The 57671-nt window shown below is 50.7% G+C and carries 49 protein-coding genes and 1 pseudogene (1 of these 50 running past the window's edge); 12 read left to right on the top strand and 38 right to left on the bottom strand.

Features of this window, described 5'->3' with window-relative positions; translation table 11 throughout:
- A protein-coding gene (locus tag EDM52_RS18860; RefSeq protein WP_122910502.1) for a divergent polysaccharide deacetylase family protein crosses the window boundary here: on the top strand, positions 1 to 622 show its 3' portion. 179 nt of this gene lie to the left of the window's left edge; the window shows 622 of its 801 coding nt (coding positions 180–801); its start codon lies beyond the left edge, outside the window; the stop codon is at positions 620 to 622.
- Here the strand turns inward: EDM52_RS18860 and EDM52_RS18855 are convergent.
- On the bottom strand, positions 611 to 1339 hold the full coding sequence (locus tag EDM52_RS18855; RefSeq protein ID WP_122910501.1) for an N-acetylmuramoyl-L-alanine amidase family protein: 729 nt from the start codon (positions 1337 to 1339) through the stop codon (positions 611 to 613). The genes EDM52_RS18860 and EDM52_RS18855 overlap by 12 nt on opposite strands.
- 126 nt (positions 1340 to 1465) lie before the next feature.
- Here EDM52_RS18855 and EDM52_RS18850 point away from each other — a divergent pair, with 126 nt between their 5' ends.
- Together EDM52_RS18850 and EDM52_RS24785 are read left to right on the top strand one after the other, a co-directional pair.
- Positions 1466 to 2413 carry a DMT family transporter gene (locus EDM52_RS18850; RefSeq protein WP_122910500.1) on the top strand — a complete coding sequence of 316 codons (948 nt, stop codon included), beginning with the start codon at positions 1466 to 1468 and terminating at the stop codon, positions 2411 to 2413.
- Positions 2376 to 2516, top strand: a complete 141-nt coding sequence (locus EDM52_RS24785; RefSeq protein WP_183185190.1) for a hypothetical protein — start codon at positions 2376 to 2378, stop codon at positions 2514 to 2516. Before EDM52_RS18850 ends, EDM52_RS24785 begins: the two co-directional genes overlap by 38 nt.
- A 27-nt stretch (positions 2517 to 2543) precedes the next feature.
- On the opposite strand, the gene EDM52_RS18845 is transcribed toward EDM52_RS24785, so the two are convergent.
- The 12 genes from EDM52_RS18845 to citZ form a co-directional block, all read right to left on the bottom strand.
- On the bottom strand, positions 2544 to 4115 hold the full coding sequence (locus EDM52_RS18845) for a DHA2 family efflux MFS transporter permease subunit (protein ID WP_122910499.1): 1572 nt from the start codon (positions 4113 to 4115) through the stop codon (positions 2544 to 2546).
- Positions 4116 to 4128: 13 nt separating this feature from the next.
- Entirely contained in the window at positions 4129 to 5346 is a 1218-nt protein-coding gene (locus tag EDM52_RS18840) for an efflux RND transporter periplasmic adaptor subunit (protein ID WP_122910498.1), read from the bottom strand.
- 4 nt (positions 5347 to 5350) lie between these two features.
- Entirely contained in the window at positions 5351 to 6010 is a 660-nt protein-coding gene (locus EDM52_RS18835) for an HlyD family secretion protein (protein WP_122910497.1), read from the bottom strand.
- 9 nt (positions 6011 to 6019) lie between these two features.
- The gene (locus EDM52_RS18830) at positions 6020 to 6451 is read right to left on the bottom strand and encodes a MarR family winged helix-turn-helix transcriptional regulator (protein WP_122910496.1); all 432 of its coding nucleotides are present in this window, start codon (positions 6449 to 6451) and stop codon (positions 6020 to 6022) included.
- A 177-nt stretch (positions 6452 to 6628) separates the two neighbouring features.
- The gene (locus EDM52_RS18825; RefSeq protein ID WP_122910495.1) at positions 6629 to 7564 is read right to left on the bottom strand and encodes a VanW family protein; all 936 of its coding nucleotides are present in this window, start codon (positions 7562 to 7564) and stop codon (positions 6629 to 6631) included.
- A 63-nt stretch (positions 7565 to 7627) separates the two neighbouring features.
- Positions 7628 to 8716 (bottom strand): hypothetical protein, encoded by a 1089-nt coding sequence (locus EDM52_RS18820; protein ID WP_122910494.1) that lies wholly within the window; start codon positions 8714 to 8716, stop codon positions 7628 to 7630.
- A 153-nt stretch (positions 8717 to 8869) separates the two neighbouring features.
- Entirely contained in the window at positions 8870 to 9526 is a 657-nt protein-coding gene (phoU, locus tag EDM52_RS18815; protein WP_122910493.1) for a phosphate signaling complex protein PhoU, read from the bottom strand.
- 63 nt (positions 9527 to 9589) lie between these two features.
- Entirely contained in the window at positions 9590 to 11377 is a 1788-nt protein-coding gene (pnpS, locus tag EDM52_RS18810; protein WP_122910492.1) for a two-component system histidine kinase PnpS, read from the bottom strand.
- A gap of 14 nt (positions 11378 to 11391) precedes the next feature.
- Positions 11392 to 12087, bottom strand: a complete 696-nt coding sequence (locus EDM52_RS18805) for a response regulator transcription factor (RefSeq protein WP_122910491.1) — start codon at positions 12085 to 12087, stop codon at positions 11392 to 11394.
- Positions 12088 to 12241: 154 nt separating this feature from the next.
- Positions 12242 to 13180 carry a malate dehydrogenase gene (gene mdh / locus EDM52_RS18800; protein ID WP_122910490.1) on the bottom strand — a complete coding sequence of 313 codons (939 nt, stop codon included), beginning with the start codon at positions 13178 to 13180 and terminating at the stop codon, positions 12242 to 12244.
- Positions 13181 to 13231: 51 nt separating this feature from the next.
- Positions 13232 to 14515 (bottom strand): NADP-dependent isocitrate dehydrogenase, encoded by a 1284-nt coding sequence (gene icd, locus EDM52_RS18795; RefSeq protein ID WP_122910489.1) that lies wholly within the window; start codon positions 14513 to 14515, stop codon positions 13232 to 13234.
- Between the two features lie 148 nt (positions 14516 to 14663).
- Entirely contained in the window at positions 14664 to 15776 is a 1113-nt protein-coding gene (citZ, locus tag EDM52_RS18790) for a citrate synthase (protein ID WP_122910488.1), read from the bottom strand.
- A 428-nt stretch (positions 15777 to 16204) separates the two neighbouring features.
- Here citZ and ytvI point away from each other — a divergent pair, with 428 nt between their 5' ends.
- Complete coding sequence (ytvI, locus tag EDM52_RS18785; RefSeq protein WP_122910487.1) at positions 16205 to 17329, top strand: sporulation integral membrane protein YtvI; 1125 nt, start codon at positions 16205 to 16207, stop codon at positions 17327 to 17329.
- An 83-nt stretch (positions 17330 to 17412) separates the two neighbouring features.
- On the opposite strand, the gene EDM52_RS18780 is transcribed toward ytvI, so the two are convergent.
- From EDM52_RS18780 to EDM52_RS18730, 11 genes are all read right to left on the bottom strand, one after another.
- Positions 17413 to 17811 (bottom strand): FxsA family protein, encoded by a 399-nt coding sequence (locus tag EDM52_RS18780; protein WP_412850199.1) that lies wholly within the window; start codon positions 17809 to 17811, stop codon positions 17413 to 17415.
- Between the two features lie 60 nt (positions 17812 to 17871).
- On the bottom strand, positions 17872 to 18303 hold the full coding sequence (locus tag EDM52_RS18775) for an acyl-CoA thioesterase (protein WP_122910486.1): 432 nt from the start codon (positions 18301 to 18303) through the stop codon (positions 17872 to 17874).
- Positions 18304 to 18699: 396 nt separating this feature from the next.
- Complete coding sequence (gene nrdJ, locus EDM52_RS18770; protein WP_122910485.1) at positions 18700 to 20961, bottom strand: ribonucleoside-triphosphate reductase, adenosylcobalamin-dependent; 2262 nt, start codon at positions 20959 to 20961, stop codon at positions 18700 to 18702.
- Positions 20962 to 21314: 353 nt separating this feature from the next.
- Entirely contained in the window at positions 21315 to 23069 is a 1755-nt protein-coding gene (gene pyk / locus EDM52_RS18765; RefSeq protein WP_122910484.1) for a pyruvate kinase, read from the bottom strand.
- Positions 23070 to 23109: 40 nt separating this feature from the next.
- Positions 23110 to 24069, bottom strand: a complete 960-nt coding sequence (gene pfkA / locus EDM52_RS18760) for a 6-phosphofructokinase (protein ID WP_122910483.1) — start codon at positions 24067 to 24069, stop codon at positions 23110 to 23112.
- A gap of 213 nt (positions 24070 to 24282) precedes the next feature.
- Positions 24283 to 25239 (bottom strand): acetyl-CoA carboxylase carboxyltransferase subunit alpha, encoded by a 957-nt coding sequence (locus tag EDM52_RS18755; RefSeq protein WP_122910482.1) that lies wholly within the window; start codon positions 25237 to 25239, stop codon positions 24283 to 24285.
- Positions 25206 to 26150: an acetyl-CoA carboxylase, carboxyltransferase subunit beta gene (accD, locus tag EDM52_RS18750; RefSeq protein ID WP_122910481.1), complete on the bottom strand. Its 945-nt coding sequence runs from the start codon at positions 26148 to 26150 to the stop codon at positions 25206 to 25208. Before accD ends, EDM52_RS18755 begins: the two co-directional genes overlap by 34 nt.
- A gap of 21 nt (positions 26151 to 26171) precedes the next feature.
- On the bottom strand, positions 26172 to 26354 hold the full coding sequence (locus tag EDM52_RS18745) for a glutamate decarboxylase (protein ID WP_122910480.1): 183 nt from the start codon (positions 26352 to 26354) through the stop codon (positions 26172 to 26174).
- A gap of 76 nt (positions 26355 to 26430) precedes the next feature.
- Positions 26431 to 27102, bottom strand: coding sequence for a FadR/GntR family transcriptional regulator (locus tag EDM52_RS18740; RefSeq protein ID WP_122910479.1), 672 nt, complete (start codon positions 27100 to 27102; stop codon positions 26431 to 26433).
- A gap of 78 nt (positions 27103 to 27180) precedes the next feature.
- Positions 27181 to 28425: an NADP-dependent malic enzyme gene (ystJ, locus tag EDM52_RS18735; protein WP_122910478.1), complete on the bottom strand. Its 1245-nt coding sequence runs from the start codon at positions 28423 to 28425 to the stop codon at positions 27181 to 27183.
- A gap of 179 nt (positions 28426 to 28604) precedes the next feature.
- Entirely contained in the window at positions 28605 to 32033 is a 3429-nt protein-coding gene (locus EDM52_RS18730) for a DNA polymerase III subunit alpha (protein ID WP_122910477.1), read from the bottom strand.
- Between the two features lie 142 nt (positions 32034 to 32175).
- On the opposite strand from EDM52_RS18730, the gene EDM52_RS18725 reads away from it, so the two are divergent.
- Positions 32176 to 32493 (top strand): YtpI family protein, encoded by a 318-nt coding sequence (locus EDM52_RS18725; RefSeq protein ID WP_122910476.1) that lies wholly within the window; start codon positions 32176 to 32178, stop codon positions 32491 to 32493.
- Between the two features lie 152 nt (positions 32494 to 32645).
- Here the strand turns inward: EDM52_RS18725 and EDM52_RS18720 are convergent, their stop codons facing one another.
- The 3 genes from EDM52_RS18720 to EDM52_RS18710 form a co-directional block, all read right to left on the bottom strand.
- Complete coding sequence (locus tag EDM52_RS18720; protein ID WP_122910475.1) at positions 32646 to 33290, bottom strand: DUF2087 domain-containing protein; 645 nt, start codon at positions 33288 to 33290, stop codon at positions 32646 to 32648.
- 175 nt (positions 33291 to 33465) lie between these two features.
- The gene (locus tag EDM52_RS18715; RefSeq protein ID WP_122910474.1) at positions 33466 to 34776 is read right to left on the bottom strand and encodes a DRTGG domain-containing protein; all 1311 of its coding nucleotides are present in this window, start codon (positions 34774 to 34776) and stop codon (positions 33466 to 33468) included.
- Positions 34777 to 34985: 209 nt separating this feature from the next.
- Positions 34986 to 36143 (bottom strand): DUF445 domain-containing protein, encoded by a 1158-nt coding sequence (locus tag EDM52_RS18710; protein ID WP_122910473.1) that lies wholly within the window; start codon positions 36141 to 36143, stop codon positions 34986 to 34988.
- A 93-nt stretch (positions 36144 to 36236) separates the two neighbouring features.
- Between EDM52_RS18710 and EDM52_RS18705 the strand changes: the two genes are divergently transcribed.
- The 6 genes from EDM52_RS18705 (at position 36237) to EDM52_RS18680 (ending at position 43122) form a co-directional block, all read left to right on the top strand.
- Complete coding sequence (locus EDM52_RS18705; protein ID WP_122910472.1) at positions 36237 to 37652, top strand: YheC/YheD family endospore coat-associated protein; 1416 nt, start codon at positions 36237 to 36239, stop codon at positions 37650 to 37652.
- Between the two features lie 5 nt (positions 37653 to 37657).
- The gene (locus EDM52_RS18700) at positions 37658 to 38746 is read left to right on the top strand and encodes a YheC/YheD family endospore coat-associated protein (RefSeq protein WP_122910471.1); all 1089 of its coding nucleotides are present in this window, start codon (positions 37658 to 37660) and stop codon (positions 38744 to 38746) included.
- Between the two features lie 2 nt (positions 38747 to 38748).
- Complete coding sequence (locus EDM52_RS18695; protein ID WP_122910470.1) at positions 38749 to 40125, top strand: YheC/YheD family endospore coat-associated protein; 1377 nt, start codon at positions 38749 to 38751, stop codon at positions 40123 to 40125.
- A gap of 113 nt (positions 40126 to 40238) precedes the next feature.
- The gene (locus EDM52_RS18690) at positions 40239 to 41549 is read left to right on the top strand and encodes a YheC/YheD family endospore coat-associated protein (RefSeq protein ID WP_122910469.1); all 1311 of its coding nucleotides are present in this window, start codon (positions 40239 to 40241) and stop codon (positions 41547 to 41549) included.
- Between the two features lie 6 nt (positions 41550 to 41555).
- Positions 41556 to 42032 (top strand): GNAT family N-acetyltransferase, encoded by a 477-nt coding sequence (locus EDM52_RS18685; RefSeq protein ID WP_122910468.1) that lies wholly within the window; start codon positions 41556 to 41558, stop codon positions 42030 to 42032.
- A 139-nt stretch (positions 42033 to 42171) separates the two neighbouring features.
- A complete protein-coding gene (locus EDM52_RS18680; RefSeq protein ID WP_122910467.1) occupies positions 42172 to 43122 on the top strand; it encodes a hypothetical protein in 951 nt (316 codons plus the stop codon).
- 228 nt (positions 43123 to 43350) lie between these two features.
- Here the strand turns inward: EDM52_RS18680 and EDM52_RS18670 are convergent, their stop codons facing one another.
- From EDM52_RS18670 to EDM52_RS18620, 11 genes are all read right to left on the bottom strand, one after another.
- Complete coding sequence (locus EDM52_RS18670; RefSeq protein WP_122910466.1) at positions 43351 to 43902, bottom strand: hypothetical protein; 552 nt, start codon at positions 43900 to 43902, stop codon at positions 43351 to 43353.
- 72 nt (positions 43903 to 43974) lie between these two features.
- A complete protein-coding gene (locus tag EDM52_RS18665) occupies positions 43975 to 45669 on the bottom strand; it encodes a hypothetical protein (RefSeq protein ID WP_122910465.1) in 1695 nt (564 codons plus the stop codon).
- Between the two features lie 3 nt (positions 45670 to 45672).
- Positions 45673 to 46599, bottom strand: coding sequence for a hypothetical protein (locus EDM52_RS18660; protein WP_122910464.1), 927 nt, complete (start codon positions 46597 to 46599; stop codon positions 45673 to 45675).
- A gap of 5 nt (positions 46600 to 46604) precedes the next feature.
- Positions 46605 to 47972, bottom strand: coding sequence for a bifunctional UDP-N-acetylglucosamine diphosphorylase/glucosamine-1-phosphate N-acetyltransferase GlmU (glmU, locus tag EDM52_RS18655; RefSeq protein ID WP_122910463.1), 1368 nt, complete (start codon positions 47970 to 47972; stop codon positions 46605 to 46607).
- Positions 47969 to 48175, bottom strand: coding sequence for a YwzD family small protein (locus tag EDM52_RS18650; RefSeq protein ID WP_122910462.1), 207 nt, complete (start codon positions 48173 to 48175; stop codon positions 47969 to 47971). The genes glmU and EDM52_RS18650 overlap by 4 nt, the downstream gene beginning before the upstream one ends.
- Positions 48176 to 48225: 50 nt before the next feature.
- A complete protein-coding gene (gene glmS / locus EDM52_RS18645; protein ID WP_122910461.1) occupies positions 48226 to 50058 on the bottom strand; it encodes a glutamine--fructose-6-phosphate transaminase (isomerizing) in 1833 nt (610 codons plus the stop codon).
- Between the two features lie 48 nt (positions 50059 to 50106).
- Positions 50107 to 51468, bottom strand: a complete 1362-nt coding sequence (locus tag EDM52_RS18640) for a nucleotide sugar dehydrogenase (protein WP_122910460.1) — start codon at positions 51466 to 51468, stop codon at positions 50107 to 50109.
- A gap of 25 nt (positions 51469 to 51493) precedes the next feature.
- On the bottom strand, positions 51494 to 52282 hold the full coding sequence (locus EDM52_RS18635; RefSeq protein ID WP_122910459.1) for a response regulator transcription factor: 789 nt from the start codon (positions 52280 to 52282) through the stop codon (positions 51494 to 51496).
- The gene (locus EDM52_RS18630) at positions 52279 to 53721 is read right to left on the bottom strand and encodes a glycosyltransferase family 2 protein (RefSeq protein WP_122910458.1); all 1443 of its coding nucleotides are present in this window, start codon (positions 53719 to 53721) and stop codon (positions 52279 to 52281) included. Before EDM52_RS18630 ends, EDM52_RS18635 begins: the two co-directional genes overlap by 4 nt.
- A gap of 17 nt (positions 53722 to 53738) precedes the next feature.
- Complete coding sequence (locus EDM52_RS18625; protein ID WP_122910457.1) at positions 53739 to 54914, bottom strand: HEAT repeat domain-containing protein; 1176 nt, start codon at positions 54912 to 54914, stop codon at positions 53739 to 53741.
- A 19-nt stretch (positions 54915 to 54933) separates the two neighbouring features.
- Complete coding sequence (locus tag EDM52_RS18620) at positions 54934 to 57165, bottom strand: hypothetical protein (protein WP_122910456.1); 2232 nt, start codon at positions 57163 to 57165, stop codon at positions 54934 to 54936.
- Between the two features lie 303 nt (positions 57166 to 57468).
- Between EDM52_RS18620 and EDM52_RS18615 the strand changes: the two are divergent.
- A pseudogene (locus tag EDM52_RS18615) lies at positions 57469 to 57671 on the top strand (IS4 family transposase); the annotation flags it as partial.

Here is a 57671-nt window from a genome sequence, read left to right as displayed (position 1 = left end):
CATTTTATCCATGCCTGTACCGTTGACAATCGCGGTCATGCCTTTTTTGCCCAGCACCCAAAAGGACGCTGAACTCGCACACAAAAATGGTCATGATGTCATCGTCCACATGCCGATGGAGCCGATCAAAGGCAAGGCATCCTGGCTAGGACCCGGCGCCATCACCTCTGATCTCACGGACGAAGAAATTCGCAGTCGCGTCAACAAAGCCATTGATGATGTGCCGCACGCCATCGGTATGAACAATCACATGGGCTCCAAAGTAACGGCTGACGAACGAATCATGCGCGTCGTCATGAGTGTCTTGAAAGAACGGGGACTCTTTTATCTGGACAGCAAAACCAATTATAAAAGCGTTGCCGGTAAAATGGCCGAGGAGCTTGGAGTACCGCATATTGACAATGAGATGTTTCTCGACGACTCCCATACAACGGAGCACATTACCAAGCAGATGGAGAAGGTGTGCGCCAGACTGGGTCAGGGTCCATCCTGTATCGTCATCGGTCACGTCGGTCCTGCCGGCAAGAAAACAGCCTCCATCCTGCGCCAGTACATCCCGCGCATCCAGAAGGAGGCTGAATTTGTAACCATCTCTAAAATGGTTTTCCAATCAATCCATTAGCTCCTGCCACCAGCTTTCCTCGACCTCCTGCTCCTCTACCTTCATCTGCATACCCCCGGTAAGGGTGATATACTCGCTCACGGCATCCCGAATGGCCTGAGCGAGTTTTTTTTGCCCAGTAGAATCCGTCATCATCGCACGATCACGCGCATTGCTAATAAAGCCCATCTCGACGATGACAGAAGGACAGTAATTGTGGCGCAGCATATAGTAGGTCTTTCCTTTAACCGGCTTGTGGCTCGTCTCTGCAAGTCGATTGAGCGAGCTTTGCAAAAGCTGTGCAAGCATGTAGCTTTGTTCATTGCTCTGATACAGCATCAGTGGCCCTCTCCTTTTCGAATCAGAAGACCAGTTAACGTGCAGGCTTATCATCAACTGAGGATCGATCAGCTTGGCCAGATTTCTGCGCTGGGCCAGATCGCGAAGATGGCGGGAGCGATTGTTGAGCCATCGGTTTTCTTCACTCAACGCAATGTCCTCGCTCCTGTTCAATGCGACTTTGTAGCCTGCATCGGTCAGCTGACGGTAAAGCTCTTTGGCTACCTGCAAATTGATATCTTTTTCATGCAGGGAGCCATAGGTGGTACCTGAATCAACACCTCCGTGTCCGACGTCGATCAAAATCTGAATGGGGGTAAAAGGAAGTGCATCACTACTCTCTGGCAAACTCATCAACAAAAACAAGAGCAACAGGCAACAGGTCATTCGTTTTCGCATGCTTGTAGGATTTCCTGAATCCAGCAAAACCTCTCAGCGAAACTCGTAAGCATGAACATTGTGAATTGGACGGGCGAACGGTACAATAGGAAGCGTCTTGATTTCCTATCTAAGAAGGTGCTTCTAGTGGTACAGCCAACAGATAAACCGTTGATTCCGCCTTATCTCGTCTTGTTGTTCGGCGTGCTCGCCATCTCAACCTCAGCCATTTTCGTCAAGCTCTCAGACGCTCCGGCTCCGATCATCGCTACCTATCGACTCGTCTTCTCCGTCGTCCTTACCTTGCCGCTCTTGATCTGGAATCGTGGCGCAATACAGGAGATTGGGCGAATGACCAAAAAAGCTTGGTGGCTCTGCATTTTGTCCGGCGCCTTTTTGGCTAGCCACTTCCTGCTCTGGTTCGAGTCGCTCAATTACACCTCGGTAGCCAGCTCTACGGTACTGGTCACGCTCCAGCCACTCTTTGCCTTCATCGGCGGCTATTTCTTTTTTCAGGAGCGAATCCGTCCGCTGGCGTTGATGGGTGGCGTACTTGCCATTGTCGGCAGCTTCGTCATCGCCTGGGGAGATTTTCAGATCGGCGGGATGGCTCTCTGGGGAGATGCGCTGGCCTTGCTAGGGGCGATCACTGTGACGGGTTACTGGCTAGTGGGGCAATTTATCCGGCAATACTTATCGTCCTTTTCCTACACGCTGGTCGTGTACTCCGTAACCAGTCTGCTCCTGATTGGCTACGATCTGGCGCTTGGCTATCCGCTGGTCGGCTATTCGGCACAGGACTGGGGCTGGTTTTTCTGCCTGGCCTTGTTCCCGACTCTACTGGGTCATTCCTTGTTGAACTGGGTCATCAAATGGCTCAACACGACCACGATTTCCATGGGCATTTTGGGCGAACCGATTGGAACTGCCATTCTCGCGTACATCATCCTCGGCGAAGTCGTCACGTTGCCGCAATGGATCGGCGGTTTGATCATCATAGGTGGTATTTTTCTCTTTATCCGCTTTAATCAGCCTGCCAGTAAAGGAGTGAGTGCCAATGAACAAAGGACCCCAGCAACGGAAAAGCCTGAGTGAATACGTAAAGGGACTTCGTGTCTGGGCCAAGATTGGCTGGACCATCGTCCTCGGTTACATTGTGGGGCGGATTATTTATTGGATCTACCGACTACTCTCCTGAAACCAGTAAAGCAAAAGACAGCAACCATTAGGCTGCTGTCTTTTGTTGTGGTGCTTTTTCGGTCTTCTCAGGCTTTTTGTGCAGGAAGTACAAGAATGGAATAGACAGGACAATCGGAATCGCTGAGACCAGGAATGTATCCCCGAGCCCTCGCACCATTGCTTCCTTGGCCATCATCCCGTACAGAATGGTCGACGCGCCTGCGGTCCCAGAGGCAACGTCCACACCTGCTTGCGTGTACAATCCGCCAAGTCCGGTCAGTAATTGCGTAGCCACATTTGTGTTCAGGTTATCGGAGATGGAAGACATATGGAACGTCTGGCGAGTTTGCATGACGACCGTTAGAAGCGCAATGGCAAAGGAGCTCATGACCTGACGCAGTACATTGGAGAGCGGTGAAGCATCTCCCACACTTTGCCTAGGCACGGCATTCATCCCTACCGCATTCAAGGTCATCATACAAAGCCCGATCCCGATACCGCGAATCGTCATGATCATATTAATCCATTCGTGCATGCTGTCCGAGGCCAGATTGTGCAGCTCAAACGTGGTAACACTCATGATGATCAAGCCGACCAGGCCGATTGGACCGACGCCGTACTTATCCATCAGCTTTCCGCTGATCGGCATCATGACGGCCATCGCGATCGATTGCGGCATCAATAGAATCCCTGTCTCCATCGCGGTAAGCCCTTGAATGTTTTGCAAAAAGATCGGCATGAGAAAAATACCGCCCATCATCCCCATCATGACAAAGCTGGAGGTCAAAATACTGATCGAGAAGACAGGGATTTTCAACAAGCGCAGATCCAGGAGCGGATGCTCTTTGCCCAGCTCGACCCATATAAACAAGGCCAAACTGATAATCGCTACGAAAAACAGGATGACGATATAAAAGGAATTCCATCCTTGCGACTGCCCTTGGCTGAAAGCGAGCAAAAGCGTCCCGAATCCAAAAATGGAGAGAAATGCCCCCAGATAGTCAAACGAGAGTTCCGGTTTTTTCGGCGTTTCTTTCAACAAAATCATACTCATCAATACAGCAAATACTCCAAAGGGCACCCCGATCAAAAAGAGGAACTGCCAGCTTAAAAATTCGATCAGATAACCACCGAGCGTCGGTCCCAATGCCGGTGCTGTCATCGAGGCAATCCCGAATATTCCGAGAGCCATCCCGATTTTTTCTCTGGGCACAATCATGTAGATCATGGACATTCCAAGCGGCATAATCATACCGCCGCTAATGCCTTGGATGACACGAAACGCAATAATGGAGATATCGTTCCAAGCCAGGGCGCATAATACCGAGGATACCGTAAAAGCCCCCAGTGAAAGCACAAAAATTCTTTTAGATCCAAACTTTGCGGACAGAGATCCGCTCATCGGAATCATGACTGCATTGGCCAGCATGTATCCCGTTAATACCCACTGCATCTTCTCCGTTGTCGAGCCAAAGATATTGACCATCGAAGGCAGGGCAACTGTAATTAAACTGTTGTTCAGGATCGCCACGAAGGTTCCAGAGAGAATAGCGAGAAGAGACAGCCACATGCCGCCGCTTCCGCCTTTTTCCTCTCGCTGTGCCACCGCTTCCGCCATGTCCTCACCCCCGCTAGTTTACGCTCACCTTACTGCCATCCGACAGGGCATCTGTCGGATTGACGACAATCTGATCATTCTCGGCTACACCTGCTGTCACGACGGACCAGTCTGAGCTGGAATCGCTGACGGATACCTCCACCTGATGGACCACACCCTGGTCAACAGTGAAGATATATTTCTTGCTCTCCTTCTCGACAATCGCCGAGGAAGGCACTTTGGTACCTTTTTGAGCTTCTCCCTGGAGATAGACTTCTGCTACCATCCCTGCGCGGAGCAACCCATCCGGATTATCCAGCTTCACCTTGATTGGGAAAGAACTGCTGTTGGCATCAGAGACAGGGGAAACGAATTCAACCTGACCATTCCACACCTTTTCATTCATGCCGGCAACCTTCACATCCACGTTATCCCCGACCTTGACTTGATTGATTTGCGCCTGAGGCACGCTTGCCTCGACCTTCACCTGATCCATTTTCACCAGGACCATCAGCGGAGCCCCAGCACCTGCCATCTCACCCGGATTGACATTGCGCTTGGCTACAATGCCGGATATCGGAGCATGGACGACGGTATTGTCATAGCTGTTTTTTGCCATTTCCAGGCTGACATTCAGGCGAGCTACTTCTGCTTCCAGTGCTGCGACGGTATCAGCCGTAGGACCAGCCTTGGCCAAATCGTACTGTGCTTGCGACTGTTCCAGTCCTCTGCGCGCCTTCTCCAGATCGAGAGCCACTCTTTCCAGCTCTGCCTGCGAGAGTGCGCCGGAATCAAACAGCGCCTTCATCCGGTTGTAAGTGTTTTCTGCGACTTGCAGGCTAGCTTTGGCTTGCTCTACGCCGCTGGACAACTGCTGCAACTGCTGGGTACGCGCGCCTGCCTTGGTATCGCGCAGTCTTGCCTGCGCACCTGCAATGGCTGCCTGCGCTTGATTGATCTGCTCTTGATAATCACTGGATTCAAGCGTAATCAAGGCATCTCCCTGCTTGACCACAGAACCTTCCTGTACAGGTACCGTTGCGATCTTTCCGGATACCTTGGAAACCACTTGTACTTCTTCAGAAGCTACAATCTTTCCGTTCGTCGTCACTCCAGACTGCATAGAGGCAATCTTCCAAGTTTTCACGATAGGCAATGCTTCGGCAGGAGAAGCGGATGACTCGCTACAGCCCGCGGCAATCAGCGAGATCGCTGCAAAGAGGACTCCGAGTGTTTTCGTTGTTTTTTTCATCCTTTTACCGCTCCTTCACATGCACTTTAATTTCTGCGTTCAGACCCGCTGACAATTGAAGGCCTGCTGTATCATCAAGGGCAATTTTAATCGGTACTCGCTGTGTAACCTTGGTAAAATTCCCGCTCGTATTTACCGCAGGCATCAAGGAGAACATGGAGTTCGTCGCCTGACCGATTTCACTCAAATGTCCGACCAATGTTTTACCGGGGTACGCGTCTATTTTGATGTCGACTTGCTGTCCCACTTTGATACGTGTGATTTCTGTCTCTTCCAGGTTAGCAGAGATATATAATTTGCTTTCATCGATAACCAATGCAACGGTTTGACCTGTAGATACGATTTCTCCCACTTTGGCTTGGGTTTTGATGACGGTTCCGGTAATCGGTGAGCGGAGGACACTGTTTTCCAGGGAGGCACCTGCCAAATTGGCTGTATCCTGCTGCCCAACCATTTGATCAGCCATGACGGTGTCACCTTCTTTGACATCCAGGCTGGTAAGCTTTCCAGTCATTTTCGGCATGACACGATAAATATCGCCGGAAATCCGTGCATCCTGTGTGGTGACAAAATTCGCTCCTTGGTACCAGTAATAGTACCCGATGCCTCCGCCGCCTCCGACGAGGAGGAGTAAAATGATATACAAAACCAATTTTCGTTTCATCTTTTCTCCTCAGCTTTCTCTCTCTTCAAATTTTTTCAACAACGTTTTCAACGAATGGATGATGCCATCCATTTCATCATTGGAAAATCCCTCAAAATTTCGTTTGTAAAATTCCCCTAAGTCCACATCTACTTCTGCAAACAATTTCACCAATTTCTCCGTTTTCTGTATCCAGACTACACGCCGATCATTTTCATCCCGTGTTCGCTCGACCAGTTCTTCTCTTTCCAGACGGTCAATAATGCCCGATACGGTGCTGTAGGACAAATCCACAGCTTTGCTTAGCTGTCCGATGGTTTTGGGTTCTCCCATGATATGGCGGATTACAACCAGTTGAGGTACGGTAAGTCCGTATTTGGCCAGCTCTTTGGTAGCCATGGTACCTAACGTTTTGTTCAAGCTTTTGAGTAAATCCTTAATTTCCAAAGCCCTATCGTTCATTTGACTCTCCTTTCCCCTAAAATATTTCGTGCGCGAAATTCTTCAATCACAGCCAACACTATACGCCTATTTTTTGTTACTGGCAACTATTTCTTTTCTACCACATTTCTTGTAAGCGCTTTAAAACGCAATAAACAGCACTTATAAAAAGTGCTGCATATGTAAACAAAGTATTCATTAAGGATTACTTGGTTCGAGAAAATCCGGACTTGCCGGACCTTCCTCTGGTGTTTGATTGCGGACGCTCGGCACGTATCTTGGCTCGTATTCGATCTCTGGAAAGGAATGCACGGAAACGTACATTTGTCCGTAACTCGAATGTGCCCGGATCAAGACTGGGTACGCATATTTGTTTTGAAAGACAAAATCAGGTCCATACCAGCTCACTGTGGCATCCCGTCCCGATGGCACATAGGCGACATCGCGACTATGTGAATAGCGCTGCAATATATGTAATCCTGCCTTGTCCACTGCATTGAACAAAGTCGATGAGACCTGGCAGATCCCTCCGCCGATCCCCTCGGAAAGCTCTCCCCGTACGATGACAAGTGCCTGCAAATACCCTTTTGCTTTTGTCCGCTTGCCCACGACTTTGTTAAAGGAATAATTCTCGCCCGGCAACACGACGTAATTGTTGATGGCTTTGGAAGCAAGCATAATATTATGAGAGCGGTTTTTATTGCCGGAATTAAAATAAGTGATGTACTGACCAATCACTTTTTTCCGTACTTGTGAGAGCAGCGCCTGGTCTACTTTTGGGTAAACCTCCAGGTAGGTTACGTTTAACTCCTTGGCACCAGTGCCGTAATAGTAATCATAAACCTGTTGAAGAAATACAGCGCGATTCAGCTTTCGCCCCTTTTTCTCTGGCAGGATCTTGCCGCCATCACTGATTGTGGCATTGATCGGCTCTCGATACGCCAGCTTTTCCACTTTTTCAACCACCCGCTCCAATCGCTCTTCATCCACAAGCGGAACCCCGGAGAAGGGCAGGGTGTAGTCATCACGATCCAGAATCGCCACCGTCTCCTCGCCCATCTCTATGGATAAGAAATCAGCAGGCTCCAAGGGCGTGATCATGAATAGCAGAGCCAAAGTCAAAACGAAACCCATCCAACTGCTCACCTCCTTCCAGTAGTATGAGCAGTCAAACGGGTTTCATGCGAGACTATCGATTCAATTGTTGCGGGCCAGCACGCTCAGGATGGCCTGACCTATCGCTCTTAGCCTCGTCTGATCCGTCGCATCCCAGTACGCGGCATTCAATTGCTCGCGCAGATCCTTGGCATCTACGAGATAGGCGTTGGCCTCTTTTACTTTTTGCGTATAACGGGTCTTGATTTGGTGGATTTGATCGCTGTATTTCTCGTCCGTGCCAGGTGTGATTGCGCGTGCGTACATATCGATGACCTCGTCTGTCTCCTTGCTCGGGAAATACTCATGGGGCGCGGTGCTGTCGAAAATAGCCACACTTTTCTCCGGCAGGATCACCATGTCCAGACTGTGCGGGTCCAATCCACAGTGATAGACTTCGACGTCCATGCCGTTTTTGACCGCTTCCTCCACCAGCTTTTTGAGCATCGTGGATTTCCCAGACCCCGGTCTTCCTTTGATAAAATACCGCTTATCCAGTTGATCAGTCAGCTTCATGATATGATCTACCGGGCCTGCTGGCGTCGCAGCTCCGAGATACATGCGGCGTACACGGGATTCCTTGGGCAGGCTTCCTTGGCCGAAGAACAGCTCCTTGACTTCTTCTGTGATCTGGTTAGCCGCTTGAGGGTCCAGATTGGAAATGTAGATCGCCTCCCAGTCATCGTGAATGCGCAAGGCTTCTCCATATGCTGTGTACGCTTGCTGGTCGTAGGCAAAAATCTTCTCGTACCAGCCTGCGATCTTATCCTTGTATGGCGCAAGCTTATCTGGAATCAACGCCGTCTGCAGGTTTACCTGGATCTCTTTGACGCCCGGTCCCTGCGGCCTCCAAATGCGCGGATAGCTGTAATCCATGATCGCTACCTTTAGCTCTGGAAATACGATGCCATCATACTGCCCATTCATAAAAGGGGAATGAATCCATTCCACCTGATGTGTTTTCTTGGCTAGCTCTTTTCCCATTGTCTCTATCAAGCCAGACGTAATGCCCTCCACGACCCCTGTCAGCAAGTAAATGCGGTCCAATCCCGCGAGCACCGAATCGTACAATGTTCGATACCCTCTGGCTGTGTTGCCCGCCGCGTAAATATGGCGTTCTGCTGTCGTCATCGCAATCCCTCCACTGCTTTGTCTTACACATTTCAGTTCGCTTTATCCTATGCAGGACGCGGACGATGGGCGTCTGTCTTAGCCAGTAATTCTCGGTCAAAGGACAAAAAAGAAAAAGCCGCGGCTTTGCAGCTGCGACTTTGGCAAATGGATTTACTTATTCAAATCCGTCATTTTTCCGGTGGACATGTAAATGATCCACTCACAGATATTGGTCACGTGGTCTGCGATGCGTTCGAGATACTGCGCCACCAGCAAAAGATGTGTGGCTTGTGAAATCGAGTCGCTGTTCTTGGTCATGAGTGCAACAAGATCACGGAAAACAGTCGAATACAGCTTGTCGACGACATCATCGCGCAATGCAATTTGCTCAGCTGCTTCCTTGTCGCGAGCAATATAGGCATTCAACGAATCACGCACCATCTCTTTGACGTGACCCGCCATCAGCGGAATATCGATCAGCGGCTTGACGTACTCCTCGTTCATCAAGCGTTTCGTTGTCTTTGCAATTGAAACAGCATGATCTCCCATTCTCTCCAAATCGGTCACCAGCTTCAGCATGGTGCCCAGGCGACGCAAATCATTGCCGACTGGCTGCTGCAGCGCAATCAGTTGAAAGCAACCACTCTGAATCTCGTGTTCCAACTCGTTAATCATTTTATCATTGACAATGACCTGCTCAGCCAATTGAACGTCTCTTTCCACCAGACTTTTAATGGATTTGTGGATGGCTTCTTCCACAAGCGAGCCCATTGTCATCATTTTGCGATGCAGAACGTCCATTTGCTCTTCAAAGGCGTACCGTGTCATCCTATTTCCCCCTCGTCAGCTCTCAACACAAATGTATACGCCAATTATCTAGGACAGATGAAGCTACTGTAATCTTTCCGTAAATTTTTCAACGCCAGGCAAGAGGATAGTGAATGTCGTTCCTCTGCCTTCTACACTGTCAACAAAAATCTGTCCGTTGAGATTGTCTACCAGATGCTTGACGATCGCAAGACCCAAGCCAGTTCCGCCCGAATCGCGGCTGCGAGCTTTATCTACGCGATAGAAACGCTCGAAGATACGCGATAAGTCAGACTCTGGTATGCCGATTCCTGTATCGATCACTTGTAACCGCAGCTGCTGGTGGGTCACTTCGGTCAAGATCGTGACCGAGCCGTTTTCTGGCGTATAGGCGACTGCATTGGCCAGCAGGTTGAGGATGATTTGCTGCAAGCAATCCCTGTCTGTCATCAGCCAGATATCAGGCTTGGTGCCGGGCAGCGTGATCGTCAGATTCTTACGTTGTGCCGTATCGTTGACAATCGCAACTGCTGACGTAATCACATCCTGTACGTGCACTTGTTCCTTTTGCAGCGGTATTCTCCTTTGCTCGATCTTGGACAAGTCGAGAATGTCGCGAATCATCCGATACAGCCGCTCACTTTCATCGGAAATAATCTGCAAAAAGTTCCGACATGTCTCCTCGTCCTGCATCGCCCCATCCAGGAGCGTTTCCGTAAATCCTTTGATCGACGTGATCGGGGTTCGTAGCTCATGCGAAACATTGGCAACAAAGTCACTTCGCATTTTCTCCAGACGCCGAATCTCGGTGATGTCGTGAAGGACGACTACTACCCCTTTGGACTCCCCTTTGAAATTGATATACGGTGCAAAATTGACGTCGAGGATGCGCTCCTGCGGGTAATAGATGTGGACCTCCTGGCGAAATTTCTCTTTTTTGTCCAGGCAACGGTCAATGTACTGGCTGAGCCCAAAGCTTTTGCCTGCCTCGATGTGCAGCTTGCCTACCACGTCATGTCCAGGCGTGCCCAGAAGCTTTTCTACAGCTGGATTGACCAGCATGATCCGTCGATGCTCCGTGATGAAAATCACACCGCTCGTCATGTTGTTCAACACTCCGGAGAGGCGCTGCTGGTTTTCGGAGATCTCGTACATTTGCTGTTCCAGGCTGGATGCCATGAAGTTAATGGCGCCAGCCAGCTGACCGATCTCGTCCTTTGCTTTGATCCGTACCCTGCTTTCAAACTGGCGCTGAGTAATATTTCGAGCTACACGGGTAATCTCTTCAATCGGTCGAATGATGGAAAAAGAAATGCGGGAAACAACGACGGAGCCGATCACCAGCGTAACCAAAAGGCCGGTCAGCAGGCTGTACCACATGTTGTGTATCGTATCGGTAATATCTCGCATGGACATTGCCGAACGCACCGCTCCGATGGTCTTGCCATCCTGCTGCACAGGAACTGCGACATACATCATGTCCTCGCCCAGCGTCTCACTGAATCGCCGAGACATTCCCGTCTCTCCTAGCAATGCCATGCGAAACTCGGGACGGTCCAGGTGGTTTTCCATTCCCCGTGCAGTCGAATAGCTGTCGTACAATACACTACCGTCGTTGTTGATTACAGTGACCCGTACATCTTCTGTCGGCGCGATCTGCTCTACCTGATTCGCCAGGTTGCCTTGCTGTGAAAACACCTCTGGAAATCGAACCACCTGTGCTAGCAGCCTGGATTCCCGGTACAGAAGCTCATGAAGTGACTGGAGATAGGAATTCTCCAATACCTTGGCAAAATAGACGCCCATCAAAAGCAAGACCAGGGATATCAAGCCTAGGATCGTCAAGGTCAATTTCATGCGAAAGCGAGTCAATGTAAGGCCTCCTGTTATCCTTCCAACTTATATCCCAGACCGCGTACGGTTTTGATATAGCGCGGATTTTTTGTGTCATCCTCCAGCTTCTCCCGCAGGTGGCTGACATGAACGTCAACAATGCGTGAATCCCCAATGAAATCGTAATTCCATACGGCATTGAGCAATTGATCGCGGGTCAAGACTCGACCTTGATGACTCGCCAAGTAATGCAGGAGTTCAAATTCCTTGGGAGTCAGCTCGACTTTCTCCTCCTGACGGTACACCTCGTATTTTTCCGGATAAATGCGGATGTCTCCCATCGAGATGACCATATGCTCCGGTGCTGTCGCAGCCTCTGGTGTGGCCTGGATGCGGCGCAGGATGGCCTTTACCCTCGCGATCACCTCACGCGGGCTGAAAGGCTTCGTCAAGTAATCATCGGCCCCAAGCTCCAGGCCGAGGATTTTGTCCAGCTCATCGTCCTTCGCTGTCAGCATCAGAATCGGTGTCTGGTTGCGTTCCTGCCGCAGTGTTTTGCATACATCCATCCCATCCAGCTTTGGCAGCATCAGATCCAGAATAATAAAATCAGGCTGTTCACTCTTCACTGCCTCCAGTGCTTGCTTTCCGTCGAAGGCGGTCACCACTTCAAAGCCCGATTTTTCTAAATTAAATTGTAATAGCTTCACAATGGATACTTCGTCGTCTACGACTAATATTTTTGTCATCCGGTTTTCCCCCTAGATTGCCGATGTCATCTTCAGTCTGCCAATTGGGTCGAAGGAAGACAAGTAATTTTTTTGTAAAGATGCATGGATATGGGCTGAAATGGAAAAGGACGCCCCTCCAAAAGAAGGACGTCCTTAGGTTTGGTACTTTTGCTTATTTCAATACAGCCATTACATTGCGTACCGAGTCAGCAGACTTGTCGAGAGCTGCTTTTTCATCTGCTGTGAGTTCCAGCTCGATGATTTTTTCAATCCCATTTCCACCCAACAGGGTTGGTACCCCGAGGTAGAGATCGTTGTAGCCGTATTCGCCCTGCAAGAGTGCAATGGAAGGCAGAATACGTCTTTTGTCTTTCAGGATCGCTTCCGCCATCTGTACCAGAGAAGCCGCTGGCGCATAGTAGGCAGAGCCGTTGCCCAGCAGGTTCACGATCTCTCCGCCGCCTTTGCGCGTGCGTTCCACGATGGCATCCAGACGATCTTGAGAGATCAGTTTTTCCAGTGGAATACCGCCCGCATAGGAGTAGCGAACCAATGGAACCATGTCATCCCCGTGACCACCCAGTACAAATCCCGTTACGTCTTCTACGGATACGTTCAGCTCCATCGCCACAAAGGTACGGAAACGAGCCGTATCAAGCACGCCGGATTGACCGATCACGCGCTCTTTCGGGAAGCCGGAGGTCCTAAAGAAGGTGTAGGTCATGGCATCAACCGGGTTGGACAGTACGATGACAATGGAGTTTGGTGCATAAGTTTTTACTTGCTCCGCCACAGAACGCATGATGCCGGCGTTGGTGTTCACCAAATCGTCGCGGGACATGCCAGGCTTGCGGGCAATCCCTGCCGTAATGATAACCAGATCGGCATCCTTGATGTCTGCGTAGTTGGAAGTACCTGTAATGTTGGCATCGAAGCCCAGTACAGGCGAGGATTCCATCATATCCAGTGCTTTCCCTTTAGTTGGGTTTTCCAATTGAGGGATGTCAACCAGTACGACGTCACCCAGTTCTTTTTGACCCAAGATAAATGCTGTTGTTGCTCCGGTGAAGCCACTACCGATAACCGCGATTTTTTTACGTTGGAAAGCCATTTTCAATCCCCTCCAAAATCTTAGTAATCGATGCGTCTAGTCAAGCGGAACTTACATGTTGTTGATCAAAGCATCAGCGAACTCGGAGCATTTCAGCTCAGATGCGCCTTCCATCAGACGAGCGAAATCGTAAGTAACGGTTTTCGCGGAGATGGTTTTTTCCATGGAGTTGATGATCAGGTCAGCTGCTTCGTTCCAGCCCAGGTGACGCAGCATCATTTCTCCGGAAAGAATCACGGAGGATGGGTTTACTTTGTCCAAGCCAGCGTATTTAGGAGCAGTACCGTGTGTTGCTTCAAAGATCGCATGTCCGGTCAGGTAGTTGATGTTGGCACCAGGAGCGATACCGATTCCGCCTACTTGAGCAGCCAGTGCGTCAGAGATGTAGTCACCGTTCAGGTTCAGGGTTGCTACGACATCGTACTCAGCTGGACGAGTCAGGATTTGTTGCAGGAACGCGTCAGCAATCACGTCTTTTACGATGATTTTGCCAGCTGCTTCCGCTTCTTTTTGTGCTTTGTCAGCGTCTCCGCCTTCAGCTTTGATGCGGTCGTATTGTGCCCAAGTGAATACTTTGTCGCCGTATTCAGCTTCAGCCACTGCATAACCCCAGCTTTTGAACGCGCCTTCGGTAAACTTCATGATGTTTCCTTTGTGTACCAAGGTTACGGATTTGCGGTTGTTGTCGATCGCGTAGTTGATAGCAGCGCGAACCAGACGCTCTGTACCATCTTTGGATACAGGCTTGATACCGATACCGGATGTTTCCGGGAAGCGGATTTTCTTCACGCCCATTTCGTTTTGCAGGAAGTCGATTACTTTTTTCACTTCTGGAGTGCCTTCAGCCCACTCTACACCTGCGTAGATGTCTTCAGTGTTCTCACGGAAGATCACCATGTCAGTCAGCTCTGGGTGTTTCACAGGGGATGGTACACCGTCGAAGTATTGGACTGGACGTACGCAAGCATACAGGTCCAGCTCTTGACGCAGAGCTACGTTGATGGAGCGGATACCGCCGCCAACTGGAGTAGTCAGAGGACCTTTGATTGCGATCAGGTATTCACGAACAGCAGTCAGGGTATCTTCTGGCAGCCACTCATTGTATTGGTTGAAGGATTTTTCGCCCGCGAATACTTCGAACCAAGCGATTTTTTTCTCGCCTTTGTAAGCTTTTTCTACAGCTGCATCGAGAACGCGAACAGACGCTTTCCAGATGTCAGGACCCGTACCGTCACCCTCGATAAAAGGAATGATCGGATTGTTTGGAACTACCAGTTTTCCATTGTCTACAGTGATTTTCTCACCAGCAGTCGGTTGCGACAAGTTTTTAAACACAAAGAATCCCTCCAAATAAGAAAGTAGGTATTAGAAATATTTCCAGACGTAGGAGAACTACCACATGCCAGTGGTAGTTCTCAAGCTTTCGCCACGAGGTGTATGTGCCATGCATATACACCTGTCTCCACGCTCGGAATAGCAATGTTTAGCGGCGGTCGATTGGCACGTAATGCTGGTTGACCGGGCCAGTGTAATCAGCGCGAGGACGGATCAGACGATTGTTTTCATACTGTTCCATAATATGTGCTGTCCATCCAGACATGCGGCTGATCGCAAAAATTGGAGTGAACAGATCGATTTCCAGTCCGAGAGAGATGTATACGGATGCGGAGTAGAAATCAACGTTTGGTTTCAGGCCTTTTTCACCTGTTACCATGTCATCGATTTTAACAGACATCTCGTACAGCTCAGGACGACCGATTTGTGCAGTCAGTTCTTTGGACATTTGTTTCAGCCATTTGGCGCGTGGATCGCCATCTTTGTAGACGCGATGTCCGAAGCCCATAATCTTGTCTTTGTTGTCCAGCTTTTGACGTACGTAGCCTTCCACTTTGTCGAGGGAACCGATTTCAGTCAGCATAGCAGCTACTGCCTCATTTGCTCCACCGTGCAAAGGACCTTTCAGCGTGCCAATAGCAGATACGATACCGGAGTAGATATCAGTCAGCGTGGCAACGGTTACACGAGCTGCAAAAGTAGATGCGTTGAACTCGTGGTCAGCGTGCAGGATCAAAGCAACGTTGAACGCTTTCACAGCTGTTTCAGTTGGCTCTTCACCAGTCAGCATGTACAGGAAATTCTGTGCGATGGTGTAGTTCGCTTTTGGAGCAACTGGCTCCAGACCTTTGCGCATACGAGCAAAAGCAGCGATCAGGGTTGGAGTTTGTGCCATCAATCGAATTGACTTGCGGTAGTTAGCCTCAGTAGTCATGACCTGTGCTTCTGAGTCGTAGAGAGCTAACGAAGAGACAGCTGTGCGCAATGCTGCCATTGGGTGAACACCTTGTGGATAGTTGCGGATGCCTTCCAGAACTTCCGCTGGAACTGCCGCATTTTCACCCAGTTGCTTTTGTAATGTTTCCAGCTGATCACGCTTCGGTAGCGCTCCATGCCAGAGTAGGTAGACAACCTCTTCAAAGGTTGCGTGTTCTGCCAATTCATCGATGTTGATACCGCCATAACAGAGAACACCATCAACGATCGAACAGATTGAAGATTGAGCGGCAACAACGCCTTCCAGTCCACGGGTAGCTGTCATAGAATTCCCTCTCCTTTTCCACTCGAGTAGTAATGCTTTTCCAGTCCTCGCTTGTCCCGATGACCGGTAAAACAGTCTAAAACGGTTCTATGAAATTGTAAGCAGCGGTTTCTTTCACCCACCACTCATGTCTGGGAATGTATTCCACGCAAATCCTTTCCTGACCTTATTTCTCTCTCAGTCAGGGCAAGGGAAAAGAAGACCATATGGCAACGTTCCACTTTCGCATGGCGAGTTACAGAATCCACCTTAATTCGACCCAATTATAAAAGATTATTGCGATTTTGTGAATAAGGTAAGCGAAAAAATGTTTCAAAGGGTGAAACTTAGTTTTGTTTTTCGGCATAACTTGCCCGTTATAACCCGCTTGCTGCATAATAGAAAATAGGTACATACCATCGGCACAATTGTCAGAGAGGAGAGCACTCTTGAACCGAGAAAACTGGTTGGAACGCTTGTTTCAAATCATTCGTTTTCTATGGATTTGCTTTGTTATCTACGCAGGCTTTTTGCTCTTTAAGTTCGGAACACCCTTACTTTACCCATTTATATTTGCTTTACTCATTGCGCTCCTGATCAATCGTCCTGTCAATTTTATGACGGCAAAATTCAGGTTTCCCCGCTGGTTGTCGGTGATTCTGGCTTTGCTCGTGCTGATGCTGCTGATGATTGGAGCTGCGACGTTGATCGTGACTCAGACGGTCAGTGAGATCAATGAGCTTGCCAAGCTACTTCCAGGAGTCACGAAAGAATTGGGAGAATACCTGCAACGAACGATTTCGCAGGATTTCCTCATGGGGCTATACGATCAGATACAATGGATGTACACTCACCTGGACCCGGAGTTTAAGAACAAGGTTGACAGTACCATCCAAAGCGGGATCTCCTCGATCACCCAGACTGCACAGGATTGGGTCGTCGCTTTCCTGAACGGGCTGAAGAATTTGATCGTCTCACTGCCAAATATGGCGACGGTATCCGTGATTTCTCTGATTGCTGCCTTCTTTATCTCCAAGGACTTCTATGTTTGGAAAAAACGCTTTCAGCGGGTTTTGCCCAATGGGGTAAACAGCCGTCTGGATCAAGTCCTCAACGATCTGAAGGGTGCACTGGTCGGTTTCATAAAAGCACAGATTACCTTGATCTCCCTGACAGCCGCGATCGTCATCATCGGGCTTTTGATTCTCGACGTCAACTACGCGATCACGATCGGACTGATTACAGGACTTGTCGACCTCCTGCCTTATCTGGGAACAGGTACGGTATTTGTGCCCTGGATCATCTACCTCTTTTTTAAAGGAAACTACAGCCTCGTCATCGGCTTGTCCATTCTCTACGGTGTCGTGCTCATTTTCCGCCAGGTCATCGAACCAAAAGTCGTTGCTGAAAACGTCGGGCTTGATCCATTGCTGACCCTCGTTGCGCTTTTTGTGGGCTTGCAATTGTTTGGATTTTTGGGCTTGATTATCGGACCTGTCGCACTCGTGCTGATCAATGCCTTGGTGAAGGCTGATGTTTTCTCTGATGTATGGCGATATATCAAGTCAGGCTGATGTCTACAAACTCTACAAACTTGCAAAAAACCGCTTGACCAATGCATGTAGTTGGTTCAAGCGGTTTTTCATGTTGTCTTAGTCTATCTGCGAAAAAAGAGCTGGATTCTTCCTGAAGAAATCAATCTCCACAGCCACAGCTTCAAAAGGTGACGTATGATCATGCGAGTGTATGGGATCAGCAGGATCAGACCGAAGACGTCACTGAAGAATCCGGGTGCCAGCAGCATGATGCCGCCGATGAGCACCAGCACTCCATCCATTAAGGTTTCGGTCGGCATTTGTCCGCGGGAGAGCTGCAGCTGCACCAGCCGGAATACCTGAAGTCCTTGCTGCTTGGCGAGCCAAGCGCCAACAATACCTGTCAGGATAACCAATGCCACCGTACTCCATCCGCCGATGACCTTCCCAACCGCGATCAATCCCCATATCTCTATGGCAGGAACGACGATGAACAGGACGATGAGGATGCGAAACAGCATAGCATCCCCTCCTTTTATTCAGAATCAATCATGTACGTGCAAAGGGTGATACTCTTCGTGTCATTCTTCTCCTCGATGCTGGCTCTCCAACCACTGATAAACCTCTGGCTCCGATCTTGGCAATCGGATCGGCTTCAGGTCTGTACTGGTAAAGACATGCATCGTTTTGCCTGTCACGAGCAACTCTTCCTCCGGCAGACGATAAATTTCATAGGCGAAGGTAAGACGCAGCGGGCTGATTTCTGCGACAGTGGTTCGAATCTCTACCACATCATCGTATTTAGCTGGCTTTTTATAGGAAAGACTTGCATCCGTCAGTGGGAGCAGCATGCCTTTTTCCTCGAGTTGTCGATACGTCAATCCTGCATGGCGTATCAATTCTGTACGCCCTACTTCAAACCAGTTCAGGTAATTGGTGTGATAGACGACGCCCATCTGGTCGGTTTCTCCGTAACGGACGCGCAACTGGTGGGTATGGATGATCGGACTCAACTGGATCGCCCCTTTCTCTCTGTACTTTCATTTTACCATAGCCTGTCAGTTCTATGAAAAGATCTGTTCGCTTTTTAATGTAAACCATGCTGTAGTGGGGGAGAGAAAAGCGAAGATCTTTGGGGTACCCACCGAGACGGAGTGAAAAAAACGAAACACGCATTTAAGCGTCCACCCCTGAGAGGCTCCATGGAGGCGGCTGCTTTGGACGCGGTTTCGTTTTATTCATGGAGTCGGGCAGTGAATCTCCTGTGCAGGTAGCCCAAGAAGCTGGAGCGTTTTCTCCTGTTTCCTGACCTCCACTGCGGCTGGATCAAACCGAAACGGCAAGAAAAAGGTGCTCCGCAGATAGACAAGCTATCTGTGAAACACCCTTGTATGTTGTACAGCGTGTATTTAGCGAATCGGGCAAGCTCCGCCTTCGCAGGATTCAGCAGTAGACAGATCGGCATCGCGGCCTGTTTCATACTGTTGCAGAATCGCAGGATCGAATGCCTTCATGGAAGCTTTCAGCTGTTCATACTCTTCCTTCGAGCATGCTTCGTACGGAGCGAGCTGGTAGTTTCCTCCATCCAGCTGCAAGAAGGAAACGCCGACAAAATTATCCCAGTTGTCAAAGACGATGTCTTCGACTTCACTCCACTCTTCCTTACGCACGGTAATGGTGTTGGAGGAGTTATGCTCGGTGTACTCCTTTTGGAAACGGAAGTACGTATCGAATTGACGCTTCGCGCTTACCTCGTTCTTCGTTTCCTTAGCACCCGAAGAAACAGGGAAGTCAATAACGAGGGTACGTGCATTGGCCATCCGTTCTTCATGGGTATCGCCCGGTGTTCCCACTTCAGGATTCACGGTCCAGCCGAGGGCTTGTACCGCTTTTGCCAACGGATCCTCAGCGTTGATGCGGATACGGCGAATATAATACGGAGAGTGCGACCAGTGCAGTCCACTGGAAACGCCACCTGCTACCTGGGAGAGCGTTCCCTCTGGTTTGACAGTCGTAACCAGCAGTGGCGAGTTGACGCGCAGCTCATACGCGTAACGATCCGCTTCATCGCGCGCTGCATCACCCAATAGACGCAAGAGCTCAAGCTCCTGTGCATCGCTGTAGCCCAATGTAGCAAGCGCATCTTTAACCCCTGTCAGCGACGTACCGAGCAAGCGGTCACGCTGCTGCACGACATCCCAGTGAGGCAGTTCGAGCGTCACCAGCGTCATGCGCAGGCCAGCACGAGCTGATTTGCGCTGTGCTTCCAACAGACCATCCAAATCCAGATAGTGCGAGCCATCTGGGCTTTTCTTCACGAATTCCACGAGGTTGACAGTCGTCAGGTTGCAGACGCCGTAAGAATCGAGCAGGATTTCCGCACAAGGATTCAGACCTTCTGCATTCGGACGGCGACGGTTGGCTTCCTCCAGATTGACGAAGCCTGGCTCCCCTTCCAGCTGCATCAGTGTAAATACCAGATGCAGGAACTCCTTGGACGGCTGCTTCATGAATGCGATGGAGTTGTTGGACATCCGGCGGTGATCCAGACCATTGCGGCCGTCGCCAACTTTTTGAATCGTGTCAAACCAGACCGGTTTGTTTTCGCCCAGCAATTCCCCTACACGGCGGTGATGAGCCAGCTGTTCATCTGTCCAGAAGCCGTTGATTCCGTATTTGGCCATCATGCACTCGTAATCGTCATGGTCAAAGAGGAAGATTTCCGCAGTTCGGCGCACGCCGCCCACCACGACATTCGCTCCAATCAGATTGCCGATATCGAGAATATGTATCGGACGGATTTTTCCGTAGCCCTTTTCATCGCTCACAATCGGTTCCAGATGCTGATCAATCTGGTTTTTCAACACTTTATCGATTCCTTCGAACATTTCGCGAAGTGGCTCATGTCCGCTAGCAGTACCCCCGAAGCGCTTCAGGCGCTCACCTTTTGGACGTACACTGTTGTAGGAAATTTTCACGGTATGGATATTTTCATATTCTTTTTCCGTCAGGATTTCCAGGTAAAGGCGAAGGGACTCTACCCAGCCTTCCTTGCTGTCCCCAACGTAAATTTTGGCAAAGCCGTTGTCCAGTACGTTGACCTCAGAACGCTCCAGGCGCTGATGCTTTGGCAAGGGCTTGTACTCGGAAGAAAGCAGAGTGACATTGGTGCGGATCGGGCTCAAGCCTGCAGCCATTTCCTTCGTGCACTTGAAGCCTACACCTGTACCAACCAACAACAAATAAAACAGGTCGCCCAAATCAGCCCAGGATCGGATATTCAGGAAAGAGCAGTTGAAGTTCGCCAATGGGTATAGATCGGCAACGCCATTTTCCGCGCCCCCAACCCACAGTGTGCGTCCAGACAAAAACTGACGAAGGTTGAACATGTTGTCGAACAATCCTTCTGCCTCTTCCTCCAGCTTGCGGATGTCTGCATACATCCCGATTTTTTTCAGGTGCTGATAAGCAAGCTTGATATTGTAATCCACCGAGCGACGGCATGTTTCCTTCCAGGTTTCTCTTCTACCTAACTCAGGAATAAAACGGGAATAAGTGCGGTAGTAAACAAATTGTCCCAATGGACTCATATGCAAAGGAAAATCTGGGTATTTCGCTAAAAAATCATCCCCTAGAAAACGCGTTGGGGTAATCGTCTCAGTGGCCAGCATATCGGTTCCTCCTTAAAATCTATACTATCTAGTTAACTCTTTTTCCCCGGAAAACTCAATAGCTTTCTCAATATATAGTGCGCAATAATTTTCGACAACACTATATGTTGTGTCTCTAGTAAAATAATGCTTGACAACAAATCAGGTACTTTTTACTAGTTTAACTCTTTCAACCTTTGAGAGTTACCGAACGATTTTACCAGATTCACTGCCTGCATGCATCCGCTAAAATACCCCGTTGTACCCTGGTAACTTTTGCTATGCATGATCTACAGGCAGCAAAACGGCCAAGAAAAAAAGGATGACCGATTGTCACCCTTCTTCTCTTTCGGATGAAAAATGATACTTTCTACCTAAAGCACACGTGCATGTCCCGAATAGATATGTCCACGGCCAGAATCAACCGTGACCACGGTTCCTTCCTTCAAAATCTCGGTAGCGAGGTTCACTCCCAAGATGACAGGAACGTTTAAATTCAGACCGACAATCGCCGCATGTGAGGTGAGCCCACCCTCTTCGGTGATGACTGCCCCTGCTTTTTCGAACGCCTTGATCATATCGGAGTCCGTACCGATGGTGACCAGAATAGAGCCTTCCTCCGTCTTTTCCAGCGCTTCCTGAGCGGATCTGGCTATGACGACCTTGCCGGTGACGACCTTGCGACCAATCCCCTGTCCTTTGGCCACTACATCTCCAATCACGTGAATCTTCATCAGATTGGTCGTTCCCACCTCACGAACAGGTACTCCTGCTGTGATCACGACCAGATCTCCATGACGCACGTAGCCGCTCTGGAGCGACTCCTGCACAGACCTGTCCAGCATTTCGTCCGTTGTATTAGCCATCTCCCCCAGAACTGGATAGACGCCGTTTACGAGCGACAGACGGCGGATTACGCTCGCATGCGGAGTGACAGCTACGATCGGTGCTTTCGGACGGAACTTGGACACCATCCGCGCCGTATGACCGCTTTCTGTTGCCGTAATAATCGCTGCTGCATTCAGATCAAGCGCCGCATTGGCTACCGCTTGGCTGATCGCATCCGTGATAGTCACCTGTTTCAGCTGCGCCTGTTTGTAGAGAATTTCTCTGTAATTCAGCTCCTGCTCAGCGCGCAGGGCGATCCGGTCCATCGTTTCTACTGACTCTACCGGATATTTGCCCGCTGCTGTTTCCCCGGATAGCATGATCGCGTCGGTACCGTCAAAAATTGCGTTGGCCACGTCGCTTGCCTCCGCTCTTGTCGGACGAGGGTTGCGCTGCATGGAATCAAGCATTTGTGTCGCAGTGATGACCGGCTTGGCCAGTTCATTACACTTTTTGATCAGCTGCTTCTGGACGAGCGGTACTTCTTCTGCCGGGATTTCTACACCCAGGTCACCGCGCGCTACCATGATCCCATCGGATACAACCAGGATTTCGTCTACGTTGTCTACGCCTTCCTGGTTTTCGATCTTGGCGATGATATCGATGCGAGCATTGCTCTGCTCGAGAATCTGACGGATTTCCAGAATATCAGAAGCCTTGCGGACAAAGGATGCCGCGATAAAATCAACGCCCTGTGCAATACCAAATGCAATATCTTGAGCATCCTTCTCCGTAATCCCTGGAAGGTTGATTTTGACTCCAGGCACGTTGACGCCTTTTTTACTTTTCAATGTCCCGCCGTTTTTGATCAGGCAGACAATATCCTTGTCGTGAACCTGCTCGACGGTGAGCCCAATCAAACCATCGTCGATCAGAATGGTGTCACCAGGAGCGACATCTGCTGGCAGCTCGTCATAAGTAATGGAGACTTTTTCAGCGGTTCCTGCTACTTCCTCTGTTGTCAGTACGATGCGGTTTCCTTCGACCAGCTCGACTGCATCTACGGACAGCGTACCTGTGCGGATTTCTGGCCCCTTGGTATCGAGCAAGATCGCGACCGGCTTCCCTGCCTCTTCTGCAGCCTGGCGGATATTGGTGATCCGAGCAGCGTGTTCCTCATGTGAACCGTGCGAAAAATTGAGCCGGGCCACATTCATCCCTGCATGGATCAGCTTTTTCAAGGTTTCAACCGATTCGCTTGCGGGTCCTATCGTACATACAATTTTTGCCTTCCTCAACATTACAATCTGCCTCCTCTATGCTCCCTGCCAAACACAATTCCTATATGGACAGCGTTCTAGCCAACTGGTAAATCGATAGATCCAACTGATGCTTTTTCGCTAATGCTTCCTTAAAATCCACATCCACGATCTGATTGTTCTGGATGCCCACCATGCGATCCCGCTTTCCTTCGAGCAAGAGATCCACAGCAGCTGCACCCATCCTGCTCGCCAGCATGCGGTCCATCGCTGTAGGAGAACCTCCGCGCTGGATATGTCCCAATACAGTGACTCTCGTCTCCCATCCCGTCGCCTTCGTGATGGCCTCGGCATAGGAAGTCGCACTGCCGACACCTTCTGCCACGATGATAATGGAATGTTTTTTCCCGCGCCGCTGTCCAGCGTGAAGACGTTCGAGAATATCCTCCATATCTTGCTCTTCTTCCGGAATGATAATCGACTCGGCACCAGCGGCAAGCCCTGCCCACAACGCCAGATCACCGGCGTCGCGTCCCATGACTTCAATGATGTACGTTCTTTCATGGGAGGTAGCCGTATCGCGAATTTTGTCAATCGCATCGACGATGGTATTTAATGCCGTATCAAAACCGATGGTAAAATCGGTGCATGGAATGTCGTTGTCGATCGTCCCAGGTACGCCAATCGTAGGGATCCCTTTTTCCGTCAGCTTTTGAGCGCCGCGAAACGAACCATCTCCTCCGATGACGATCAATCCCTGAATCCCTTGCTGGTGCAGCTGATCCACGGCTCTTTGCTGACCTTCCTCTGTCTTGAAGGCCTCGCTGCGAGCAGAATACAGTATGGTTCCCCCACGCTGGATGATGTCACCTACAGAGCCTAGCGACATTTCCTCAATGTGCCCGCTCATCAAGCCCTCATATCCGTGATATACCCCATACATCTGCACACCGTGATAGGCAGCACGACGAACAGCAGCCCTTACGGCGGCATTCATGCCCGGGGCATCTCCCCCACTGGTCAGTACGGCGATTCTTTCCACGCGATCTCCTCCCATCCACATAGCATGTCACAAACAGGCATCAGTATGTACTAAATTGCCTTTGAAACATGCTGTATTAGTAAAAAAACGATATCTGTTATACTCATACATCTTTTGTGTCATACTTTTTCAAAGATCTGTAAAATACTTTATCCGAATACGATTGTAGCAGATAATCCTTGCAGAAAAAAGCCAAAAAACGCCCCCTGCACATTACAGGGAGGCGTACTCTCCAATCCTTTTGAACTTCTCATAACGATCCTGTATCAATTCATCTGGTGTCATTTGACTGAGCTGTTCCAGTTGCTCCACCAGCAGGTTTTTCACTAGTCCTGCCTGCATCATCAAATCGCGATGCGCTCCGCCAAAAGGCTCCTCCACGATGCCGTCGATCACACCCAGCTCCAAAAGGTCCGGAGCGGTAATCTTCATCGTTTCTGCTGCGCGCATGCCCAGGCTGGAATCTCTCCAGAGAATAGCAGCCGCACTTTCCGGCGCAATCACGGAGTAATAGGAATTCTCCAGCATAAAGACCCGGTTCCCCACACCGATTGCCAGTGCACCGCCACTGCCGCCTTCACCAATGACGACGCAGATGATCGGCACACCAAAAGTGGCCATCTGGCGCAGATTGCGGGCGATCGCTTCACTCTGGCCGCGCTCTTCTGCAGCTTTTCCCGGATACGCACCTGACGTATTGATAAAGCAGATAATTGGTCGGCCGAATTTGTTCGCCTGTTCCATGATCCGCAGCGCTTTGCGGTAGCCTTCCGGATGTGCCATCCCGAAGTTTCTGCGGATGTTGTCTTTGGTATCCTTGCCCTTCTGATGTCCGATGATCGTCACTGGTCTTCCGTCCAGCTTGGCAATTCCGCCGACAATCGCCTGATCATCTCCAAACAGACGATCTCCATGCACTTCCATAAAATCAGTAAAAAGAAGCTGTATATAGTCCAAGGTTGTCGGTCTTTCCGGATGGCGCGCCAATTGCACGCGCTGCCAAGGCGTCAGGTTTCCGTAGATTTGTTCGGCCAGCTCCTTCGCCTTTTGCTCCAAGCGCTTCACTTCATCGGAAAAATCAATGCCTTTTTCTTCTGTAAAACGGCGCAATTCCTTAATCTTGTCGTGCAATTCTACTAATGGCTTTTCAAAGGGGAGCTCTCCTGCCATGCTTCCACTCCTTCCCGCGACGTGTGCATCTCTACCAGCTTCGTGAGCGTGGCACGCATTTCCTTACGGTGAACCACCATGTCAAGTTGTCCGTTCTGCAGTAAGAATTCCGCTGTTTGGAAGTCTTTTGGCAACTCCTGGCGGATCGTCTGCTCGATGACACGACGTCCGGCAAAGCCAATCATGGCACCCGGTTCTGCGATATTGTAATCGCCCAATGACGAGAAGCTTGCCGAAACACCGCCAAAAGTCGGGTTGGTCAATACCGAAACGAATAACAACCGCTCCCGATCAAGACGGGACAAAGCAGCACTCGTCTTGGCCATCTGCATCAAGCTGAGGACACCTTCCTGCATCCGGGCCCCGCCTGAGGCTGAAAACAGAACAAAGGGCAGACGTCTATCGATCGCCCGCTCAATTGCACGCGTAATTTTTTCACCAACAACAGAACCCATACTCGCCATACGAAAGCGTGAATCCATCACTCCAATGACGATGCGATTGCCGCCTAGCAGTCCTTCACCTGTCATAATGGCTTCGTTCAGGTTGGTGTTTTCCATATCCTGCTCCAGCTTTTCCAAATACCCCGGGAAACCAAGCGGATTGGAGGTGATCAGTTCGGAATCGAATTCCTCTGTGAGCACGCCTTCGTCCAGGATGGCAGCCAGGCGCTCAGGCGCAGACATGGAATAGTGGTACTGGCATCCTTTGCAAACGCGCAGGTTTTTATCCAAATCCTTGGAGTAGTGAATGGTTCCGCAGTGCGGGCATTTATTCATTAGTCCTTCGGGAACTTCCTTTTCACGCACTCCCGCTTCTTTCGCTTGATTGCCAGAAGCGGGGACACGTGAGAGAGTTTCCGACGGGACGGTAGCAAATTTTCGCTTTTTGCCAAAAAGGTCTTTAAGCACCGTTGCACCCCACCTTTCTCTTCAGCGAAGGATTGTGCCAAATACTTCCTGGACCTCGTGAACTTCGCTTTCGGGAACGAGTATCTCGTATTGCTTGGAGACTTTCGCTTCACGAACTTTTACCAGGAATCCTTCATCTGTCAAACGTTGCTGTATCCGTTCTGCTATTTTTGCGCTGGGAGCGATGTAGATGACCGTCCACATGCTGGCTTCCTCCTCGATCGTCCAATACAGGTCTGCATCATCATATCACAGGCCTGACGCCAGCCGCAAATGGTTGTCAGAGCTTGCTATTTTCCAAATGTTGTCGCATTTTCTCGACCGCTACCTGCACATCTCCTGCACGGATTGCCTCCATGATTTCCCGATGCTCCTGCACGGCCGTGCTCGCCCTGCCCTCACGAGACAGAGATTCGACACGAATGCTGTTGCTGTATTCGACTAACGGCGCCCAGATCCGGTGAAGGATGGAATTTCGGCTGGAGCGACAGATGACCCGGTGGAATTGATAATCTTCTTCCGCCGGTACTTCTCCGCGCCCGATCCGTTCCTCGGCAGCCGCCAGAATCCGCTCCATCTCCTCAAAATGCTTTTCCGAGGCACGACGGCAAGCTAGACGTACAGCATCCAGCTCCAACATTCGGCGCATCTCGATCAAATCCTTCTTGGACTTTCCATCTTGCAGGATAAAAAAGCCCAAAATGTCAATCAATCGATTATGTCTGTAGTGTTTCAGAAACGTGCCTTCACCTCGGCGCGTTTCGATCAGCCCCAACAGCTCCAGTGCACGCAATGCTTCTCTGACGGAGGACCGTCCTGCACCCAACTTCTCCGACAGCTCTCGTTCGGACGGGAGCTTGTCACCGACACGCAGGTTATTCTCCTGCACGATCTGGTGAATGTGCAGGAGAATTTCTTCGTATACCTTTCGCTCTTGGGAAGAGTCGAGCACGATAAAACCTCCTCTACTACTGCCTGCTTCAAGTGAAATCCCGGGGCAAGCACGTGGTATGTACCCGGAGGTCGTTTCTTACACTTCCTGATACGAAATCGCAGTCAGCTTTTTGGTCTTTTCCTTCACCGCTTCCGGATCAACCGTGATGCGCGCTACGCCGCTGTCCATCGCTGCTTTTGCTACCGCAGCTGCAACATTTGGAGCCACACGTGCATCGAATGGCACTGGAATGACTTTGTCTGCGGACAGCTCTTCTGCCGCGATCAGGTCGGCAATCGCATATACGGCTGCGAGCTTCATCTCTTCGTTGATCTGAGTCGCACGAGTATCCAATGCTCCGCGGAAGATGCCAGGGAATGCCAGTACGTTGTTTACCTGGTTCGGGAAGTCGGAACGTCCAGTACCCACTACTGCAGCGCCAGCCGCTTTTGCGTCATCCGGCATGATCTCAGGATTTGGGTTGGCCATCGCGAAGATGATCGGATCACGATTCATCGACTTCACCATTTCAGTTGTAACAGCTCCTGCTACGGATACGCCAACAAATACATCGGCACCTTTCATTGCGTCAGCCAGTTCACCCTGCAGCTTGTTACGATTGGTGATTTTTGCCATTTCTTCTTTCACTGGGTTCATCCCGAAGGTACGGCCTTCGTACACAATACCTTTAGTGTCGCACATGATAACATCCTTCACGCCCATCGATACCAGCAGCTTGATGATGGCAATACCTGCTGCCCCTGCACCGTTGGCTACGACACGAATGTCTTCCAGCTTCTTGTCAACAACGCGCAATGCGTTGATCAGGCCTGCTGCCGTCACGATCGCTGTACCGTGCTGGTCGTCGTGGAAGATCGGAATATTGGTTTCTTTTTTCAGACGCTCTTCTACCTCGAAGCATGCAGGCGCTGCGATATCTTCCAGGTTTACACCACCAAAGGTAGGCTCCAATAATTTGACTGTTTCCACGATTTTGTCCACATCTGTCGTGTTCAAGCAGATCGGGAATGCGTCTACACCTGCAAAGGATTTGAACAGAACGGCTTTTCCTTCCATGACTGGCATCGCAGCTTCTGGACCGATATTGCCCAAGCCGAGTACTGCTGTTCCATCGCTGACTACAGCGACCAGGTTGCCCTTCATCGTATAATCATAAACTTTGGACTTGTCGTCAAAAATTTCTTTGCATGGCTCTGCAACGCCAGGAGAATAGGCAAGGCTAAGGTCGCGCGCGTTTCGAACCGGCACCTTCGTTACCGCCTCCAGTTTCCCCTGATGCTTTCTGTGAAGTTCCAATGCTTCCTCTCTGAGATTGGACACCATAACCACTCCATTTCGCGTTTGTCTTTACTGTTAATTTGCTTGTTTTGTACTCTCGGATCATTCATCCAGCTTTTTCATCAGAAGTGGTCTGACCACTTTTTTGATTATGCTCCCATTATAACAAAACCCGTTGTCCTGTAAACCTGCTGAAAAAGGCAAAAAAGGGAGGACATTGATCATCCTCCCCCATTTTTAGGCATTTCTTTCGTAATTACGCTATCAGGACCTAAAATTTCTCGCGCATGCTCCAAAAATGATGGATCTACATGAACGCGATTTTCATCCGGCAAGCGAATGGTCTGTTTTTTTCCTACGTAGTACAAAATGACGGGAATCGTTCCTTTTTTTTCGACAAACAAGCGCTGAAGCTGCTGCAAAGTCGAATCCCGCTCCTGGTCCGGTGATATTTTGACAAACAATACCAGCTCTGTCGAAGCCTGCGGCAGGGTATCTGCGTCCCAGAACCTGGATGCCAGCAGCTTGACCGTATCGTCCTGATGATCGACACGTGCCTCGGCGATCAGCATGCGCTCTTTCTCCAACAGTTCGGCGTGTTTGCCATACACCTGCGGAAAGACGACGATTTCCACCGGCGCCGTCTTGTCCTCCAGTGTGACGAATGCCATCGGATCTCCTTTTTTCGTCTGAATGCGCCGCACGTTAGTGACCATACCGAATACCTTGACCGTCTTGTCTCTCGGCTGTTCTACCAATGAGGCGATAGCTGATACCTCTGGACGATTGAACAAGTGTGCGTACTGATCCAGCGGGTGTCCCGAGATGTACACCCCGAGCAGGTCCCGCTCCTCCTGCAGCTGCTGCGCCTGCGAAAACGGCGGGATTTCCGGATATTCCGACGGATCACGCACAATAGCTCCGCTCTCTTCTCCGGCAAACAGATTCAACTGGTCCGCATCCCGTTCCACCCGTCTGCTCGTCGCTTTGCCAACGGCCTCATCGAGCAGGACCAGAAGCTGGCTCCGATGCCCGGGCAAGGAGTCGAGCGCCCCGCACAGGACGAGCGATTCTGCCACGCGCCGATTGACCAGTCTCCCATCTACCCGTGCACTGAAATCAAATACGTCTCGATAAGGGCGATTGGCGCGCTCCTTGACGATGGATTCGATCGCCCCGTAGCCGACATTTTTCACAGCTGCCAGGCCAAAGCGAATTCCATCCTGCTCTACCGTAAAAAATGCTTCGCTCTTGTTCACGTCGGGAGAGAGTACAGCCAGCTTCAAACGCCGCGCCTCTTCTGTATACTCTGCGATCCGGCTCTGATTACCGATGGACAGGGAGAGCAGGGCAGCCATAAAGGCTAGCGGATAATTGGCTTTCAAATAGGCCATCTGATACGCAATCATCGCATAGGCGACCGAGTGGGCCTTGGGGAAGCCGTAATCTGCGAAGCGGACAATCAAATCGTAGATTTCGTTGCCAAGCTCGGCTCCGTAGCCCTGTCTGACACAGCCTGCGACGAACTTCTCCCGCTGCTCAGCGAGTAGCTCCCGTTTTTTCTTGCTCACAGCCCGGCGCAAAATATCGGCCTCGCCCAGACTGAAACCGGCAAGGGAGGAGGAGATTTTCATGATCTGCTCCTGGTAGATGATGAAGCCGAAAGTCTCGCCCAGGATTGGCTCAAGCACCGGATGCGCGTATTTTACCTGGCTCTCCCCGTGCTTGGCTGCAATGAACTGCGGGATGATCTCCATCGGCCCCGGACGGTACAAGGCCAAAACGGCGATAATATCATCCAGATCGGTCGGTTTCAGCTCGCGCAGGACATTGCGCATGCCGGCAGATTCAAGCTGGAAGACACCAGTTGTGTCTCCGTGTGAGAGCATCTGGAAGGTTTTCGCATCGTTGGTCGGAATTTTTTCCAGGTCGAGCTGTACCCCGAGTTTTCTGAGATGACGTAGCGCCTCTTGAATGATCGTCAGGTTGCGCAATCCGAGAAAATCCATTTTCAGCAATCCGACTTCTTCGAGAATTTCCATCGGATACTGGGTGAGCGCCAGCCCTTCGTGTCCAGTCTGCAACGGTACGTACTGTGTGAGAGGTTCACGCGAGATGACGACTCCCGCAGCATGCGTCGACGCGTGGCGCGGCAGTCCCTCTACGCCCTTGGCGGCTTCGATGAGCTGAGCCGCCTGCTTGTTTTCTGCACTTAGCTTACCGATATCCGGATTTAGCTGCATCGCCTTGTCGATCGTCATGCCAGGCGATTGCGGAATCATTTTCGCGACCCGGTCCACCAGCCCCAGGGACAAGCCCAGAGCTCGCCCTACATCACGTACTGCTGCCCGCGCAGCCATCGTCCCGAACGTAATGATTTGCGCCACGCGGTCATGACCGTACTTGTTTGCCACGTAATGAATCACTTCATCTCGCCGCTCCACGGAAAAGTCGATATCAATATCCGGCATCGTCACCCGCTCCGGATTGAGAAACCGCTCAAACAGCAGGTTGTAGTGCAACGGATCGACATTGGTAATTTTCAGGGAATAAGCGACGAGACTGCCAGCAGACGAGCCGCGGCCTGGTCCCGTCGGAATCCCCTTTTCGTGGGCATAGCGCATGAAATCCCAGACAATCAGGAAGTAGTGCGTAAAGCCTGTCCGTGTGATGATGGACAGTTCGTGGTCGAGTCGCTCTTTGACCTGCGGCGTGAGCTCCCCGTAGCGCTCCCGGCAGCCTTGCTCGCACAGCTCCCGCAGGTACTGTGTCGGCTCTTGCCCCACAGGCAGCGGGAATTCCGGCAAGATGTGCGACCCAAAAGAAAACTCCAGCTCACAGCGCTGAGCGATCTTGACCGTGTTGGCCAAAGCCTGCGGCGCATAGGCAAAAGCAGCCGCCATCTCCTCCGCGCTTTTTACATAGTACTGATCTGACTCGTAACGAAAGCGATTCTCTTCCCCCACTGTCTTGCCTTCTCCGATCGCCAGCAGCGTATCGTGCAAGACGTAATCCTCTTGGTATATATAATGAACGTTGTTGGTAACAACCAGCGGTATCCCTGTCTCTTCACTGAGCCGAACAAGACGGGTATTCAGCCTGCGCTCAATCTCCAGCCCATGATCCTCCAGCTCCAGAAAAAAGTTATCCTGGCCAAAGACCTGTCGGTACCAATTTGCCGCTCCTTTTGCTCCGTTCTCATCACCAGCCAGCAACAGACGCGCTACTTCCCCTTCACGACAGGCGCTCAAGGCAATCAATCCCGCGCTGTGTCGCTTTAGCACTTCCTTGTTGATGCGCGGCAGGATATAGTCGCCCTCTGTATGAGCAATCGTGGCGATTTGCAGCAGGCTACGGTAGCCCTGTTCATTTTCAGCCAGCAGGACCAAGTGATTGGGCTGCGGAGCATTTCGGACCCGATCCTGCAGGTTTCCTTCGATCAGGTAAACTTCCATTCCGATGATCGGCTTGATCCCTGCCTGTCGACACGCTTTGTAGAACGGGATGGCTCCGTACAGATTGGCGTGGTCAGTAATCGCCAGTGCCTGCATGCCCAACTCCGCTGCACGCGCTACCAACTGTTCGATTCTCGCTGCTCCATCCAGCAAGCTGTATTCCGTATGCACGTGCAAATGGACAAAAGCGGTCATCGTTTTCCTTCCTCTCTGAAATCCGTTCTTTCTATTATAGCGTAATTCTGTTCGAAGTGGGGAACGAGTGTTCTTTTACTTGTTTGCTATCTCGGCATTTGATAGGATAAAACAAGATTGCTAGAGAGGATGACGTTTTCACATGTGGCAAGCCTTTTTCTTGACCGGAGTTCTCGCTACGCTGGTAGCCAGCGTTTATTTCAGCATGGCAGCGCGCAGACGCGGCATTCACCCGCTGGAGTCTCGCATGACACTCGGAAAAATGAACGTCTGCTTAGGGATATTTGTCAGCTTGCTTGGATTCAATCAGTTTACCTTTGAAGAGCTGGATACGATACGCATTGTGGTTGCCCTGGTCTTGATTTTTGTAGGGGCTATGAATCTATTTTTGGGCTCTCGCAACTTTTTTCGCTATCGCAGAGCTTGGCAAGAGGAAGCATCAAAAAATAAAGGGAGCTGACTGGTCGTCCGCCCTCTTGCCTGCTGGATGCTATTTTCCTGTATTACCATCTGTTTATTCTGGCTAAATGACTTTTTCCTACGCTATAATGAGCGTGTGTGACATCCTAATGCTTCAGACAACCCGAGTGCAGTGCCGACGGTTGTCCTTTTTTATTTCCGCTGGTTCTCCGGCTTTGCCCACATCTCTTCCGGATTCAACTCATAGACCCCGTCCTCGCGATACATATAATGGTTCATGATGAATTCACGCCGAATCGTCGCATAATCCTCATGAAACTGGCGAATGTAATCGCTGATCTCTTTCTCGGTATACTTGTGCCCTTTTTTCAATCCACGCACGATATGTTCGAACACGATCAGTTTTTTCTTGCGCTGCGCCGGAATCTGCTTCAGCTTGCCCTCGGCTGTAAAAAACGACCGAATCACCTGTATGCTTTCCACGGCCATCTTGTTTTCTTCTCCTCTCTCACCTCTTGTTTCCGCATCCGTGTCAGCGAACAAAGAATCTCCTGCTCCACTCTTCGCCCGATCCAGCACGCCTACAATCGCTTGTGATTGCCGTTTCACATTGGCTTCATGCAGATAAAAGTAGACGGTATTCTTGTCCCGTCTTTCGTATACCAGACCTGCTTCCCGCAGCTTTGCCATATGATGTGTGATCGTCGGCGGCGTCACCCCGAGCTTTCCCGCGAGTGCCTGTCCGTGCAGTGGTCCATTGGCCAAAATCGCCAGGATTCGGACTCGCGTCGTGTCTCCCATTGCTTTATAAAACGAAACCAGTTGATCGAGCTGCAAGTGACATTCTCCTCCTGCTCATCCGAGTACCTAATTCGATGATTATCTAATTTATAGTGTAGTAGAAGGGGCCTCTCCCTGTCAATTTCCACATCGCAGAAGGCGAAAAAAGAGCAGCTCCACACAGGCTTGTCATCTCCTGTGTAAAGCTACCCTTTCATTATTCGAATGGTCTTTAACGCTCAATAATTTGGGCAGCAATCATCGCCTGACCCACAATCTGATCCCCGTGATAGACAGAAACCTCGGCTTTTCCATAGCGGCGACCAATGTCCAAAAGTCGCGGCTTCACCTGAATCTGGCTTTCCATCTGTACCGGCTTCAGGAAATAGACGGTTACATTCTCCGGCACCATGTCGCCGCGGCGATGATGACGCAGCAGGTTACAGGCAGCCTCCACCATAACCGTGGTCATGATTCCGCTGGCGATCGTCCCGAGATGGTTGGTCATCTGTGGTGTCACTTCTCCAATATACGTCAGTTCATCCGCTTGCCTCTCTTCGCGGAAATGGGACATGATCAGATTCGGGAAGGTTTCACTCATCTGCGGCTGTTTGGCTGTAAATTGGAGGGCCTTCAGCACATCGTTTCGGCTCAGTACCCCCACCAGCTTACGGTAATTGTCTACGACAGGCAATAGCTCGATGCCTTCCCAGACCATCATGTGCGCAGAGGATGCGACAGATACACGCGGTGAAGTCGTGATCGGATTTTTCGTCATCACCTTGTCGATTGTAGCCGTCTCTTCATGGCCAATAATGTCCTTGGAGGTGACGATCCCGATCAAACGCATCTGCTCGTCCACAACCGGAAAACGGGTGTCTTGATACAGCTCTGTATACTGATGCCATTTCGCGACTGAATCGGAGGTGAGCAGCACCGGCGTCTCTGCCAGCGGCTTCAGCACGTCTTCCACCATCACAATTTCTTTTTTGATCAAGCGATCGTAGATAGCCCGGTTGATCATCGAGGCCACTGTAAAGGAGTCGTAGCTGGAGGAAATGATCGGCAGTGCGAGACGATCCGCGAGCTGCTTCATTTCATCGCTCGTGTCAAATCCCCCGGTGATCAGTACGGCAGCACCCTGCTGCAACGCAATTTTATGTGCCTGATAACGGTTCCCCACGATTAAGAGGCTGCCCGCATCAATATAACGCATCATCGCTTCGAGCTGCATCGCACCGATGACGAATTTGTTCAGTGTCTTATGTAAACCTTCCCTTCCCCCCAACACGTGGCCATCGACAATATTGACCACCTCAGCGAAGGTAAGCCGTTCAATGTTTTCCTTCTGTTTTTTCTCGATTCGGACCGTACCCACACGTTCAATCGTGCTCACGTATCCTTGTGTCTCCGCTTCCTTGATCGCACGGTATGCCGTTCCTTCGCTTACATCAAGGTCTTTGGCGATTTGCCGCACGGAAATCTTCGAACCGATCGGAAGGCGATCGATATGTTGTAAAATTTGTTCGTGCTTGGTTGCCATGTCGCCTGAATCCCCTCTCTTCATCCATCCGCCCACACCTGCGTTTGCTAGCTCCTTCGAACAATATACCCGAAGGCGAAGCAAAAAAAAAGGGTAGCTTTACAGCTACTCCGTCAGAAAGTATATCATTAAGGGGGTTTTCATCGTGCTTTTATCATAACCCCGAAATATTACAGGATTATTACAGTGGAGTTACAATTTAATTTCAGTTATGAACCGATCCATTGCGCGAGCAAGCCTTGTACAAGCCCGATGACCCCTCCCAAGATAAAGCCAAGGACGGTAATCATGCGAAGTTCTTTTCCTGAGATGCCAATGACCATCTCTTCAATTCGCTCCATCGGAAAGCCGTCTACTTGTCTGGTGACAATCTCACGCACCGGTATCCTGCTGACAATGCGCTCGATATTGTTTTGCAGCGTGCTCACCATCCAGCCCGCCATCCGTGGAATCGTCTGCGTGAGGATCGTCTCCCGAAATGGTGCCGTCACTTGAGACAGCGGCTCATCGATGAAGCGCAGACTTTGCACCTCCAGCTTGGAAAATAGAGCCACGGCCCACTCGTCCACCTGTTCACGCCCCAGCCAGGTCACTACCTCTCCCACTTTCTTATCCAGCAGCTTATCCGCTTCCTGACTCAAGAAATGATGAACCTTTTGTGAAAGCTCAGGACTTCGCAGTAGCTCATCCAGATAGGGCAACACTTTGTTCATGATCTTGTCGTCGCCGAGAAACATGCCGACCAGTCCGCCAAACATGCCTCCTCCCCCCAAAAGACCGCGGATCATCTCTTGAAGGGTCTGTTGACCTTGGGGAGAGTGGAGATACCCACGCAGTCGAGTCAGCAGCACTTCACTGAGTGAAGCAACCGCTGCTTCCACGCGTTCAACTCCCCCCTGGGCGATCAGGTCGCGCAAGGTGCGGTCTTCGTTCTGGTGCAATGTCCGTTCAACAAAAGCACGCCAGTGTAAAAGAACAGGAGTGCGAACCGTATCACTCCATTTTCCTTGTTCATCGAAGACCTGTGGTACGGTCGACAGCAACAGCTGGCGCAGGGTACGCTCGTCCGACAGCCAACCCCGGACGAAGGAATCCAGCCAGTCCGCCAGATTTTTCTCCAAATCTCCCTGGGTGATGGCCCGCTTGATCCCCTCTGTGGTCAGCAAATGGTCCTCTACCAACCTGCCCATTTGTATCGCGATGTCGTCTCGTCTACTTGGAATGAGCCCAGGTGTGAAGGGAATGCGCCAACGCCCTATATACCAAGGTCGCAGCGGTCGGAAAAGCATGCGAATGGCCAACTCGTTGGTCACTCCTCCAATCGCCGAACCAACCGCAATGTTTACTAATATTAACCAACTGTTCATAAATCCTAACAACCTCTCTTCTAAGCATGGCACCAAACCATTTGGCTACTCATACCATAGACTAACTTCATGCCTGATGGGAAGGGGATAATCATGTCTTACGTACCAACCGTCGTTCAAGCATACGAGCCAAAGTCGGAAGTAGACCTTTACCTGCCCCAGGCGCGTATGCGTAAATGGAACCTTCCAGCATCGACAATAACGGTTCAATTCGGAAGTAAAACGGTTCGCGCCCGCGTAAGCAGCATGGAAAGAAGCAACCAAACCCTAGCCCGACCATCATTGGTTCAGTCCTTACATCTGCCTACGGGAGTCCCGCTTCTGGTGGATTACCAGGCGAGCGAGCAGTCTCTTGTGTTTGGCCCGTATTTGGGTATTTTGGTGTCCGCGTACAACTCCCAATATCCGCTCTCCCCTTTTGGTCCGCTAACGCCGTTTTTCAACGAGGTTGCGGACATTAGCCGAAAGCGTGGCGGCATCATCTGTGCTTTTCGACTGCAGGATGTCAATTGGGATGCGGGAATTGTCCGCGGACTGGTTCGCAGAGGCGGCGCCTGGAGACAGAGGGTTCTGCCTCTTCCCCAATGCATTTACAATCGCCTCGTCTCCCGCCAACGGGAACGAAGCGATGCTATGACTGCATGGGTACAGCGCTGCAAAGATGCCAATATCCCGTTCTTCAATGAAAGATTCCTGAACAAATGGCACGTTCACTCCGCTTTGGAAAAACAGGAAGCCGCGGCTCCCCATCTGCCCGGCATGCTTCGTTACCAAAGCCAGGATGATCTACAAACCATGCTAGCCCAGTATCGCAGCGTCTATGCCAAACCAGCCAATGGAAGCATGGGCCGTGGTATCATGCGTGTGCGTCGCATGCAGACCGGCTATCAGGTGGCCAGCCCCGGCGGATTGAACAAACATTTTGCCAGTTTACCTGGACTGCACCGATATCTGAACAAACGCATAAAAGGCAAACCTTATTTGCTCCAGCAAGGTTTACCTCTGATCGGCATCCAGAATCGCCCGACTGATTTTCGCGTTCTGGTGCAAAAAGACCGCAAAGGTGAATGGTCCGTCACTTCACTGGTCGCCCGTCTGGGACAGAACCGCATCGTTTCGAATGTGTCGCGTGGTGGCTCGATGCTAACTCCTCTGCAAGCCTTGCGTCTGTGTGGTCCCTGGGCAGGCGCTGTCCGCCCCACGCCCCAAACCCTGAAGAATGTTGCCTTGAAGCTGTCCGTGCTGCTGGAGGAAGCCCTCCCAGGCAATTATGCCGAATTTGGCGTAGATCTGGGTGTCGATGTGCGCGGGCAAGTGTGGTTGCTTGAGGTAAACAGCAAGCCCTCCAAGACAACCAACACCATCCCGCTCCCCGAAGGAGTAGAGGAACCGCCCCGCAGAGCGCGTCCCTCTGTCGTACGCATGCTTGATTTTGCTTCCTATGTAAGTGGCTTTCCACGTTCGGCAGCCATTCGAAAAACGACGAGCAAGAAAAAAAGACGAAGGTGACATCCATGCCTGCAAACAGAAGCTTGGGCATTATGACTCGTTGTCAAGGCTCTCACTTTGTCGACAAGGGGTACTACAGAAAGCTGACCCTCTTCGGACGTAAACAAGGAATTCGCGTCTTTGTCTTTTCTCCGCGCAAAGTTGATTATGCCACACGAACCGTGAAGGGCTTCGAATACCGCAATGGTGCCTGGCAAAGCGGGACCTTTCCGCTTCCTGCCCTCGTCTATGACCGCTGCTTTATCGGCCCATCATACCGCCACTATAAACCATTTGTCGAAAAGTTGCAAAATGACCCTGCGATCTCTTTTTTGGGATATGGCCTGTCCGGTAAATGGCAGGTGCAGCAGATGCTGAGCAAATCACGCGAGCTCGCTCCGTACCTGCCACCCACCCAGCTTTATACCCTAGCCCATCTGGAGCAGACGCTGGACCAATACGGTGCCGCAATCATCAAGCCGACAGCTGGAACGCATGGTATCGGCGTCGTCCGAATCAAAGTGGTTGACAACGGATTTGAAATCTCGGGACGAGGGCGAGAAAATCAGCCCTTTCGTCGTGTTATCAAGGGACGCCCCAAACTAAAACTCTTTCTATCTACATTCACAGCAGGGCGCAAATTCCTCGTCCAGCCCTATCTCGAGCTACACACGGCAGATGGCACTCCCTTTGATGTCCGAGTCCTCGTGCAAAAAAACGGCCGCGGAGAATGGGAAACCACAGGCAAAGCCGTGCGCCTGGGAGATCCGCGGAGCATCACATCCAACCTGCACGGCGGAGGGAAAGCCGTCCCGCTTGAGGCTTTTCTCGCCAGACATTTCAAACCCTCTCTCAAAGTGCGAATCGAACAACAAGTAAACCGATTGGCAAGCGAACTCCCTGCTTTTCTGGAGCAATCCCACGGCAGACTGGTCGAGCTGGGGATTGACGTCGGCATCGATCGAGCCGGAAATGTGTGGGTTATTGAAGTCAACAGCAGACCAGGGCGAACCGTCTTTCAAATGATCAACGACCCTGTCGCCAAGCATCATTCCATGACTCAACCGGTTCGTTACGCCAACTATCTCATGAAAGAGCGTGTAGGAGGTTACTAAGCATGGAAACAACCAGAGTGCGGCTACGCTTCCTTACCCATCCCCATGTTTGTGGGATCATCCTGCCGATTCATCTCTGTCAGAAGCTGCAGCTTCGTCCCCGCCAAAAAATAACGATCATGCTGGGTAAAAAGGAAGTCGTAGCAACAGTCCTTCAAGATAGACAAAATCCAGACAGTACCATCGTCAAGGTAACCAGTCTGCTGCGATCAGAACTCGGTATCCCGCACGGTGGGCTCATCAATCTAAAGCGGGAAGGGGACGTCCTGCGTATCGGTCCTGCGATCGGTATTGTGACGACAGGCATACGCAAAGACTCCAAGCAGCCGATTGGCCCCAGAACCTCGTTTTTTCACAAGCTTTTACAGGCGCAAGAAGGCAAGGGCGTTTTCTACTACATCTTTTCTCCGCATGATGTGGACTGGAACAACAATCTGGTCTCAGCCTGGTTCCTGCAGCGCAGCAAAAAAGGAGGCTACGTCTGGCGCAAACGGACGACTGCCATGCCTGATGTCGTCTACGACAGGATTCCATCACGTTCTGCAGAGAAGCATGAATCTGTCCGTGAATTTAAATACAAGCTGGCTGGCTATCCGCATATGCCGGTGTTCAACCAAGGCTTTTTTAACAAATGGCGCGTCCATCAGCTGTTGTATCCCAACCCGGAAGTAAATGAACACATTCCCGAGACCTACACTTCCCCATCCTTGCAAACCGTACGCAATCTGTTGAAAAAATACCCCATCGTCTATCTCAAGCCCAAAAACGGCAGCCTGGGCTATGGCATCGTCAAGGTCGTTCACCAACCTGGGAAAGGCTACGAGGCTTCTTATCACACTGGGAGCGGTAATGTAAAACGCCACTTTACCAAGCTCGCCTCTCTCTATCAGCACGTATTCCGTACCCGTCGAGTAAGTGGCTATCTGGCCCAGCAAGGGATTTCTCTTCTGACCTTCCACGGACGTCCTTTTGATTTTCGTGTCCACCTGCATAAAAACCAGCTCAATGAATGGGTCGTCTCCTGCACAGCAGCAAAAGTCGCTGGGTCTGGCAGTGTCACGACACATGTTCGCACAGGCGGGACCGTGATCCCCGGGGACGAACTGCTGACCCATCTGTTCGGAAGGCAAAAAGCCCTGATGACGGAGCGGATCAAGGATGCGTCCATTCGTCTGGCACAAGCAATCGAACAAGCGAAAGGAATGGATCTGGGTGAATTAGGCCTGGATATGGGTATCGACACACACGGCCACGTCTGGATGTTCGAAGCCAATTCCAAGCCAGGCCGATCAATCTTCAAGCACGCAAGGCTGAAGCATGCTGATCAGGAATCCCGCAAGCTCCTCGTGGATTACAGTTGCTACCTGGCCAATTTTTGACCGATGTCCGACACGCACAGAAATGATAAGCACTCGCTTATCATTTCTGTGACGCTTGGCAAGGTAACTGGAACTGTCCACAATAATAGTTTTTTACGGAAGGAGGAACACCCATGCCTCAATTGCGCTCCGGGTGGCTGACCATCCTCCCCAGCGGCAAGTGGTTTGTCCAGCTTCCGCGTCAAGCATTAGCAAAACGTGGAGGCAAGCCACTGATCGCCAGTCTGGGTCCCTTCTCTCAGCAAAAACGGCTGTACACAGGGCTCCCTAGTCAACAGCCTGGTCGCATCCGCACCCGGATCAACTGGAAGATGATCAACCATTCACTGCGAATTGGACCGATCCTTGGCATCCTGACTGTCGGAGAAGGGGCTACTTTCGTCGGGAATCGGGATAACTTCAGAGATATCTGTTTATCGGGGAAAAAATGGGGTGCATTGGTGTTCGTCTTCACCCCCCAAGGCATCAATTGGGAGAAAAAGCGAGTTCGCGGTTTTCTGTACAACGATCGAGATCACACCTGGCAGAACGTGGTGATGCCCTTTCCGCATGTGATCTACAACCGCATACCTACGCGAAAGGCAGAGCAGCAGACAAAAGTGCGCCAAACCTTGGAGAAAGTGAATGAGATGCCCAATGTAACTCTATTCAATCGCTGTTTCTTTGATAAGCAGGAGCTATTTTCGATCTTGAAGGAATACCCTGAAGTCCAGCCCAATCTCCCTGACACCAAGAAACTCGATACACTTGCCCGCTTCCGCCATTTTTGCTCCGAGCATCACTTTGTGTACCTCAAACCCGTTCGTGGCAAAGCAGGCGAAGGAATCATGAGGATTGAGTACAAAAACGAAGGCTGGCGTGTCCAGCGCCTAAAAGACTATAAAGCCATCACACGCCGTTTTTCCAATCTGGAGGATCTTTGGAAGTACGTAAAAGGGCATGTGCGGCAAAAGAAATACATTATGCAGCAAGGAATCAGACGGGCGCGCTATCGTGGAAAGCCTTTTGACCTGCGCGTTCTCGTCCAAAAAGACGGCAAAGGTGAGTGGGGTGTGACAGGGGTCGGAATCCGACGAGCAGGTTCCCAGAGCATCACGACCCATGTTCCTCGCGGCGGCTCCATCCACTCTCTTTCCAGCGTTCTACAAGCGCTGTTTCCAGATGACGCGCAAAAAGTAGAGGAGAGCATCCATCAGACCGCCCTCACCATAGCCGGTTCCTTGCACAATGAGATCAAGGATCTGGCCGAGATGTCGATGGATTTGGGGCTGACTACCGATGGGAGTATCTGGTTTTTCGAAGCCAATGCAAAACCGGAAAAATTCGATGAACCCGCAATACGTCGGCTTTCCCTTTCCAATCTGATTCATTACGCACAATACGTCTCCCGTTTGCAAAACGGACGTGGAGTACAGGCAGGATAGAGGACTATGAAACTGAAATACCTACAATTACCCCCACAAGCATTGGCTGAATCGCAAGCCACCCTGCTTCGTTTTGTCCGACAGGAAGGAGATCGGCGGATCACCAAGCAAGCTCTGGATTGGCTCGACAAGCTAAAGCCCAAGATGCTCTCATCTCATGAATCCAGTCTGGTGCTGGCCATGCGCGGCAAGCAGGTAGTCGGTTTGTTCGCAGTCTGCCGGTTCGGTTTGCAGCACTCCTTTCTCGTCGTAGACAAACGATACCGCCATCGCGGAATTGGCAAATCCTTGACTGCATATACATGTCAGCTATTGCCCAAATTGTACGTGCGAGTCGCGATGGATAATGAAGCAAGCCTGGCTTTATTTCGAAGCCTGGGGTTTGAACTGGTAAAAGCTTCGATCGGGCCGACTGGCAAGCCAACCCTATGGCTTGCTCATGGTCATTGGAAACCAGAGGATTTGCAGGAACATGCCGGCTAATGGACCGGCATGTTTTTTGATGGTACAAGAGGGTGATTTCAAGGATGGATAGACCAAGTTTTTGAAATTCTCTTGCTATGTTTATTCATGTATCAGCTTGCAATCCTTGGTAAAAAGTAATGGCAGGAGGTGGTCAATCATGACCTACAACACAATCAACAACATGATGACTAATCAGCAAAATCAACTATCCAGCATTCCGCAATCTGCCAATTCCATGTTCCAGCCAGGCTATGCCGGCACCAACACACAAGAGGTGCAGCACTGGAATCAAGGTGGCCACACTCAGGCATCTATCACCCCTACATACGGAACGATGTCGTACAGCGGAAACCTTGGCAGCGCTTCAGCACAATCGATGTTTCAGCCAGGCTTTGCAAACACCAACACGCAAGAGGTAAGACAGCTCAACGCTGGCTATGCCGCTCCACAGCAAAACTATCAACAAGCACAAATGGGTGGCTTCCAGCAAAACCAGGCTGCCTTCCAGCCATCTTACGGCATGCAGGCTAACTCAATCTTCTCTCCTGGCTTCGCCGGAACGAACACGCAGGAGGTCCAAGCCCTCAACAACAGCAGCTACACCGGCTACAGCAGCATGAACGCACTGCCTATGCAAAGCGGATACGCTGCCCAAGGCCAAGCTCAGCTCTACAGCGGAGGAGTTGGAAGCATTTACTCCCCGGGCTTTGCGGGTACCAATACACAAGAGGTTCAAGCTCGCAATAACACTGGCTATGCTGGACAAAACAGCATCGGTTACGCAGCCCAGATGCAAGCTCAGCCATTCAGTGCCAGCACCGGAAGCGTGTTCTCCCCTGGCTTCGCAGGTACCAATGCACAGGAGGTTCGTCAAAACAATCAAGCGGGTTACTCCTCCCCGTCTCTAATGTCTGGCGGATACCAACAGCAACAATCGTACCACTCCCAGCAGCCACAGCAGCTCCAAGCTTATTCAAGCCCGTTCGGAGCAGGCGCACAATCGGTCTTCTCACCGAACTTTGCTGGTACAAACGTGCAAGAGGTGCGCTCCCTGAATGCAGGACAAGCTCCAGCGCATACAGGCTCGATCTTTCCAGGCAGCTTCTAAGATCAGGTAAGCATACCTCAATGGAGATTTCTTCCGTGTGGAATGAAAAGGAGGTTGTCGCAAGTCTTCAGGCTTGCGGGCAACCTCCTTTTTTCTATACAAATTTGTACATGAGAATATCATCGATATAGTCATCGTCGCTTCGTTTGAATTCCTTGACCTTTCGCCCCTCATTTTCCAGTACATGTCGTATCGAATCTTCTTGCTGTTCAAGCGTTTTGTTGAACATTACTCTACTTTCGGAACACCCTCATTTTCCGCAGCTTCCTGTCGAGCCGCTTGAATCGCTTGATATAGGGCATGTAGGCTCTGCAAGCTTTGTTCATCCACCGTAAATGTGATCGCGCCAAAGCGGTAGGCATCCTGCTCGATCAAGGTGGCGATATCCCCTTCTTGCTCAAGCTGCGCCGAGACACACGCTTCCGTTTGCTCCAGTTGTTGCCTTACAGCTAGATGTTTTTCCAACACAGGCAAAAACGCCTCACGGACCTTGGCTAGCGCCTCATCCTTCTTCGCCAATCGGTACAAGGCAAGCTCGATCTGCAGCCAGCAGGTCACATAAAAATGAAACTCCAGAAACAAGGTCGTCAGCGCTTGAAGCAGTTGCGCATCATTTTGGTTCCCGTGACTCTTTTGACAGGCAACGCGCACCTCTTCTTTTTTTTCCTGAATCAGATCGTAGTGGCTGACAGCACCTCGGTAAAACTTACGGACGATATTGTACAGCATGTCTGATGTTCGAGGAGGCAGTCCCTGATAACGGTTCGGCACATCACGCATCGTCTTGTATCCTCTCCTGTTGCCTTTTCCTTATTGTACAACAGGAGACGCCAGGTTACTGCCCCAGAAGGATTATTCTTTTGCATGTTTCCAGTATTCATAAGCGTGAACGGCAATGCCTTTAAAGGAAGAATACACTTGCAGCGCTCGCGTCACGAGGTCAAGCTGCTTCATCATCTCCGCTTTCCCTTCCTCGTAGAAGGATACGTACTTGCCTTCATGACTCTCTTTCATTTCGACGGCGACAATCACTTCTTTACCAATGCTCTCCGCGTACTTGATTTCACTGTCCACCAGACTCAATATACCGCCGGGTCCCTCTGCGAAATCACGGAATGCCATCATCGTCGTGTGGTCCAGCTGACTGATCATCCAATGGCTGAATGGCAAGTCTGGCTGTCCGGGAGTCGGCGAATTATCCAGCCAGGCGGCTAAGTCGACGCTTGTTTTCAGCTTTGGACTTTGTTCCATCTCTTGAACAAAAGCCTGGATGTTCTCCATCCATTGGCGCAGCAGTCCTTCTTTGTCTGTACGCCAAATCGGCATGACGTAAGGCTCGATGTCCAGATGAACACCATCAAATCGCTCATCCTCACCTACACTCTCGTTATATTGCTTAACCCATTTGACCAATCTGAGAATCTTGCCGCGACTCTCCTCCAGAGCCCAGATCGGATGTCCTCCCATCGCGTGAACCTCTATTCCTGCAGCTCTTGCTTCCTGAATAAATTCACGGTATTTGGAGGTGGATAAGCTCATATCGATCCGTATGTACAAGAGGTTGATATCATGCTCTTTGGTAAAAGCGAGAATTTCCTCTTTTTCTGTATGCAGCAGCTCTGCCCGCCAAATGTACGTACCTAGATAGTGGGAAGGCTTTTCTGGAGGAATCGTAGCAGGGGCCAGCTCCTTCCAATACCTGTAGTCGTGTATGGCTACTCCTGCGTAGGAAGGATGCTGTTCCAGGTGTTGCGGGAAAAGCTCCAGCTGCTTCTCCATCTCGTCCGTCCCCTCTTCTGCGAACGTCGTATGGTCCTCGTCCATGTGTTTGAGGTTAACAGCTACCAGCATCTTTTTGCCCATCCGGTCGGCATCCTCCATCTCTGACTCTATCAATGACAGAATACCGTTGGGACCCGTCATCTGATCTCGATAAGCCATGATCGCAAGCGTATCGAATTGACGAATCATCCAGGTGGAAAGAGGCGCTTCCTCTCCGTCCTCAGAAGGAATTTCGTCCAGCCAAAACGCCAATGCGGCACTTGTCTCCAGATCGGAGTCCTGCTTGACTGCTTCTGTGAATACACGCATGTTGGCTTGCCATTCACGCACGACCTGTACACGATCTTGATTCCACTGCTTCAGCAGGTACGGCTCAATATCCAATTGAATCCCGTGAATGCGTTCTTCCGTGGATGCCTCTAGGTTGTACTCCTTCACCCAATCGACGATTTGCAGCATTCGCGCCTGGCGTGCCTCCAATGCCCAGGCCGGATGACCCGCTACCGCATGGACCCTGATCCCTTGCGCATACGCTTCACTGATGAAAGAACGGTAATAGGCAAAGGATCTGGACATGTCAAAGCGCAAGTAGATGATATCGATGTTGTTCTCTCTGGAAAAATCGAGTATCTCCTGTCTCTCCTCCCCGATCTTCTCAGACTGCCAGATCCAGGTGGCTTTACTCTTCTGATCCGCTGAGGAAAAGCCGAATAAAAAGCCGATCGTGAGGCAGAGAAAGCTAAATGTTAGGCTCTTGGCTTTCATTCATCACAGCTTCTCCTCTCTTTGACTTACCTGCTTCCAGCTTTCATAATCATGGATTGCACTGCCGCCATAACCTGGGTTGTCAGCAAGTGCCCGGTGCAGGATTGCCAGCTCGCTCATCATTTCCTCCGTTCCACGCTCATGAAAGCTGACGTGAGCCCCTTCCCCGGAATCCAGGATGTTGACCCCAACAATGACCGATCTTTGCTTCTGGTCGTTCGCATCGTCGACGATTTTTTCCACGATGCTCAAGATGCCATTGGGTCCATCTGCGAAATTGCGATAGGCCATCAGCGTGATGCTGTCCAGCCTTTGAAGCATCCAGCTGCTCAATGGTTCTTGTGTTCCAGGGACATGGACCGAATCAATCCAAAAGGGAAGATCCGCGCTGACCAACAGACTGGTGTCCTTTTTCGTCTCAGCGACCAGATACTCCATATTCTTCATCCATTGAAGCACGACACCGTCCCTCTCCTTCTTCCATTCAGGAAGGAGATACGGCTCAATATCGACATGAATGCCCTGAAATCGTTCGTCTTCCGCTACCCTGTTATTAAACGCCTTTACCCAAGCGATGAGGTCGCCGATACTGTCGCGATTGCGCATAAACACCCAATTGGGATCTCCGCTTAGCGCCTCGACCTTGATCCCTGCGCGACTCGCGAGCCGGTTGAAGGTGCGGTAGTCCCGAGGAGAGATCTCGACTGGCTTGATTTGCAAATAAATCAGGTTGATCTGGTTCTGTTTGGCAAAGGCAACGATTTCCTCTGGCTGGGAAGCGATCAGTTGGGCATCCCATATCCATGTCGCCTTGGTCAGCGTTGGTCTTTGCGTGACCACGGACAGGAAAATCAGCAGCAAAGTGAGCAGCAGCGGCAGCCATAACCGTTTTTTGCGGAGGCTTGTTCGCCCTAGCCACGTTTTGGTCATCCTGCCTAGGTCATCTCCACTTTTTTGCGGTAGTTTTCCTTGTTCACTTGCCGCTCTCTGGCTATCGCCAACGCTTTGCTCGGGACGTGGTCTGTGATCGTAGAGCCCGCTGCTACGTATGCACCTGCCCCGACCGTTACCGGAGCGATCAGATTGACATTGCAGCCGATAAAGGAATGATCCTCAATCGTCGTCTTCTGTTTGGTTGTCCCGTCATCGTTCACCGAAATGGTTCCGCATCCGATGTTGACATGGCTGCCTACCTCACTGTCTCCGAGGTACGAGAGATGCGACACCTTGGAATAATCGCCAAGACGTGTGTTCTTCAACTCCACGAAATCACCGACTTTCGCTCCAACGCCGACGTCTGATCCCGGACGGATATAGGCATAGGGCCCGACAGAAGCCTGTGCATGAATCGCGCTCCCCGCTACCGTGGAAAAGGAAAGGTTTACCCCCTGATCCACTTGACAATCAGTCAGATGCACATGAGGACCGATTCTGCAGCCTTCCGCGATCCGCGTGTTTCCGCATAAAAAGCTGCCCGGATAGATCACCGAATCTTGTCCAATCTGCACATCCGCCTCAATGTACGTCGTGGCTGGATCAATAATGGTGACGCCGTTGCGCATATGTCCTTCATTGATCCGCTTGCGGAGCAGCTTTTCCGTATGGGCAAGCTGGATGCGATCGTTCACACCTGTTCCCTCATCAGGATCTTCGCAGATGCAGCCGGATACGGTGCAGGATTGCTCCTGCAAAATCGCGATGACATCGGGGAGGTAGTACTCTCCCTGGGCGTTGTCGTTCTTGATCTGCGGCAAGCTCTGGAACAGCTTTTGATTGTCGAAGCAAAAGATACCCGTGCTGATCTCGCACACTTTCTTTTGTCCTAGGGTTGCATCTTTCTCTTCGACGATTTTTCGCACGTCTCCGTTTTCATCACGGATGATTCGTCCATATCCGGTAGGATCGTCTACGATGGAGGTCAGTACGGTAGCAGCTGCTTGCTTGCTCAAATGGTGGAGAACCAGCTTTTGCAGTGTCTCTTTTCTGACTAACGGGGTATCTCCATTAAGGACGATGGTCACTCCTTCTTTGTCTTGCAGGATCGGACTGCTCATCGATGCGGCGTGGGCCGTCCCCAGCTGCTCCGGTTGGAATGCGTACTCTACTCTTGCTCCCAAGTGTTCCTTCACAGCTTCTGCGCCGTGCCCGATGACGACGACCAGATGACTCAAGGCCATATCCTCCAGCAGATCAACCACATGCTCGATCATCGGTTTTCCGCATACGGGATGCATGACTTTGTAGAGGTTTGACTTCATACGCGTGCCTTTTCCGGCTGCCAGAACTACAGCATGAACACTCATCCAATCGCCTCCTGTTGACTTCTCGTGCTGAGAGTGGCCCGCCCCACTTGCTCCTCCTGCGGGAAGTACGGTTTCAATGCAGTGGTTAAACTGTCGATGATCATGCGGGAATCGATCTCTTTTTTCTGCATGCCAAGCTGATAAGCCTGAAGCATGATCTGAAGCAGGGTCTCCTGATTCAACCTTCCATCCGAGTTGCTCATGTGACGGACCTCCTCGTCATCTTATTGTGAATACCGTCCTTTGGAAAACGCTACTCGACCGTTACACTCTTGGCCAGATTGCGAGGCCGATCCACATCATTACCCAAAGCTACAGCCGTGTAATACGAGATGAGCTGGAGCGGGATGACACTCAGAATCGGTGCCAGGAGCGGGTGCGTCGCCGGGATCAGGCATACGTCATCCACCGAGCGGTGCAATTCCATGTTGTCTTCCAGCGCTATGCCCAATACGACCGCTCCTCTGGCTTTGATCTCTGTAATATTGCTGACCATTTTTTCGTGCAAATGGGCTTGGGTAGACAGCGCAACCACTCGTGTCCCTTCTTCGATCAAGGCCAGGGTCCCGTGCTTCAATTCCCCAGCCGCATAAGCTTCCGAATGGATGTAGGAAATTTCCTTCAGCTTCAGAGAGCCTTCCAGAGAAACGGCGTAATCGAGACCGCGACCGATAAAGAACATCTGGCTTTCATCTTTGATAGATGCTGCATACGCGCGAATTTCGTCCGCATGCGTCAAGATTTTCTCCACCTGGTCAGGTAGCTGGGTCATGGCATGCAGCAGAGCCTCTCTTTCATTTGCAGCAATGGTCTGTTTTACCTGGGCAAAGTACAGACCCAGCAAATAAAAGGCAATGACCTGAGACGTATAGGCTTTGGTCGAGGCTACTGCGATCTCTGGCCCGGCGTTTGTCGTGATGACGTAATCTGCCTCGCGCGCGATGGAGCTTCCCACGACGTTGGTGATTGCCAATACGCGGGAGCCGTTTCGCTGTGCTTCACGCAGCGCAGCCAGGGTATCTGCCGTCTCACCGGATTGACTCACGACGACAGTGAGCATTTTCTGTGAGAAAAGCGGATTTCGGTAGCGAAACTCGGAGGCGACATCCACCTCGACTGGGATGTGCGCCAGACTTTCAAACACGTGCTTCCCGATCATGCCCGCGTGATAAGCGGTACCGCAAGCCACGATATAGATTTTCTCGATCTCCTTCACGGCTTCTGGCAAAAGCCCCAGGTCTGGCATCGCAATTTCCCGCTTGGCTTCGTCGATCCGTCCTGCCATCGTATTGCGAAGTGAACGCGGCTGCTCATGGATCTCCTTGAGCATGTAGTGATCAAAGCCGTCTTTTTCAGCTTGTTCCTTGTCCCATTCAATCCGGATTTGTTTGCGGTCGATCGGCTGACCGGTATCGATATCCTGTAGCAGCAGTGAATCCGGGGTCAGGATGGCCAGATCGCCATCCTCCATGACGTAGACATCACGTGTATGCTCCAGAATAGCCGGGATGTCGGAGCCAATGAACTTTTCATTGTCACCCACACCGATGATCAAAGGACTGGCATAGCGGATTGCAACGAGCTTGTCGGGTTCGTACTCACTCATGACTGCCAGTGCGTAAGCTCCGCGAATTTTTCCAGCTACCTGTCTGACTGCCGCGACGAGATCGCCGTCGTAGTGCTTGGCTAGCAAGTGGGCTATCACTTCGGTATCCGTCTCCGATGAAAACACAATGCCTTCATTGCTCAACTCTTCTTTGATATCGAGGTAGTTTTCGATAATGCCATTGTGAACGAGCACAAATTTGCCTGTTTCGTCCGTATGCGGATGGGAGTTTTCATCTGACGGACGTCCATGTGTCGCCCATCTGGTGTGGCCGATACCCATCGTTCCTGAGAGACTTGCTTTTTGCACGTGCTGATCCAGAACGTCAATTCGTCCCTTCGCTTTGCTGACCGCGATTTTTTCTCCATCGCATACAGCGATCCCGGCAGAATCATAGCCGCGATATTCGAGTTTTCTCAGACCGTGAATCAATAGAGGCTGTGCCTCTCTATATCCGATATAGCCCATAATTCCACACATGTTATGCTTACCTCCCTTAAGTTCAGGCCGAATCGTCAAGCCTGTCGTCTAGGCGAGCAGGCTGACGATTTCCTTTTGTTGCGGGACCGAAACAGCCATCCCGATCTTGTAAATGTGGGAGCCTTCCACACCTTCAAATGCATTGCGCGTATCGATAACAGCCACTCCCAGATCAGCAAGCTCCTGATAATCAAAGCTTTTGTGATTAGTAATGAGCACCATGCAATCATAGGTGCGGAACCGTTCCAGATCGTAGTCGATAGAATGGACAGATTGTCCAGCCTTGTTCACGAAGTGTTTGGCATGCGGATCATAATAGTCCACGGTAGCTCCGTTTTTCTTGAACTGCTCATAGATTTCCAGCCCAGGCGACTCGCGAAGATCGTCTACGTCTGGCTTGTATGCCATTCCCAAGATGAGAATTTTGGAGCTGTTGATCGATTTTGCGTACAGATTCAGCACCTGTACGGTCTTGTGCAGGACATAATCCGGCATGCTGTCATTGATGGATTGCGCGATATCAATGAACTGACTGTGAAAACGGAAGCCTTTTGCTTTCCAGGACAGGTACATCGGATCAAGTGGAATGCAATGACCACCGATGCCTGGGCCTGGATAAAACGGCATGTATCCGAATGGCTTTGTCGAAGCGGCCTTGATCACTTCCCACACGTTGATGCCCATTTTGTCGCACATCAACGCCATTTCGTTCATAAAGGCGATGTTGACACTGCGGAAGGTGTTTTCCAAAAGCTTGGACATTTCCGCTACCTTTGGTGTGGATACCGGAACCACGGTCTTCACCAGATTGCCATAGAGGGCCGTGCCCAGCTCGATGCATTTCGGCGTTGTGCCACCGATGATTTTCGGCGTGTTGTGCGTGTTGAAATTTCGATTTCCCGGGTCTACCCGTTCTGGCGAATAGCAGAGGAAGAAGTCTTCTCCCGCCTGATACCCCAGCTTTTCCAGCTCCCACTGAATCAGCTCTTCCGTCGTGCCGGGATAGGTGGTGCTCTCCAATGTAATCAGCATCCCTTGTTTCATGTACTTCTTCAGCTGATTGACAACATTGGTAATGTACGATGTGTCGGGGTCCTGATTGGGACTGAGCGGAGTAGGGACGCAAATGCTGATCGCATCCAGATTTTCAATGGCGCTGTAATCCGTTGTTGGATAAAAACGTTTCGTTGCCAGGCATTCCTGCAAGGTCTCATTGGAAATATCCTGAACGTAGGATACGCCTGCTTTCAAACTATCGATTTTCCCTGGATGCAGATCGATCCCGACGACGGTATAGCCGCCCTTGATGGTCTCTACAGCAAGTGGCAGACCAACATATCCAAGTCCGATCACACCAACCTTTGCTGTTCTATCCACAATTTTTTTCTGCAATTCCTCGAATCTCCCCATACTCGGCTCTCCCCTTTGGCTCTCTTTATGAAATCAATCGCTTTACTCGTGCCGCCAATTCAACCGGTGAAAATGGTTTGGTTATGTAGTCGGAGGCACCGAGTGCAAATGATTTTTTCACGTCTTCTTCCAAGCGTTTGTCTGTGAGAATGACGATCTTGCTGCCTCTCTCAGCATCCGAATGCTTGATCCTCTCTATCATCTGATAGCCATTCATGATCGGCAGGTTCAGGTCTGTGATGACCAGATCTGGGGTCATCTCCTGGTATTTCTGAACCCCGTCCACACCGTCATTGGCGACGATTACCTGGTAGCCTTTTCTCTCCAGATAAATGCTCAGGAACTCGTTGACGGCCTCGTCATGATTGACGAGCAATATGCTGGCTGCACTATCCCCAGCATCCTCTGCTTGGGGATCAAACAGCTTGATCTCACCAACCCCGGCTAGCTCCATCACAGCATGATGCATGCTTCGCAGCAGTTGACCTGTCGCTCGCGTGCACTCCTCGAAGCTGGCGATCAGCAAGCTGCCAGCCAGAAGATTCGCGTTCTGCAGATAATCCTTCACCAGGAGCGCATGAAAATGGGTATCGCTCAGCTTTTGATGCTTTAAAAAGATGCTCAGTACTTGCGTGTTTTGGTCAAAAGCGTAATGCGCCTCTTCTTTGGAGCTGTTGTGAGCTAAATCTCTTTTGACAGTCTCCAATCCTTCCACGCTCAAATCCTTGCAGCTCACCAGGATAATGCCGCATCGGAAATGACTTGATTCCGAAGCTTCAATCAGCTGATAGAGTGTCGCTACGAGATTACTCATCCTCTTACCTCCAGACTTGAAATGGTTTTGTTCTCTTCGACTTTCCAACTGGTTCGGGTCATCGTTCCCCACGAGTTGTTATTTCGCATATATTCGATATGACCGAGGAATCTCCAGACCACGCCGATCTGTCGGTAGCCGAAGAACATCAGAATGGTATAGAAAAGCATTTTGACGATATCCTGAAACCGCGGATAGCGCCGAAACGCGATTTCTTCCAGCAACAGCGCACCTATTCCCAGCAACAATCCATAGACGATGTTGAGTGACCCGTAGAGAAGCAACACGTCTACGTTCGTCATATCCATCAAGGTATAGCCGATCAAGGCCAATAATCCCGTGATACGGAAGTAGGGGTTCAGTGTTTCAAAAAGGATGTTGTACGGCAATGTCACTAATCCAAATATTTTGTACTTGGGTCGAAGCACCATGTATTTTCCGTACTCAATCATGTTTTTCAGGTTTCCTCGACCCCATCTGCGACGTTGACTGCCCAGGATCTTCCACGTGTCTGGAGCCTGTGTCCAGCAGACTGCATCCGGGCAAAATGCGACGCGATAGGGAAGGTTGTTTTCCAGCATGTACTTGTGCAGTTTGATGATGATATTCATATCCTCACCCGGGTAACCTTCGCGATAGCCGCCAACCTTGATCACGTAATCCTTGCGAAAAACGCCAAAGGCACCAGAGACGATAATCAAGCCATTGATCGCACTCCACCCGATCCGTCCTCCCAAAAATGCCTTGAGGTATTCCACAGATTGCATCATCGGCAAAAACTTGTTAGGGAGGCGAATCTCGCTGACGATTCCATCCTCGATCTTGCAGCCATTGGCAATGCGGATATCGCCGCCAATCGCCACCGTTTCCTCGGGATTTTCCATATAGACGCGGGCGATGCGAATCAATGCGTCCTTTTCCAAAAGCGAATCGGCATCGATAGACGCGATCAACGGGTAGTGGGAAAGGTTGATCCCTGCGTTGAGTGAGTCTGCCTTACCTCCGTTTTCCTTATCGATCAGATAAAGATTGGGGAAAGCGGGATTATGGTAAATCCCTCTTACATTCCCTGTATTCAGAACAGGCTGTAAGACCGCGTTGCTCGATACCTGAAGCTTGAATTCCTCAATCAACACCTGAAGGGTCTCATCACCAGAACCGTCGTTGACCACGATGACCTCGTACTCCGGATAATGGAGTGAAAGCAAGGACCTGACATTCTCAATAATTGTCAACTCCTCGTTGTACGCAGGTACCAGGATCGAGATCGGTGGAACATGCTTGGAGCCTGACAAAGCCTGAAAGCGTGAGTACAGGGAGCTTTTGAGAATGCCCATGATGCTCTTGAACGAGAACATCATAATGATGAAGTACAGCGAGTTGATGACGATGACGTAATAGGTGGCGAATATCCCGTAGTAAAGCAAGAACTCTCTCATAACATCCTCCCTTCAGCCTACTTTTCCAATGCATGGACCGTTTTCATTGATTTCCTGTTCCATTTTTGGTAGAAATAGAGCTTTTGGTTGTAGCTGATCTGCTGATCCAAATCGACCAGGTTGTGTTTCCCCCGCTCCAGCTCTTTTTGGACTACCTGATGGGCCATCTCACGGACGCGGCTGTCCTTCTCCTCCTCCATAATCGCGCACAGTGCCATGAAGCCTTCTACTTGCAGCTGTGCCAAACTGTTCGTACTGTTGTGCGCGACCCACCAGTGCGGATCTTTGACTGCTCGCTTCAGCAATGGAATATACTGTGACAATCCCAAGGCTCCAATCGCTTTTGCCATGATCGAACGCAGCTCCCAATCAGGATGCGTCATGAACAGATTGACATTCTTGTCCGTGAGGTAGCGCACGTCGCGGCACAACAGCTTGACGACCTTGATCCTGACTTCCTTGTCAGCCGAATCGACGAGCTCATGCAAAATCGGGTCCATATTCGGCTGCGCGTGGGAAGACAGACCAATCAATCCAATCTTGATCAGATCGGCATCCTCTTCCTTCAGGAAAGAGACGAGCAAGGGCCCTGTATCCAGATGACTGTCGCCCAAAATATCGACGATCAACTGGTGGCAATTTTTCCGATGAGCAGCCAACAGCTCCACCATCTGGCGCAAATCCTTCTCGCTCCGCGCACATTTGGCGATCGCACGGGCGATGATGAAAATGGTAGAATCGAAGTCGCTTTTTTTCAGCAAGTGAAGGAGCCCTTCTACCGCTTTCCCGGAGCGCATCATACCGAGATTGAAGGCAGCGTCGATCTTCGTCCATTTCCACCAGCTGTTCATCCGGTTTAAATCCAGTTCTTCCAAGCCCATGTCCACACAGAGCACGATCAGCTTTTGACGGTGAATCCCGGTAAAACGCTCCAGAAGCTCAAACAGCTTTTTCTGGATAATCTGCTTTTCCCTTCGTGTGAGATTGCCGGGTGGCAGTTTCAGGCGTTCCTCTTCTTCTCCATAGGCCTGCAAGTAGATAAAGTAGTCTTTGTATTTTTCCAGACACGTCTTCTCCTGTTTATCTGCAGCAATGTGCCGAAGCTTCAGAGCCAAGAGCAAGATCAGGCCAAGCACCGTCACTCCGCATATGAAGTAAAGAAAGTAGACGGCAAACGATAGTGGTGTCTCCACGTTTCCACTCCTCATCCAATCAAGGTTTGATCTCTTCCGTGGCAGGTACAGTCAGTTCCTGAAATACTTTTTGAATCAGCGGATAGCTTTGTTTTTTCCGTTCGTGATAACCGACCTCTTCCCAAGGCTCCCAGCTATAGATCGGTAAACGAGTCAACGGATAGGGATTGCCTGCCTGCTCGACTGTCCCGGGTCCATCCCCTGCTTTATCGCTGATCCAGGGGAGAATTCGAATGCCTCGGGTCGTCTCTGTGACGAAATCTCTCCCCTCGTCCTGATAGCTCATCACCTGAAGGGAGCTGGGGTCAGTAAAACCAAGCAGCATCCAGGGAATCCGCAATTCGACGATCTTGTCTTTTGTCTCCCAGGCTGCCAAGGAGTTGTAGTCGGGATGATCCCATGCTGTTGTTCCTCGGCGCAGGTTTCCAACAATCACTTCTTCCTTTGGATGATAGGTCTTGCTGTCCGGCGGTTCCATTTCCAGACCGACAGCCAGCTTCCAGGGAACAAAGACTCCCGAGTTGTCCCGCAGCTCTTCTTCCTTCAGGGGAAGCATTCCGTACCTTTTGCCGTACAGACGGGTGTGAAAATCGTAGTTGGAGGCGATGCGAATCTCGCTTTCTTCTTGCCCCAGTAGAATCAAGGTTTCCAAGCCTTCATCCAGCGTCATGCTGCCTAGCTCTGCCGCTTTTTTATTGCCACCCGGCAACGTATCGACACCCACGTAAAGCGATTGGCTCAGGGGATCAAAGGCTTTCTCCAGCTGTGCAAGCACGTACACATAGCCCTCGTCATGCGTCATCCATATTTCTTCAAAACCATGCACCTTCACGTCGAGCTTCTGCTTTTCTTCTACTGCGAGCTTCTCCCAATCCGATTTGTCACCATCGATGGTCAGCACGTCTTCTTTACTTGCGTGCATGCCAAGAACACCGAACAGTTTTTCATTGGTCAATACATTCAACCAGAGGGAACGGCGATCTTCGGGCAGCTCGAATTTCATCGTATTCCACGTTTTTTTGAACCACTCATCCTGCCAAACGAACAAAATTCCTCCAGCGTAGCCTTCGGAGTGAATTTCCCGCATCAGCTGTGCGTCAATCTCTCCCTGGCGCTGTTCGGTATGCCCCCCCTGATCACGTCCCAGTTCACCGAAATGGGCATTGCCCCATGAAGCTGGCACTCCGAACTCTGTAACCATGACAGGCATGCCTTGATGATACGCCTTGAGCTTGCGCAAATACGCTTTGTACGTATCGATCTCCCCTGTGTCGTTCTTCACCGTCTTCAGACCTGTATCGTAACGAAACAAATCCGGATAGTACGGATACACATGGTACGAGGCAAAGTAACCCGCATCCCAATGAATCGGTTCAATGTGCGTCGGATCGACGCTCACCATGTCTTCATGGTAGATGGGCTCCCCGGGATGGCTGAGCGGGTCTGTCGTCACCCAGTTGGTAAACGTCATCGGATGCTGCCAGCCGTATTTGCTCTCCTCTTGCGCCACGATATCCACTTTTTCCGCGATCCAGGACTCGAAGGCGGTAGCCTGGTCTGAAGCACGGAAATACGTTCCCTGGTACGGCTCCATTTCTTTATGAATCTGATTGGTTTTCTGGACCATCACAGGGTCCCATTCTGTCCCTGTGTGCCACCCGATGACGTAAGGTCCTGCGTTGGCCCGATACTTGCCGCCAGCCTTGCCCTTCTTTTCAGGAAGGGTAACAGCGCCATATACAGCCCCGACTGCATCCCGTATCTCCTGTTGGAACTGATCGCGAATCTCTGGCAAGAACGCATCCTGCTTTTCGATCAACAGTTCCTCTGGACTCCAAATACCCTGCATCAGATAGAGAGGCTCTCCTTCTTTGCGCTGGTTAAACGATACGAGCGCCTCATAGAACGCAGGGGGGTGAATCGTATAGACGCGGATTACATTAGCCCCCATCTCATCGATCATCGCGAACCAACGGAGGTAATCCTCTTTTGTAATGGGCAGCTCCCCCGGAAAATGGCCGGGTAAAGAGGCTCCCAGATTGATTCCTTTCGCGAAAAAGGGCTGCCAGGTTTGCCCCTGATAGATTTCCAGCTGATCCTCATTCGTGCGAAATTTCAACTGAATTCCGCTCTTGATCTCCATGCTTTCTACTTGATTAACATCCAAATACAACCACAACGAGGTGCTTGCGATGGCCATGATCACCACCATGAACACCCAGCGATATGGACGTCTCCTTTTCTGTTCCATGTTGCTTACCTCCGCTTCGATACCCGGATTATCAGCGTACGATGGAGTGGCAATTGCTTCGTCGTGCTTCGGGTCGAGGTTCTGGGTAAATTGTATACACTATGCTCCAACTGTCCCATAGACTGAATTCACTAATATATTTAATTAACTCAACTTTCGCAGAGCGAAAATGAGAGTATTCCCTTGGTACAACAAGTTTAAAGCCGATTTTAGAATGCTCCTTGAAATATAGAAAAACACCACTCCGTTTGGTAAAGTGAAAGTGTCGAGGAATCACTACCATACAGGAGAGGTGTCCTTTCTATGATAGAGCAAACTCAACAAAACAATCAACTCCCTGCCGAAATCAAAATGGCTTGGAAAGAACTGAAAGTGCTGCATCACTTGAAAACCGCAGGTTTTAAAAAGAATTTTGGCTTTACCTGCTCGTATCTGTTCCAACTTGTGTTTGTCCTCTTGTTTCATCACAAGAACTGGATTCGCTTGTTGGTGAGCAAGAAAGGTGA

This window comes from Brevibacillus invocatus (assembly GCF_003710915.1).
Taxonomy (GTDB): Bacteria; Bacillota; Bacilli; order Brevibacillales; family Brevibacillaceae; genus Brevibacillus; species Brevibacillus invocatus.
Note: the sequence above shows the minus strand (reverse complement) of the source record. Positions and strands in the feature narration are given on the sequence as shown.

Excerpts from the sequence above, each read along its gene's own strand:
- EDM52_RS18855 (WP_122910501.1), bottom strand. The coding sequence starts at position 1,339 with ATGCGAAAACGAATGACCTGTTGCCTGTTGCTCTTGTTTTTGTTGATG.
- EDM52_RS24785 (WP_183185190.1), top strand. The coding sequence starts at position 2,376 with ATGAACAAAGGACCCCAGCAACGGAAAAGCCTGAGTGAATACGTAAAG.
- EDM52_RS18845 (WP_122910499.1), bottom strand. The coding sequence starts at position 4,115 with ATGGCGGAAGCGGTGGCACAGCGAGAGGAAAAAGGCGGAAGCGGCGGC.
- EDM52_RS18840 (WP_122910498.1), bottom strand. The coding sequence starts at position 5,346 with ATGAAAAAAACAACGAAAACACTCGGAGTCCTCTTTGCAGCGATCTCG.
- EDM52_RS18835 (WP_122910497.1), bottom strand. The coding sequence starts at position 6,010 with ATGAAACGAAAATTGGTTTTGTATATCATTTTACTCCTCCTCGTCGGA.
- EDM52_RS18830 (WP_122910496.1), bottom strand. The coding sequence starts at position 6,451 with ATGAACGATAGGGCTTTGGAAATTAAGGATTTACTCAAAAGCTTGAAC.
- EDM52_RS18825 (WP_122910495.1), bottom strand. The coding sequence starts at position 7,564 with ATGGGTTTCGTTTTGACTTTGGCTCTGCTATTCATGATCACGCCCTTG.
- EDM52_RS18820 (WP_122910494.1), bottom strand. The coding sequence starts at position 8,716 with ATGACGACAGCAGAACGCCATATTTACGCGGCGGGCAACACAGCCAGA.
- phoU (WP_122910493.1), bottom strand. The coding sequence starts at position 9,526 with ATGACACGGTACGCCTTTGAAGAGCAAATGGACGTTCTGCATCGCAAA.
- EDM52_RS18805 (WP_122910491.1), bottom strand. The coding sequence starts at position 12,087 with ATGACAAAAATATTAGTCGTAGACGACGAAGTATCCATTGTGAAGCTA.
- mdh (WP_122910490.1), bottom strand. The coding sequence starts at position 13,180 with ATGGCTTTCCAACGTAAAAAAATCGCGGTTATCGGTAGTGGCTTCACC.
- citZ (WP_122910488.1), bottom strand. The coding sequence starts at position 15,776 with ATGACAGCTACCCGTGGACTGGAAGGCGTTGTTGCCGCTCAATCTTCA.
- EDM52_RS18780 (WP_412850199.1), bottom strand. The coding sequence starts at position 17,811 with ATGCTGTTTCGCATCCTCATCGTCCTGTTCATCGTCGTTCCTGCCATA.
- nrdJ (WP_122910485.1), bottom strand. The coding sequence starts at position 20,961 with ATGCTGGCCACTGAGACGATTACCCCAACGCGTTTTCTAGGGGATGAT.
- pyk (WP_122910484.1), bottom strand. The coding sequence starts at position 23,069 with ATGTTGAGGAAGGCAAAAATTGTATGTACGATAGGACCCGCAAGCGAA.
- EDM52_RS18755 (WP_122910482.1), bottom strand. The coding sequence starts at position 25,239 with ATGGCAGGAGAGCTCCCCTTTGAAAAGCCATTAGTAGAATTGCACGAC.
- EDM52_RS18745 (WP_122910480.1), bottom strand. The coding sequence starts at position 26,354 with ATGTGGACGGTCATCTACATCGCTCCCAGCGCAAAAATAGCAGAACGG.
- EDM52_RS18730 (WP_122910477.1), bottom strand. The coding sequence starts at position 32,033 with ATGACCGCTTTTGTCCATTTGCACGTGCATACGGAATACAGCTTGCTG.
- EDM52_RS18725 (WP_122910476.1), top strand. The coding sequence starts at position 32,176 with ATGTGGCAAGCCTTTTTCTTGACCGGAGTTCTCGCTACGCTGGTAGCC.
- EDM52_RS18715 (WP_122910474.1), bottom strand. The coding sequence starts at position 34,776 with ATGGCAACCAAGCACGAACAAATTTTACAACATATCGATCGCCTTCCG.
- EDM52_RS18710 (WP_122910473.1), bottom strand. The coding sequence starts at position 36,143 with ATGAACAGTTGGTTAATATTAGTAAACATTGCGGTTGGTTCGGCGATT.
- EDM52_RS18705 (WP_122910472.1), top strand. The coding sequence starts at position 36,237 with ATGTCTTACGTACCAACCGTCGTTCAAGCATACGAGCCAAAGTCGGAA.
- EDM52_RS18700 (WP_122910471.1), top strand. The coding sequence starts at position 37,658 with ATGCCTGCAAACAGAAGCTTGGGCATTATGACTCGTTGTCAAGGCTCT.
- EDM52_RS18695 (WP_122910470.1), top strand. The coding sequence starts at position 38,749 with ATGGAAACAACCAGAGTGCGGCTACGCTTCCTTACCCATCCCCATGTT.
- EDM52_RS18690 (WP_122910469.1), top strand. The coding sequence starts at position 40,239 with ATGCCTCAATTGCGCTCCGGGTGGCTGACCATCCTCCCCAGCGGCAAG.
- EDM52_RS18685 (WP_122910468.1), top strand. The coding sequence starts at position 41,556 with ATGAAACTGAAATACCTACAATTACCCCCACAAGCATTGGCTGAATCG.
- EDM52_RS18680 (WP_122910467.1), top strand. The coding sequence starts at position 42,172 with ATGACCTACAACACAATCAACAACATGATGACTAATCAGCAAAATCAA.
- EDM52_RS18670 (WP_122910466.1), bottom strand. The coding sequence starts at position 43,902 with ATGCGTGATGTGCCGAACCGTTATCAGGGACTGCCTCCTCGAACATCA.
- EDM52_RS18665 (WP_122910465.1), bottom strand. The coding sequence starts at position 45,669 with ATGAAAGCCAAGAGCCTAACATTTAGCTTTCTCTGCCTCACGATCGGC.
- EDM52_RS18660 (WP_122910464.1), bottom strand. The coding sequence starts at position 46,599 with ATGACCAAAACGTGGCTAGGGCGAACAAGCCTCCGCAAAAAACGGTTA.
- glmU (WP_122910463.1), bottom strand. The coding sequence starts at position 47,972 with ATGAGTGTTCATGCTGTAGTTCTGGCAGCCGGAAAAGGCACGCGTATG.
- EDM52_RS18650 (WP_122910462.1), bottom strand. The coding sequence starts at position 48,175 with ATGAGCAACTCGGATGGAAGGTTGAATCAGGAGACCCTGCTTCAGATC.
- glmS (WP_122910461.1), bottom strand. The coding sequence starts at position 50,058 with ATGTGTGGAATTATGGGCTATATCGGATATAGAGAGGCACAGCCTCTA.
- EDM52_RS18640 (WP_122910460.1), bottom strand. The coding sequence starts at position 51,468 with ATGGGGAGATTCGAGGAATTGCAGAAAAAAATTGTGGATAGAACAGCA.
- EDM52_RS18635 (WP_122910459.1), bottom strand. The coding sequence starts at position 52,282 with ATGAGTAATCTCGTAGCGACACTCTATCAGCTGATTGAAGCTTCGGAA.
- EDM52_RS18630 (WP_122910458.1), bottom strand. The coding sequence starts at position 53,721 with ATGAGAGAGTTCTTGCTTTACTACGGGATATTCGCCACCTATTACGTC.
- EDM52_RS18620 (WP_122910456.1), bottom strand. The coding sequence starts at position 57,165 with ATGGAACAGAAAAGGAGACGTCCATATCGCTGGGTGTTCATGGTGGTG.